The organism is Paenibacillus wuxiensis, from assembly GCF_040195695.1.
Lineage (GTDB): Bacteria > Bacillota > Bacilli > Paenibacillales > Paenibacillaceae > Paenibacillus_B > Paenibacillus_B suaedae.
In genome coordinates this window covers 449624-507294 of record NZ_JBEFZI010000001.1, presented here as the reverse complement: position 1 = coordinate 507294, position 57671 = coordinate 449624, and the positions used below count along the sequence as shown (strand labels likewise).

At 46.4% G+C, this 57671-nt stretch carries 48 protein-coding genes and 1 pseudogene (1 of these 49 cut by a window edge); 17 read left to right on the top strand and 32 right to left on the bottom strand.

Going from position 1 to position 57671, the window contains the following annotated elements; genetic code table 11:
- Positions 1 to 142: 142 nt before the first annotated feature.
- From ABN764_RS02330 to ABN764_RS02315, 4 genes are all read right to left on the bottom strand, one after another.
- A complete protein-coding gene (locus tag ABN764_RS02330) occupies positions 143 to 1000 on the bottom strand; it encodes an ABC transporter permease (RefSeq protein ID WP_139295276.1) in 858 nt (285 codons plus the stop codon).
- Positions 978 to 1778 carry an ABC transporter ATP-binding protein gene (locus ABN764_RS02325; protein WP_072728056.1) on the bottom strand — a complete coding sequence of 267 codons (801 nt, stop codon included), beginning with the start codon at positions 1776 to 1778 and terminating at the stop codon, positions 978 to 980. The genes ABN764_RS02330 and ABN764_RS02325 overlap by 23 nt, the downstream gene beginning before the upstream one ends.
- Before the next feature lie 38 nt (positions 1779 to 1816).
- Positions 1817 to 2821 carry an ABC transporter substrate-binding protein gene (locus ABN764_RS02320; protein WP_268623380.1) on the bottom strand — a complete coding sequence of 335 codons (1005 nt, stop codon included), beginning with the start codon at positions 2819 to 2821 and terminating at the stop codon, positions 1817 to 1819.
- Positions 2822 to 3133: 312 nt separating this feature from the next.
- Positions 3134 to 4651: a carboxypeptidase M32 gene (locus ABN764_RS02315; protein ID WP_446670783.1), complete on the bottom strand. Its 1518-nt coding sequence runs from the start codon at positions 4649 to 4651 to the stop codon at positions 3134 to 3136.
- Positions 4652 to 4822: 171 nt separating this feature from the next.
- Between ABN764_RS02315 and ABN764_RS02310 the strand changes: the two genes are divergently transcribed.
- Complete coding sequence (locus tag ABN764_RS02310; protein ID WP_446670782.1) at positions 4823 to 5167, top strand: iron-sulfur cluster biosynthesis family protein; 345 nt, start codon at positions 4823 to 4825, stop codon at positions 5165 to 5167.
- A gap of 28 nt (positions 5168 to 5195) precedes the next feature.
- The gene (locus tag ABN764_RS02305) at positions 5196 to 5816 is read left to right on the top strand and encodes a beta-class carbonic anhydrase (protein ID WP_021253946.1); all 621 of its coding nucleotides are present in this window, start codon (positions 5196 to 5198) and stop codon (positions 5814 to 5816) included.
- A 104-nt stretch (positions 5817 to 5920) separates the two neighbouring features.
- Here ABN764_RS02305 and ABN764_RS02300 read toward each other — a convergent pair whose 3' ends face one another.
- Complete coding sequence (locus ABN764_RS02300; RefSeq protein WP_446670781.1) at positions 5921 to 7654, bottom strand: ABC transporter ATP-binding protein; 1734 nt, start codon at positions 7652 to 7654, stop codon at positions 5921 to 5923.
- 132 nt (positions 7655 to 7786) lie between these two features.
- Here ABN764_RS02300 and ABN764_RS02295 point away from each other — a divergent pair, with 132 nt between their 5' ends.
- The 3 genes from ABN764_RS02295 (at position 7787) to ABN764_RS02285 (ending at position 12705) form a co-directional block, all read left to right on the top strand.
- The gene (locus ABN764_RS02295) at positions 7787 to 9229 is read left to right on the top strand and encodes an ABC transporter permease (RefSeq protein WP_446670899.1); all 1443 of its coding nucleotides are present in this window, start codon (positions 7787 to 7789) and stop codon (positions 9227 to 9229) included.
- A 12-nt stretch (positions 9230 to 9241) separates the two neighbouring features.
- Positions 9242 to 10747, top strand: coding sequence for an ABC transporter permease (locus ABN764_RS02290; RefSeq protein WP_446670780.1), 1506 nt, complete (start codon positions 9242 to 9244; stop codon positions 10745 to 10747).
- Positions 10748 to 10863: 116 nt separating this feature from the next.
- Positions 10864 to 12705, top strand: a complete 1842-nt coding sequence (locus ABN764_RS02285; protein WP_174810298.1) for an ABC transporter substrate-binding protein — start codon at positions 10864 to 10866, stop codon at positions 12703 to 12705.
- 217 nt (positions 12706 to 12922) lie between these two features.
- On the opposite strand, the gene ABN764_RS02280 is transcribed toward ABN764_RS02285, so the two are convergent.
- Positions 12923 to 13903 (bottom strand): AraC family transcriptional regulator, encoded by a 981-nt coding sequence (locus ABN764_RS02280; protein WP_446670779.1) that lies wholly within the window; start codon positions 13901 to 13903, stop codon positions 12923 to 12925.
- Positions 13904 to 13954: 51 nt separating this feature from the next.
- Positions 13955 to 15037 carry a CobW family GTP-binding protein gene (locus tag ABN764_RS02275; protein ID WP_446670778.1) on the bottom strand — a complete coding sequence of 361 codons (1083 nt, stop codon included), beginning with the start codon at positions 15035 to 15037 and terminating at the stop codon, positions 13955 to 13957.
- Between the two features lie 265 nt (positions 15038 to 15302).
- On the opposite strand from ABN764_RS02275, the gene ABN764_RS02270 reads away from it, so the two are divergent.
- On the top strand, positions 15303 to 15845 hold the full coding sequence (locus ABN764_RS02270) for a PadR family transcriptional regulator (RefSeq protein WP_021253953.1): 543 nt from the start codon (positions 15303 to 15305) through the stop codon (positions 15843 to 15845).
- Positions 15846 to 15889: 44 nt separating this feature from the next.
- Here ABN764_RS02270 and ABN764_RS02265 read toward each other — a convergent pair whose 3' ends face one another.
- Positions 15890 to 16450, bottom strand: coding sequence for a DUF309 domain-containing protein (locus ABN764_RS02265; RefSeq protein ID WP_446670777.1), 561 nt, complete (start codon positions 16448 to 16450; stop codon positions 15890 to 15892).
- Positions 16451 to 16598: 148 nt separating this feature from the next.
- Between ABN764_RS02265 and ABN764_RS02260 the strand changes: the two genes are divergently transcribed.
- Together ABN764_RS02260 and ABN764_RS02255 are read left to right on the top strand one after the other, a co-directional pair.
- The gene (locus tag ABN764_RS02260) at positions 16599 to 17042 is read left to right on the top strand and encodes an import inner membrane translocase subunit Tim44 (RefSeq protein WP_021253955.1); all 444 of its coding nucleotides are present in this window, start codon (positions 16599 to 16601) and stop codon (positions 17040 to 17042) included.
- A complete protein-coding gene (locus ABN764_RS02255; protein WP_065292994.1) occupies positions 17042 to 17332 on the top strand; it encodes a YxcD family protein in 291 nt (96 codons plus the stop codon). Before ABN764_RS02260 ends, ABN764_RS02255 begins: the two co-directional genes overlap by 1 nt.
- A gap of 121 nt (positions 17333 to 17453) precedes the next feature.
- On the opposite strand, the gene ABN764_RS02250 is transcribed toward ABN764_RS02255, so the two are convergent.
- Positions 17454 to 19250 carry an exosporium glycoprotein BclB-related protein gene (locus ABN764_RS02250; RefSeq protein ID WP_446670776.1) on the bottom strand — a complete coding sequence of 599 codons (1797 nt, stop codon included), beginning with the start codon at positions 19248 to 19250 and terminating at the stop codon, positions 17454 to 17456.
- Between the two features lie 120 nt (positions 19251 to 19370).
- A complete protein-coding gene (locus ABN764_RS02245) occupies positions 19371 to 20081 on the bottom strand; it encodes a hypothetical protein (protein ID WP_446670775.1) in 711 nt (236 codons plus the stop codon).
- 53 nt (positions 20082 to 20134) lie between these two features.
- Between ABN764_RS02245 and ABN764_RS02240 the strand changes: the two genes are divergently transcribed.
- Positions 20135 to 20809: a class I SAM-dependent methyltransferase gene (locus ABN764_RS02240; RefSeq protein WP_174809649.1), complete on the top strand. Its 675-nt coding sequence runs from the start codon at positions 20135 to 20137 to the stop codon at positions 20807 to 20809.
- A 17-nt stretch (positions 20810 to 20826) separates the two neighbouring features.
- On the opposite strand, the gene ABN764_RS02235 is transcribed toward ABN764_RS02240, so the two are convergent.
- The 6 genes from ABN764_RS02235 to ABN764_RS02210 form a co-directional block, all read right to left on the bottom strand.
- Positions 20827 to 21957, bottom strand: a complete 1131-nt coding sequence (locus tag ABN764_RS02235) for a glycosyltransferase (RefSeq protein WP_446670774.1) — start codon at positions 21955 to 21957, stop codon at positions 20827 to 20829.
- 30 nt (positions 21958 to 21987) lie between these two features.
- Positions 21988 to 22968 carry an MBL fold metallo-hydrolase gene (locus ABN764_RS02230; protein WP_446670773.1) on the bottom strand — a complete coding sequence of 327 codons (981 nt, stop codon included), beginning with the start codon at positions 22966 to 22968 and terminating at the stop codon, positions 21988 to 21990.
- 44 nt (positions 22969 to 23012) lie between these two features.
- Complete coding sequence (locus ABN764_RS02225; protein WP_446670772.1) at positions 23013 to 24110, bottom strand: hypothetical protein; 1098 nt, start codon at positions 24108 to 24110, stop codon at positions 23013 to 23015.
- Positions 24111 to 24127: 17 nt separating this feature from the next.
- The gene (locus ABN764_RS02220; RefSeq protein WP_446670771.1) at positions 24128 to 24514 is read right to left on the bottom strand and encodes an alpha-helical endospore appendage domain-containing protein; all 387 of its coding nucleotides are present in this window, start codon (positions 24512 to 24514) and stop codon (positions 24128 to 24130) included.
- A 35-nt stretch (positions 24515 to 24549) separates the two neighbouring features.
- On the bottom strand, positions 24550 to 24861 hold the full coding sequence (locus tag ABN764_RS02215) for an alpha-helical endospore appendage domain-containing protein (protein WP_072728034.1): 312 nt from the start codon (positions 24859 to 24861) through the stop codon (positions 24550 to 24552).
- Between the two features lie 230 nt (positions 24862 to 25091).
- Positions 25092 to 25397: an alpha-helical endospore appendage domain-containing protein gene (locus ABN764_RS02210; RefSeq protein ID WP_021254600.1), complete on the bottom strand. Its 306-nt coding sequence runs from the start codon at positions 25395 to 25397 to the stop codon at positions 25092 to 25094.
- 189 nt (positions 25398 to 25586) lie between these two features.
- On the opposite strand from ABN764_RS02210, the gene ABN764_RS02205 reads away from it, so the two are divergent.
- Positions 25587 to 26735: a glycosyltransferase family 2 protein gene (locus ABN764_RS02205; protein ID WP_446670770.1), complete on the top strand. Its 1149-nt coding sequence runs from the start codon at positions 25587 to 25589 to the stop codon at positions 26733 to 26735.
- Positions 26736 to 26811: 76 nt separating this feature from the next.
- Here the strand turns inward: ABN764_RS02205 and ABN764_RS02200 are convergent, their stop codons facing one another.
- From ABN764_RS02200 to ABN764_RS02190, 3 genes and pseudogenes are all read right to left on the bottom strand, one after another.
- Positions 26812 to 28074 (bottom strand): glycosyltransferase family 2 protein, encoded by a 1263-nt coding sequence (locus tag ABN764_RS02200; protein WP_446670769.1) that lies wholly within the window; start codon positions 28072 to 28074, stop codon positions 26812 to 26814.
- A 62-nt stretch (positions 28075 to 28136) separates the two neighbouring features.
- A complete protein-coding gene (locus tag ABN764_RS02195; protein WP_446670898.1) occupies positions 28137 to 29255 on the bottom strand; it encodes a glycosyltransferase in 1119 nt (372 codons plus the stop codon).
- Positions 29256 to 29354: 99 nt separating this feature from the next.
- A pseudogene (locus ABN764_RS02190) lies at positions 29355 to 30383 on the bottom strand (glycosyltransferase family 2 protein); the annotation flags it as partial.
- 271 nt (positions 30384 to 30654) lie between these two features.
- On the opposite strand from ABN764_RS02190, the gene ABN764_RS02185 reads away from it, so the two are divergent.
- Both ABN764_RS02185 and ABN764_RS02180 read left to right on the top strand, forming a co-directional pair.
- Positions 30655 to 30888, top strand: a complete 234-nt coding sequence (locus ABN764_RS02185; RefSeq protein ID WP_021254604.1) for a hypothetical protein — start codon at positions 30655 to 30657, stop codon at positions 30886 to 30888.
- Between the two features lie 219 nt (positions 30889 to 31107).
- On the top strand, positions 31108 to 31419 hold the full coding sequence (locus ABN764_RS02180) for a helix-turn-helix domain-containing protein (protein WP_021259129.1): 312 nt from the start codon (positions 31108 to 31110) through the stop codon (positions 31417 to 31419).
- 15 nt (positions 31420 to 31434) lie between these two features.
- Here ABN764_RS02180 and ABN764_RS02175 read toward each other — a convergent pair whose 3' ends face one another.
- Positions 31435 to 33516: a sensor histidine kinase gene (locus ABN764_RS02175; protein WP_021254606.1), complete on the bottom strand. Its 2082-nt coding sequence runs from the start codon at positions 33514 to 33516 to the stop codon at positions 31435 to 31437.
- 160 nt (positions 33517 to 33676) lie between these two features.
- On the opposite strand from ABN764_RS02175, the gene ABN764_RS02170 reads away from it, so the two are divergent.
- From ABN764_RS02170 to ABN764_RS02155, 4 genes are all read left to right on the top strand, one after another.
- Positions 33677 to 34378 (top strand): winged helix-turn-helix domain-containing protein, encoded by a 702-nt coding sequence (locus ABN764_RS02170; protein WP_065291619.1) that lies wholly within the window; start codon positions 33677 to 33679, stop codon positions 34376 to 34378.
- 140 nt (positions 34379 to 34518) lie between these two features.
- On the top strand, positions 34519 to 35382 hold the full coding sequence (locus ABN764_RS02165) for a class I SAM-dependent methyltransferase (RefSeq protein ID WP_028533072.1): 864 nt from the start codon (positions 34519 to 34521) through the stop codon (positions 35380 to 35382).
- Positions 35383 to 35388: 6 nt separating this feature from the next.
- Positions 35389 to 36102 carry an RluA family pseudouridine synthase gene (locus ABN764_RS02160; RefSeq protein WP_251483094.1) on the top strand — a complete coding sequence of 238 codons (714 nt, stop codon included), beginning with the start codon at positions 35389 to 35391 and terminating at the stop codon, positions 36100 to 36102.
- 220 nt (positions 36103 to 36322) lie between these two features.
- A complete protein-coding gene (locus ABN764_RS02155; protein WP_446670768.1) occupies positions 36323 to 37693 on the top strand; it encodes a CapA family protein in 1371 nt (456 codons plus the stop codon).
- Position 37694: 1 nt separating this feature from the next.
- Here ABN764_RS02155 and ABN764_RS02150 read toward each other — a convergent pair whose 3' ends face one another.
- A complete protein-coding gene (locus ABN764_RS02150) occupies positions 37695 to 38165 on the bottom strand; it encodes a MarR family winged helix-turn-helix transcriptional regulator (protein WP_021254611.1) in 471 nt (156 codons plus the stop codon).
- 226 nt (positions 38166 to 38391) lie between these two features.
- Here ABN764_RS02150 and ABN764_RS02145 point away from each other — a divergent pair, with 226 nt between their 5' ends.
- Complete coding sequence (locus ABN764_RS02145) at positions 38392 to 38559, top strand: hypothetical protein (RefSeq protein WP_021254612.1); 168 nt, start codon at positions 38392 to 38394, stop codon at positions 38557 to 38559.
- Here the strand turns inward: ABN764_RS02145 and gyrA are convergent.
- From gyrA to ABN764_RS02090, 11 genes are all read right to left on the bottom strand, one after another.
- Positions 38556 to 41003, bottom strand: coding sequence for a DNA gyrase subunit A (gene gyrA, locus ABN764_RS02140; RefSeq protein ID WP_446670767.1), 2448 nt, complete (start codon positions 41001 to 41003; stop codon positions 38556 to 38558). The two genes, ABN764_RS02145 and gyrA, sit on opposite strands and share 4 nt — an antisense overlap.
- A gap of 15 nt (positions 41004 to 41018) precedes the next feature.
- A complete protein-coding gene (parE, locus tag ABN764_RS02135) occupies positions 41019 to 43010 on the bottom strand; it encodes a DNA topoisomerase IV subunit B (protein WP_446670766.1) in 1992 nt (663 codons plus the stop codon).
- 233 nt (positions 43011 to 43243) lie between these two features.
- Entirely contained in the window at positions 43244 to 44233 is a 990-nt protein-coding gene (locus tag ABN764_RS02130; RefSeq protein ID WP_021254615.1) for an ABC transporter permease, read from the bottom strand.
- A complete protein-coding gene (locus tag ABN764_RS02125; protein WP_174809285.1) occupies positions 44226 to 45191 on the bottom strand; it encodes an ABC transporter ATP-binding protein in 966 nt (321 codons plus the stop codon). The genes ABN764_RS02130 and ABN764_RS02125 overlap by 8 nt, the downstream gene beginning before the upstream one ends.
- Before the next feature lie 39 nt (positions 45192 to 45230).
- Complete coding sequence (locus ABN764_RS02120; RefSeq protein WP_268623362.1) at positions 45231 to 46052, bottom strand: GDSL-type esterase/lipase family protein; 822 nt, start codon at positions 46050 to 46052, stop codon at positions 45231 to 45233.
- A 217-nt stretch (positions 46053 to 46269) separates the two neighbouring features.
- A complete protein-coding gene (locus tag ABN764_RS02115; RefSeq protein WP_072728015.1) occupies positions 46270 to 48150 on the bottom strand; it encodes an ABC transporter ATP-binding protein in 1881 nt (626 codons plus the stop codon).
- Positions 48147 to 49943 carry an ABC transporter ATP-binding protein gene (locus ABN764_RS02110; RefSeq protein ID WP_072728013.1) on the bottom strand — a complete coding sequence of 599 codons (1797 nt, stop codon included), beginning with the start codon at positions 49941 to 49943 and terminating at the stop codon, positions 48147 to 48149. The genes ABN764_RS02115 and ABN764_RS02110 overlap by 4 nt, the downstream gene beginning before the upstream one ends.
- 286 nt (positions 49944 to 50229) lie before the next feature.
- The gene (locus ABN764_RS02105) at positions 50230 to 54144 is read right to left on the bottom strand and encodes a dynamin family protein (RefSeq protein ID WP_446670765.1); all 3915 of its coding nucleotides are present in this window, start codon (positions 54142 to 54144) and stop codon (positions 50230 to 50232) included.
- Positions 54145 to 54249: 105 nt separating this feature from the next.
- Positions 54250 to 54522 (bottom strand): hypothetical protein, encoded by a 273-nt coding sequence (locus tag ABN764_RS02100; RefSeq protein WP_021254621.1) that lies wholly within the window; start codon positions 54520 to 54522, stop codon positions 54250 to 54252.
- A complete protein-coding gene (nth, locus tag ABN764_RS02095; protein WP_021254622.1) occupies positions 54522 to 55217 on the bottom strand; it encodes an endonuclease III in 696 nt (231 codons plus the stop codon). Before nth ends, ABN764_RS02100 begins: the two co-directional genes overlap by 1 nt.
- A gap of 103 nt (positions 55218 to 55320) precedes the next feature.
- Positions 55321 to 57671: the 3' portion of an S-layer homology domain-containing protein gene (locus tag ABN764_RS02090; RefSeq protein ID WP_446670764.1), read on the bottom strand. It continues 424 nt past the right edge of the window; only the last 2351 of its 2775 coding nucleotides appear in the window; its start codon lies off the right edge, out of view; its stop codon occupies positions 55321 to 55323.

Genomic DNA, 57671 nt, shown 5'->3' with positions numbered 1-57671 from the left:
CCCTTATGTAATGTTATCTTCTTATGATACATGTTCATTATATCGACTCGGATGTCGTGTTGCAAAAAAAAAGGAATGCCATTCATTGGCATTCCCCTGTCACTCCATATACACTTCGGCAAACCACGAGAACATATACGGATTACGTACGATTCACGATTTTCCGCTCTACGAACGCAACTGCTTTATACATTAGTGTAGCCACAATTGCGATAATGACAAGCGATGACATAACCAGTGTAAAATTAAACACTTGAAATCCATATATAATCAAATATCCAAGCCCTACCTTGGATACAAGAAATTCACCAACAATTACACCTACCCATGCAAGCCCGACATTCACCTTCAGCGTGGACACGATCGCAGGAAATGAGGCCGGCAGAACGACCTTGCGAAATATCGTCCGCTTCCCGCCCCCAAATACACGGACAACCTTGATGTAATTTGGATCGACTTCCCGAAAGCTATTGTACACAACAATGGTTGTTATGATTACAGTGATGGATAAAGTGGTAGCCACAATGGCTGTAAATCCCGCTCCAAACCCGACGATGAACAAGGGGCCAAGCGCAACTTTCGGCATGCTGTTGAAGACAACCATGTACGGATCTAGCACTCGCGCAAGAAATTCTGACCACCAAATGAGCACGGCAAGCAGAGTGCCGAAAACAGTACCGAGTACAAAGCCTACAATCGTCTCACCTACTGTCATCCCTAAATGGGGCCAAATGGAACCGTTCATGACATCCTGCACAATTTGCGCGCCTACCTTGCTCGGATAACTGAATAACAGAACATCGATCCACTTCAGTCGGCCTGCTAGCTCCCAGAGCGCTATACAGGAGATTAGAATGATTAGCTGTGTCACCGTAACTGATGTTGACAGTGCACGTCTGCGTGCGCGATATTGCGCATAGGTCGATGCTACTAGCTCCTTCGTATTATCTGAGGGATGGGGTATGGGCGGTGAATCATCAAGATCCGAATGTCGGCTCATTGCTTTCCCTCCGATCTGACGCCTCAAGTTCCTTCCACAAGTCATGGAACAGATCATTGAATCCTTCCTGCTCACGTGCATAGAAGGGCTGGGAGTTGCGGATTGACTCTGGTATGACGAATGTTCGCCGAATGCTGCCTGGATCACGGTTCAACACAATCACCCGATCACTAACGGCTATTGCCTCTGACAGATCGTGGGTAACGAGAATGGCCGTCTTATTTCGTAGACGCAAAGTTTCCACGACCAAATCCTCCAATTGCAGCTTCGTCTGGTAATCCAAGGCAGAGAAGGGTTCATCCAGCAGCATAAGCTCCGGTTCCGTCGCAAGCGTCCTGACCAGTGCAACACGCTGCCTCATTCCGCCGGACAGTTGATGAGGATACAGCTTCTCTGTCCCTTCGAGTCCCATTCCGTTAAGCAGCTGAACAACTCTCTCCTTCATCTCAGGGGTTAACTGTTTTGTCAGTTCCAGCCCCATGCATGCATTGTCAAGAATCGATCTCCAAGGGAAGAGATAGTCCTGTTGAAGCATATAGCCGACATGAGATGAGGTACCGCTCACTCGCTGACCATATACATTTACATATCCGTAGGTTGGCTTCATCAGGCCAGCGATAATGGATAGTATTGTCGTCTTGCCGCAGCCGCTCGGCCCAACCAGACTAACGAACTCGCCCGGCATGATGGAAGCGGTTAGTTCATTTACTGCCAGCTTCGCTTCTCGATCTGTCACATAGACATGAGTCACACGGGATAGCTCTACTGCAGGTATCATTGAGGCGCCTCCCTTCGAATGAGCGTTATGGGCATCCGTCATTTCACCAGCTTTATCGCTTTCTCGGCAAATTCATTCGTAACGATCTGCTCGTGATGTACACGAGATTTCAACTCCCCTGCCGAATCTAGCACATCCAGCAGATTGTTCCATTCCTGCTCATCTAGGACTGGATCCGCGGCATACGATTGTTGTTCCTTATACCGCTTAACCGCACTTGCGACAATATCCCGGTCAGCATCCTTGAAGAATGGCAGAATAACATCGGTAATCTCTTCAGCGGACTGCTTCTCTACCCATTGCTGCGCTTTATAGATCGCATTCGTGAACTTCTGTACAGCATCCTTGTTCTTAGAGATATAGCTTTGCTTAGACATGAAGGCCGTATAAGGAAGCTTGCCGCTCTCTACACCAAATGAGGCGACAACAACCCCCTTGCCTTCTTTCTCAAAAATAGAAGCCTGAGGCTCGAATAGCTGTACATATTCGCCAGTCCCTGAAGCGAATGCTGACGCAATATTGGCGAAATCAATATTCTGAATGAGCTGCAGGTCTTTGTGTGGATCAATGCCATGCTTCTTCAGCGTAAATTCCCCTGCCATCTGAGGCATCCCGCCCTTGCGCTGTCCGAGGAATGTACTTCCCTTCAGTTGATCCCAATCGAAGCCGTCCTTTTTCTCACGGGCAACGAGGAACGTGCCATCTGTTTGCGTGAGCTGCGCAAAATTAATAGCCGGATCCTCAGCCCCCTGCTGTGCAACATAGATGGACGTCTCTGAGCCAACAAGCGCTACATCAATTCCCCCTGAGAGCAGCGCTGTCATTGTCTTATCTCCGCCAGAAGTCGTCTGTAGATCAACGTCCAGTCCTTCCTCCTTGAAGAATCCCTTGCCAAGCGCCACATACTCAGGGGCATAGAATACAGAGCGCGTCACTTCTCCTACCTTGATCTTCACTAAATCATTGCTTGAACCACATGCACTAAGCACCAGCACAGCAAAAACTACGATGGCCAAGGTACCTATTCGCCACTTGTGTCTCATCCGATATTTGTCCTCCTTATCTGGAATGGGTATACCATGGAACCTGTTCGTACTCTTCTGAGTCAATCTGCTCGACCCATAATCGCGTAAACTCTTACCTAATTGAACCTGCCCTGTTGTTCGGTTATTGCATTGTATGCACCCATTACTGAAATGGTTATTCGCCCGACCCTAATCAAATGGCAACGCTTGAAAAAAGCTTATCCTCCATCGTTGCGATTGAGGTGCTCCCTGCCGCCGAATGAGTAGTATAAATCATAAAAAAAACGCAGCCCCACCCGGGACTGCGTTCTACATTCAAAATTGATTCGGTTACATGCCGTAAACTTCATTCGTCTTCTTCGTCAAATAATCGACCAGATATTGCGGGTTCAATGCCTCTCCCGTTACCTTCATAATGATTTCGGATGGAGTCAAAAGCTTCCCGTATTGATACACTTGTTCCGTCAACCATTGCTTAATTGGCTCCAACTGGCCATTTTCAACGAGGGTCTCTAAGTTAGGAAGCGCGCTTTCCATCGTATGCATCATTTGAGCGGCATACATGTTGCCAAGGGAATACGATGGGAAGTAGCCGAATCCGCCGCCTGACCAGTGCACATCCTGCAAGACCCCTTCTCCAGCATGACTCGGACGCACGCCCAAGTAAGACTCATATTTCTCATTCCACACGCGAGGAAGCTCCTCAACAGGCAGATTCTCATTGAACAGCATCTTCTCGATCTCATAACGGATAATGATATGCAAATTGTACGTTACTTCATCTGCATCCGTACGAATTAAAGAAGGTTCCACCCGGTTAATTGCACGGTAGAAGGTATCAACATCCACTTCGTTCAATTGCTCTGGGAACAGACGCTGCAATTCCCCGTAATAACGATTCCAGAACGGACGGCTGCGGCCGATCATGTTCTCCCAGAATCGGGATTGCGATTCGTGGATGCCCATCGAAGTTCCGGTTGACAATGGAGTTCCATCGAATTCCTTAGTAATGTTTTGCTCGTACAAGGCATGGCCACCCTCGTGCAAAGAACTGAAAATCGCACTCGCCGCATCATCCTTCTTATAATGCGTTGTAATACGAACATCACCCGAGTTCAACCCGATCATGAATGGATGAACGCTCTCATCCAGGCGTCCAGCTTCGAAGTCATAGCCCATTTCCTTCAGCAAATACAGGCTGATTTCCTTCTGCTGCTCAATTGCGTAATCACGATACAAGAACTCATACGCCGGCTGTTCATCTTTCTCCTGTACAGCATGTACAAGCGGAACAAGGCCTTCTTTCAGTTTACCAAAGATGGCATCCAGCTTCTCCACCGTCATCCCTGGCTCATACATATCAAGCAGCGTGTCATAGCGCGTGTCCTTCACGCCCCAATAGTCGATCAATTGCTGCGTCTTCGCTACGATGTCACGCAAATACGGAGCGAACATTTCAAAATCAGCCTTTTCCTTCGCTTCCTCCCACATCGTCTCTGCATGCGAGGTTAATACGACATATTCTTGATACAGCTTGGGAGGAATTTTGCGGCTGCGGTTGTATTCCTTACGCGCATCTGTAACCATTTTACGATCTGCATCGGACAGTTCGCCGAATACATCAGCCTGCTCCAATGCATCCAAACATTCGCCCATCTCATCCGATACGGACAGCTTGAACATATCCTCGGACAAAGCTCCGATTGTTTTGGAGCGCTGTTCAGCCCCCTTGCGCGGAGCACCTGTACGCAGATCCCAATGCAAAATGCTTAATGCTTCACCGTAACTTTTCAGTTTCGTTGTTATATCCCGAAATTTCTGCAAGATTGCCTCATTTTGCGCATTCATGCCTATTTCACCTCGAATTATGTATAGTCTTCCTTCTTGATGATACGCGGTGAAAACGATATAATCAACATTCGAAAGCGATTGTGAATAACGATTCGTATTTTGGAATCATTGTTACATTGCTATTTGTACACTTACTCGAACATGTCAAGCCATAAAGGAGCAGATTCGATGTCAATTTGGATTCAAGTGACTGAAGCTGCCGAAGAGCAGCTTAAGCAGCGTCTCCGCTCCGCAGATGGCGGAATTATCAAGCTTGTACACGATACGGAAGGCTGCGGCTGCGCCGTCAACGGCGTGCCCGCCATATGGATCGCCCCGCAGGCTGACGCAGATGACGTGCAGCTGCAAAGCAATGCCCCGCTTGACATCTACATGAACCGGCATCACATGGTGTTCTTTGATGAGAAATTGAACCTTGATGTATCGGGGACAGGCGGCTTTTACAAGCTGAGCAGTGCACAACAAATTTATTCAACACATGTCGCATGCAAGGATCGACGTGACAACAAATGAAGCGTCAACATGCAAGGGAGGGAAAAACATGTCCAACATGTCCAACATTTTAGATTTCAACCGTGAATTCGTCGAGAAACGCGAATATGAACAGTACTTGACTGACAAATTCCCCGACAAGAAAATGGTCATTATCACATGCATGGATACTCGACTCGTCGAGCTCCTTCCAAAAGCAATGAATTTGCGTAATGGCGACGTAAAAATTATTAAAAACGCAGGTGCAATCATTTCACAGCCATTCGGAAGTGTTGTGCGCAGTGTGCTTGTCGCTATTTATGAACTGGAAGCCGATGAGGTTATCGTTATCGGTCACTATGGCTGCGGGATGACTGGCTTGAACTCTCAACAAATTATCGACAAGGCCAAAAAGCGCGGCGTTGAAGATGTTGTTCTGGATACGCTGACGAACTCCGGCATTAAGCTGCACCACTGGCTGCGAGGCTTCAATGATGTCCATGAAGGGGTAATGAACAGCGTACAAGTGCTGCGCAAGCACCCGCTTCTTCCTTCTGACGTACCTGTGCATGGCATGGTCATCCATCCAGATACGGGGGCATTGGAATGGGTTGCAGACGGATATCGCTTCTTGGAAGATAAGGATACCGAACCAGGGCATGGGCAGCATTCGCCCTCTGCTACTCGATAATCCCGTTACATAGACACGGGCAAAGCTCCTGTACCAGAACCAACTTGCGTTCTGATACAGGAGCTTTTTTGTTATTATTGTCAAATACCCCATATATGCTTGACCTACGAAAGAATGGACACCCAGTGACCCGAGGCAACCTCGACCAATCGGGAACGCTCCAGCTGATACGGATCGGATTCCCCCAATTCTTCCATGAATGCACGTGGCTTCCGCATTTCGATCTGCGGATCTGGTACAGGAATTGCGGCTAATAATGACTTCGTATACGCATGCTGCGGGTTCGAATACAATACTTCGCTTTCTGCCAACTCTACGATTTTGCCGCGATACATCACAGCTACCCGATCACTAATATGCTTGACCATAGACAGGTCATGTGCAATGAACAAGTAGGTTAAGCCAAGACTTTGCTGAAGCTCCTGCATCAGCTGCACAATTTGGGCTTGTATCGATACATCAAGCGCTGATAGTGGTTCGTCACACACAATGAATTTCGGTTCTACCGCAAGCGCTCTAGCGATTCCGATGCGCTGACGCTGCCCTCCAGAGAATTCATGCGGATAACGCATAGCATGAGATGGCTCTAGCCCAACCATATCGAGCAGCTCCTCTACCCGCTTCTTCCGCTCTTGCTTGCTTGAGACCAATCTGTGAACATCCAGCGCTTCACCGATCAGATCGATAACCTTCCATCTCGGATTCAATGACGCGTACGGATCCTGAAAGATCATTTGCATATGCCTGCGAACGATTTTCATCTCCTGTGCTGACAATCGGTTTACCGACATGCCCTGATACAGCACATCACCGCCAGTCGGCTCATGCAGGCGCAATATCGCTCTTCCTGTCGTTGATTTGCCGCAGCCGGATTCTCCCACGACGCCAAGCGTCTCCCCCTCTTGGATATAGAAGCTGATATCGTTAACTGCCTTAACAATATTCCCTTTGCCCAAATCAAAATGCTGCTTCAGGGAACGAACCTCCAGCAATGGATGTTGATCAGCCAACCGAGGACTAACGAATGGGGCAGACTTCACCTTCTTCTCATGTAATCGGGGAAGCGCGTTCAATAATTTTAGCGTATATGGATGTTGTGGATTGGCGGATAGCTCTACGGTCGAGCCTTCCTCCACAATCTCTCCTTCCTTCATGACGAGCACGCGATCACACATCCCTGCTACGACACCAAGGTCATGCGTAATGAGAATGATTGAAGTACCAAATTCTCTCTGCATATGCTTCATGACACTCAAGATCTGCGCCTGAATTGTTACATCCAGTGCAGTTGTCGGTTCATCTGCAATAAGGAGTGCCGGCCTGCAGGCAAGGGCGATAGCGATCATCACTCTTTGACGCATGCCGCCTGAGCATTCATGAGGATAGTGAGAATAACGCAATTCACTATTGCGGATCCCAACCATCTTCAACATGTTAATCGCTTCCGCCTTTGCCTGTGCAGCTGTCATATCCTGATGCTTGATCAAGCTCTCTGCAATTTGACTTCCAATGCTCATCGTTGGATTCAACGAAGTCATCGGATCTTGAAAAATCATCCCGATGTGACGTCCACGAACATTCTCCATGTCGGACTCTGAATAAAGCGCCACGTCCACACCTAAGAAACTAATCGTACCACTCTGCTTTGATGCTATTGACGAAGGCAGCAGGCGCATGATGGATCGTGCAGTAACGCTCTTGCCACTCCCTGATTCGCCCACAATTCCGAGTGTCTCGCCTGGGTTGACCACAAAGCTTATGCCTCGAACCGCATGAATCTCTTGCTCCCGATTCTGAAATGCTACCGATAAATCCTGAACTTGAAGGATATGCTCCATGCCCGCTCTCCCGTCTATCATAGTGATGAATAGGTTTGCTAACAGTTCTTGACAAAACCTTGAAATAAAATATACTATATCCATCGGAATTATACAATTTAAAAGTGAAGGAGGTGCTTATACTACATGCAAATGGAATATACTGAAGCGCCTAGGCTTCCAAAATGGACAGAGACAATCAGCCACAGCTATACAAAGTTGAGCCTGAACCCAATCTATGCACGCCTTGCTATACTGCTCGGCTTGCCTGTCCACCTTGCGGCATACATTATCTATCAGGTTAAACGAAGGGATGATAACTTCCAAGCGGCACGAGATTTGGTCACGCAGGAACTCCTCGCTTCCGGTTACAAAGAGAAGCTTCAAGCCGACTTCGAGGATCAACTACGCTGCAAGCATCGCTTCTTCGGTGAGAACATAGACAATCTCCAGTTCAATCGCCAGGTTCACAAGTTGACTGAAGAACAATTCCGCCAAGCCGTACATGAACATACCATTAAAATGCTTGACCAACGACTCCATAGACGCACTACCTACTCTGGTACCTTTCAAGCCTTGCTTCGACACCCGCTGTTTATCATCTTGACCTTACTTCCCGGATTTCCGATGTATCTGCTTGTGCTCTTTTATTACAACGCATATCTCAAATACATATTTGAGCGATTGATGATGAGTCTGCTTGTAATTATCGGGGTCTCTATTGTCGTATTCACCATATTGAAGCTGTCCCCATTCCATCCTGCAGTTAATATTTTGGGAGAAACGGCGACAGCGGAGCAGATCGAGGCGTTCAATAAGATGCACGGCTTGGACCAACCCTTTTTCATTCAACTGTGGAACACATTAAGAGGCATCGCCACATTTGATTTAGGCAGTTCATTTGCAGGCAACGAAGAAGTATCAACTGCCATCGCAGCCAAATTTCCAATTACGTTAACGCTAACAATTATTTCACTTGCACTTGCTCTCCTCATTGCACTGCCGATCGGCATCACTTCTGCAACACGACCTAATACATTGTTCGATTATACGTTCATCTTCATCGCATTGCTCGGTTTATCGATACCTAACTTTTGGCAGGGACTGGTCTTCATTCTCAACTTCTCCATTCATCTGAAATGGCTGCCTGCTACCTATAATCCGAATAATTGGCTGTCTGTCATTATGCCGGTCATTGTACTTGGAACAGGATTGACAGCATCCGTTGCCCGCATGACCCGCGCTTCTACTCTTGAGGTGATTCATGAGGACTACATCTTAACTGCTAGAGCGAAGGGGCTGCGCAATCGGCAGGTACTGCTCCGGCATGCTGTAAGAAATGCCCTCATTCCGATTCTTACAGTCGTGGGATTGCAATTTGGAGCAATGCTTGGAGGAGCTGCAGTTACGGAGAAGGTGTTCAATATTAGCGGTATCGGCAGTTATATCATCGATAAGCAGTTCATTCCGGATATTCCCGCCATTATGGGAGGTGTTGTCTACACGGCGATTACGATATCACTGGTCAATTTAGCGGTGGATATTATGTACGCCTTCATTGACCCACGGATTCGTACCAAGATGAAACAATACTAAAGCAGGTGAATCATGAACAAATCACTAGACAAACGATGCGATAACACAAACCGACTGAAAACAAACAGAGAATATAAGTACGCCAGCTTCGCGACCATCGTATCATCCTTATTGTCCCTACTCCTGCTGGTGAACAGTTATGATGTAACAAATCAAGCAGTACGGCATTATGTATTCACCGCTGCTGTCCTATATATCTTCTTCACCTTGCTTCAGTTGGGTGTCACGATCAAGATTAAGCATGATATCAGCAGAAGCGGCGACATCAGAACCTCTACGCGATCTGTCGGTTATCTGTTATTACTAAGCCTTCTCACTGGGAATGTATTTATTGCAGCCGCCTCCCTTCATTTGTTGAAAAGCAGAGCTTCGCTGCATTATTCCTTAGCTGTATACATGCTGCTTACACAGCTCTTTGTTATCGGTGTCTCTGCTCTAAATCTTTTTAAGCCCTATGTGGCCGATACGTTCCCAGCGGCGATGCTGATCCTGCTTGTGATCGCCATTTTTCAACTCATAATCCTCATTCTAATAGCTTGCGGCGGCATTATACAGAACCGAAGACAGCCATGGATACGGATCGTTGCGATTCTACTCCTGTTCACAGCGATTACCGGGAATTTATTCGCTCTGCTGCTTGGAGTCATGCTGCTTCTGAACAATCCGCATGATGAGACTGGTGCGAAGTGGAAGGAAGTATGGGAACGAATAACACGGAATGCAGCAGCCATGTCAGGGTTATTTTTTATCCTCTTCTTGTTCTCAATCTCGATTTGCAGCTTCTTCACCTTCGACTACAGCATCGCTGTGGAGAATGATTACAGTGCGATTCTGCAATCACCGAGCCTCACCTACCCGCTCGGCACCGACAACTTTGGCAGATGCCTATTTTCGAGAATTATATTTGGCGCTCGTATTTCACTCATTGTTGGAATCATTTCCACAGCAATCCCTGTCATTGTGGGCGGTGTGCTCGGCGCCATCTCCGGCTTCTATGGACGTCGGACGGACAATCTCATTATGCGGCTGCTCGATGTGATTTACGCTATTCCGGGGATATTGCTAGCCATCGCCATCATCGCGGCATTCGGCGCCAACACGATCAATCTCATTGCTGCACTAAGCATCGGATCAATTCCGAGCTATGCCCGCACGATGAGAGCTAGCGTCATGGTCGTAGCTACATATGAATACGTAGAAGCAGCTAGGGCCCTTGGTCAACGGAAGTTGGCAATTATATTCCAGCATATTGTACCGAATTCACTTGCCCCGATGATTGTGAAGTCGACACTTACAATCGGTGGCGCAGTTATTTCAACAAGCAGCTTAAGTTATTTAGGACTTGGCGTTGAGCCGCATATCCCAGAATGGGGCAACATTTTGAAGCTTGGCAGCACTTATCTTGAGTCGCATTCATATCTCGCTATCTACCCAGGCATTGCTATCATCGCACTTGTATTGTCCTTTAACTTCCTTGGCGATGGAATACGGGATGCACTAGATCCGAAAATGCACTAAGGGAATGCGATACTTGGCCTAATATAGGCAAAAATGGCCGCAAGTCATGCTGCAAAAATATGCGCACGAACAAAGAAGTCAGAATCATAAATACGAGATTATGGGAGGGAACTCATATGCTATCCAAAAGCAAGTTCTTCATCTTACTATTGTCTGTACTCGTGTTAGTAAGCGGATGCTCGGTAAGTACGAAATCCGATACCGTTGGCAAAGAGCCTGCCAAGAGCGCTAAAAATAAACCGCAAACAGAAATAGGAGCACCAGTGACCATCGAACTGCTGGGCATGAGCACTGGCGAATCCGATCTTAACATCATTCGTGATCAACTAACCAAAAATGGCTTCAACGTGAAGCTGAACTTGCAGCCGGATTACGGCAGCTTCAAGGCTCAGAAGGAAGCTGGCAACTATGATATCGCACTGTCAGGCTGGACCACCGTAACGGGAAATCCTGATTATGCCGTACGTTCCCTATTCAAATCAGGAGGAGACTACAGTATCCTCGCTGATCCGGAAATCGATGCATTGATCGACAAAGCGGCCTCACAGACCCCTGCGGAGTTTATCGAGACCTACAAGCAATTGGAGCAGCGGCTCGTGTTTGATCAAGCTTATATTGTGCCCTTATATATTTCGTTAAAGAGCCAAGCTTACAATAAAGACCTGCTGAATGGAGATTCCGTGAGATTGTCCAAGTCTCGTTCCTTTGCCTGGGAGGATGTAGACTTTAAGGATACGTCCAAGCGTCAAGCAACTCCTCTCATTTTGGCGCAAGGATCTTCAACGCTGACCTCCCTTGATCCGATTAAAGGCAATGATGGATCGATCAACATGATCAATACGAATATGTATGTACGTCTCATTAATCTGACCGATGATGACCGCATCACTTCAGACGGTTCCTTGTCCTACAATCACGCAATTGCTGAAGGCAACTCGGATTATTACTTTATTTTGAGAGATGATATCCATTTTGCCAAAATTGAGAACAAGCTTGCTGTTGATACCGGCGAGCGCGTTGGAGCTGACGATGTTGTATTTTCCCTGAATCGGGCAAAGGATAAGAACTCTGTTCCCGATCATCGCACGTACAGCCTGCATGAGCATATTAAGTCCGTTGAGATTGTCTCAGATCTGAAAGAGCTGGAAACTGCGAAGCTCTCAGGAGGCAGTGACACAATTAAGACTGTGCTAGAGCAAGGACTTGAAAACAAGATCTCCTCACTTGTCACGAATAAAAATGATGCGAACAGCAAGACCGGCAAATATCAAGTTATCAAATTGACAACAACTGAACCTTTCCCTCAAGTATTAAATTATTTGGCCCATCAGTCGGCAGGAATCGTATCGAAGCAGCAGGTAGAGCGCATCAATACATACGATGTAGCGAAGTTCGATGTTAACAAGGACATTCCATATGGAGATCAGAATACAGTTACGGAAGGAAACAAATACAATAACGTACTGGTTACGAGCGGACCATATATCTTGTCCTATAAAAATGATTATGAAGCGATTCTATACAAAAATCCGGGTTACTTGAGAGGCACAAAGCATGAACCGAAAATCAATAAAGTCATTCTGCGCTTCATAAAGGATGCTGACAGCCAATTGGCCGCACTTCGAAGCGGTGAAATCTATGTCAACTATGGAGTGCCTGAAACAAAATTTGACCTTGTGAAAAATGACAGCAAGCTGTCCTTGCAAAGCATTGAGAGCAATGCAGTATCTTACCTGCTCTTCAACACAGCGAATCGAGAAGTAGCCAAGAGTGCAGACCTGCGAAAAGCAGTTCTATACTCTATCAACCAAGAAGACTTCTTGAAATTCTACAATAACCATATCTTCAAGGCAGCCTCGACGGTTAGCCCAATCGTAAAGACCGGGAATGAACTGAAGGCAGATCCTGAGAAGGTAAAGGAATTCTTAGACAAGTATCGAGCAGCGTCCAAATCCTAATTATCATTTCGAATGCAGCAAGGCTCTGCGTCCTTCCCTTGTAAGAGACACAGAGCCTTGTTCGATCTCTGAACGGTACCATACTGCGTATTCGTGTTTGCGGTGTCGTCCATCAAAAAAAGACCACTCACAAGAGCGGTCTACAAGATTATCAAATTATTAGGAAATGAGGTCATTCTGCATTACTGTATACAGAGACATGTTTGTAGTAAAGATGTTATATTCGTTCTGATTGACGGACTAAGCTTCCAGGATTCACACCATATTTGCGGCGGAAAGCTTCCGAGAAATAACTGGCATTCGAGTAACCCACTTCATAAGCGGCCTCCGTCACATTCAGCTTGCCCTGCTGCAGCAGAAACAGTGCTCTCTCCAGCCGCTTCTCTCGTAAATAGCCGAATACAGTTGCTCCGTACATTTCTTTAAAGCTCTTTTTCAGCTTGAAATCATTCAAGCCCACCATGCGAGACAACTCCAGCAATGAGGGCGGATCTGACATTTGCTGCACCATAATTTCTCTCGCCTGCTTAACCTTCTGCATATCCGTTCTACTCATCTTCTTCGTATGAGATGTTCTGGGATTCGAGAAGAACAGTTGGAAGGCTTCCTCTAATAACTCCATAGCACGGCATTCCAATTCAATATTTCGAGTACTGGACATCAAGGATGCTTCAAGCAGCTGATGCAAACGTAAGGTTGCATCAGGCGTAATCCGTTCATATTCACACCCATAATCTTGGCTGCCAAGTAGCTGCGAGAAATCCACCCTTCTCGTCCCATCACCTTCCTCCATAAAGTGATGAAAAGTGTGAATCGGAATACCAATACTGACCATATGGTACGTCGTATTGCCAGTAAACTCAAACCTCGCATCTGCTTGTTTAATCAATTGCAGGGAGCATATTCCTGGGATGATTTCATTTCGCTCACCAGCTATGCTCACTTCCCTAGTCCCCTGCAAGCAATACTGCAGTTCAACCATCGCTACCTCCGTTTGCAGCGATATGGCTCGCTCACGGTTCATCGTATAATTCGAGACAATAACTTCAATATCGGTACGCGGAATAAATCTTCGAATCGTTCCCTCACCTATGTGTGAAGGGAGCAGTAATTGTTCGTTGCGGTTCGAATCCATCCGCTTTATTTCAAGTCCGTCAAAAAATCGATTGAAATTATGATGAAAGTCGATTTGGCTCATCCCTGTACGATCTCCATGTTAAGATGTAATTATCTACTCAACAACAAACACCTACGCCTTGTAAACGGCCGCTTCAAAAGTTCGCTGAAGCATTCCCGTATCCAAATGCTCACCGATAACGACAAGCACATCCTTCACCTCGCCTTGAGGCGCTATCGGAATAAATTCAGATTGACGATATGCAAATTGGAACATATAACGCTTCGTCGTATCAGTAAAGCTTACAATCCCTTTTGCACGATACACATTTGAAGGCAGCGTGGACAGCCAATTTTCAAATCGTTCACTGTCCATCGGTTCAGACAATGGATGCGTCCACGCTGTGACGAAATCATGAGCATGTGAATGAGAATGATGGTGTGAATCCTTCTTCGCCTGCTCCACATAGAGATGATCATGACCATGCTGCGCATGTGTATTATTCGTATTTCCGATAGATTGCACATCATCTTCAACAAGCAATAACGATCCTCCTGCATGTACACAGCTCTGAATCCACAGCTCTCGTTCGACGACGGCATGATCAGTAATGACAAGGCTAGCGTGTGCATTCCATTGCTTCACATGCTGCTGTACTTTATCGAGCTGTTCAGCTGTTGCCAAATCAGATTTATTTAATAGGATTGTGTTTGCTGCTCGTACCTGTTCTTCCAGCAATCGCATCATCTTGCGGTTCGCTTTCTGGATGGCGGTCTCATCATCTAGCAGGTCTCCTAGATGTTTGGCATCGACAACCGCGACGATGTTAGTCAACACAATATCTGAATACAGAGAAACTTCGGTAATAGACTCGACCAGTTCCATCGGCTCTGCTATTCCCGTACATTCTACATAGATGACATCCGGCTGTTCTTCCTGTACAAGCTCATACAGCTTGGTGCTGAAGTCGCCGCGGAACGAACAACATATGCAGCCACCGAGCATTTCCTTCATCGCCACTTCAGGCGGCAACTGCTGACCGTCCAAATTCACTTCACCAACTTCATTCATAATGACAGCAGGTGTTAGATTCTCTTCCGTGCTCCACTGCAGCCACTGCTTCAACAATGTCGTCTTACCCGTACCTAAAAAGCCAGATAATATAATAACCGGTATAGCCCGGTCTCGATTTTGATTTTGTTGTGATGTTCGCATTGACAATAACCCCGTTTCCCTAATCATGCTTGCTCTCTCATCATACCCTCATGCTCTATGCGAAGCAACCATGCCACTTACGGGATCTATCCACATCCGATATGATGGAAATAATAACTGCTGAGATCTTTCAAATCACACTTGATATTATGTATATTCTTACATATAATGGGGATTGTATCATTTGCATTCTTGCTAAGGTTACATGTTGAATGAGGTAGAAACGACAGAAGGGGTACATTGAAAGAAAGAGGAGGTGTTAGGGTTGCTGAATACATTGTCATACGGATTGCTAGGCCTTCTAGCTAGCGATTCCTGTTCTGGTTATGATCTTATGCTCCGTATCCAGCCGTTTTGGCCAGCGAAGCACAGCCAGATCTATCCGTTATTGGCAAAGCTCGAACGAGAGGGCTTGGTTCAATTTGTGCGAATTGAACAGCGGGACAAACCCGACAAGAAGGTCTATTCCATTACTGAACAAGGGAAGTCTGTTGTATTGGATTGGCTGGGCGAACCTCCTGCGGAGCAAATGACACGTGATGAGCTCAGCTTAAAAACAAAGTGCATTTGGATGACCGAGAAAGAAATCACGATTCCATTATTCCTAACCCGAATGAAACAACTGGAGACCAAAACGGCTTATTTTGAGAAATTGCTTGATCGAATCTCTGAGGAAGATCGCCATATTCGATCCAAGCATTTCGGCGACTATATCCTGCTTCATCGTGCAATTTCTCTTGCTGCCGCCCAAATTGAATGGTGCCGCTGGGTTGTTCAAATGTTAGAACAAGAGGATTCTGATTCATAAACATCTGGTTCCCGTCCGTATCTTGGAATCTACAGACGGGATCCTTATTTTCCTGATCGTGTCGATTTTCTATTGATGGTTCTAGCCTTGAATGCTTGCTGCCTCGCTTCGATGACGTCTGTCCGATCGCGCAGCAGGTGCTTGTCTCTAACCGCTGCAATTGATTGACTTCCATTCATACACCAAGTCCATCCCTTATCCGCACAAGATTGGATACATAATTCAAGCAGATATTGATCTTCTATTGGAAAGTTCCACTCCGAGTATGTGGAAGCTGCGTTTGTCATCTTGTTCTCATCTGTGAGTAATGCTACCCGTTCCTTCAATTCATGTTTCAGGGTCTCACCATTAATTCCAAGCGCCCCCCAGTCGATCGCTTCCGCATGTCCAAGTGCACTTGATAACATTTTCAATGTCCCTGCCACATTACCTCGGCGCTCGTGATAGAGGCCTACAGCAATTTGTACAAGTGCAAGCCACTGACGTTTCCGTTCCGCAGAGGGCTCCTCCTTCCAATACTCTTCCATAATTTCATGACATTCGAACCAGTCTCTTGGCCCATGGAAATGTGCCAAATATTCAATATACGCTTTTGGATATCGCATCGTGTTCCTCCTACTATAAAAACAGTCCTCGTTGCAATGAACTTAATTTCGTTTATTGTATCAATTTCAATATTTATTTGAAACCTCTTTTTACTCGAACACGTATTATTACTTGTCAACAAATATTACATCAATAGGGAGGCATTTCATGCGTAATAAATGGATCATGGTCGTTATGGCATTCTTCCTTATCTTCGCGGTAACAACACCGACGGTGATAGACGTGGCTGATGCCAAGCGCGGAGGTTCATTCCGCTCAGGAGTTCAGAAGTACAAGCCAGCTCCAAACAAGTCTACGAATCAGGTGAATCGTACGGACAACACCAATAAGAGCAATACATCAAGCACAGCACCGACACAGCAACGTGGATTTTTCAGTGGCGGCGGCCTAATGAAAGGCTTAATGATTGGTGGATTAGCTGGAATGTTGTTCGGCAGCATGTTCGGCAATCTTGGATTTCTGGGAGACATCCTTGGGCTTATGATCAACGTAATGGCAATATTCCTTCTCATCAGCCTTGTTATGATGGTAGTGAAGAGGTTCAGAAATAAACGCAACCCATCTACACCAGGTCCTGGGCGGTGGAATTAATGCAATTTCGTCTCTCTATGGACGAACTCATTAATGCTGTATGCCTTCACATGGCGATGCGCAAGCAGGTTCGACCCGAAGATGTAAATGTTGAGCTGTGCTGGGATGAAGAGCATGGATTCACAGCGGAAGTATGGGTGCATGATCGCTCCCAATACTTGATTGAGTCCAATCTGCTGGAAGCCATTGAACAGTACATGAGCAAGGAATACGGACAACGTGTATTCCGTCATCAGATTAAGCTTGACGTGGATGAAGAAATGTGGGCAGATATCGATACAAACCTATAATATAAGACGCGGCTATAAATAGAGCGGCAGCCCTTGAGTCTTACGATGATGCATCGTTGGCCCAAGCGGCTGCCTTTTTTTCGTATCAAACTAAAGAGCAGGAAGGATATTCGACTCTCAGTTAATTCGAAATGATAGTGACTCCTCCACTTGCATAACCTGCAATCGAAATCGGCTCTGTCAATCCAGTAGTCGTAACGGAGAATACCAAAAGCAAGCGAGTTTGAGGTGGAACTGGGATATTCAATCCCGACAGCAACCCATTTACGTGTTCACCTAACGTAATAACTCCCGTCAATGATGGCTGCAGATCTACTAACGTTCCTGCTATTGGTGTAAAGATATTATCTGGCACAGTGGATTGCCAGAGTTGAGCATGAATCGTTAACGTTTGATTAACCCCACCCAAGCAGTCTAAGCAGAGCCCTGAAGTAACACTAAAGTATGCAGCTATACATTTAATGGTTCCTCCACATGGAACTGTAAATGCAAGATTTAAAGGTATCCCAGGTCCTCCCGTAAGGTCTATCGTAGCTCCAAGTACCGAAGGAGTTTGTGCGCTGTTGCCGAATCCAATGAGACCACCAATACCCGCTACTCCACAGAAACCAGTCGTTAGCAATATTGGTAAGAACGACGCAAATGGAATAATAGATGGTGCCGCTGGACCAGTTGCTCCGGTAACTCCTGCTCCAGTGGCTCCTGTTGCCCCAGTTACTCCGGTTGCTCCCGTGGCTCCTGTAGCTCCGATGGCGCCGGTCGCTCCAGTTGCTCCTGTCGCACCTGTTGCTCCCGTGGCTCCTGCTCCGGTTGCTCCTGTTGCACCCGTTGCTCCGATGGCGCCGGTCGCTCCAGTTGCTCCTGTCGCACCTGTTGCTCCCGTGGCTCCTGCTCCGGTTGCTCCTGTTGCACCCGTTGCTCCGATAGCGCCGGTCGCTCCGGTTACGCCGGTTGCACCCGTTGCTCCCGTGGCTCCTGCTCCGGTTGCTCCTGTTGCACCCGTTGCTCCGATAGCGCCGGTCGCTCCAGTTGCTCCTGTCGCACCTGTTGCTCCCGTTGCTCCTGCTCCGGTTGCTCCTGTTGCACCCGTTGCTCCGATGGCGCCGGTCGCTCCAGTTGCTCCTGTCGCACCCGTTGCTCCCGTGGCTCCTGCTCCGGTTGCTCCTGTTGCACCCGTTGCTCCGATGGCGCCGGTCGCTCCAGTTGCTCCTGTCGCACCTGTTGCTCCCGTGGCTCCTGCTCCGGTTGCTCCTGTTGCACCCGTTGCTCCGGTGACTCCTGTCGCTCCAGTTGCTCCTGTCGCACCCGTGGCTCCCGTAGCTCCTGTGGCTCCTACTCCCGGGCCAGTTGGACCAGTAATACCCTGTGCACCTGTCGAGCCCGTTGCTCCTGTCGCACCCGTGGCTCCCGAACCTGTGGCGCCAGTCGCTCCAGTTGTTCCTGTCGCACCTGTTACACCGGTCGAGCCCGTCGCTCCAGTTGCTCCCGCCCCGGTTGCTCCTGTTGCACCCGTTGCCCCGGTTGCTCCCGTCTCTCCTGTTGCTCCTGTTGCTCCTGTTGCCCCGGTTGCTCCTGCTGCCCCGGTTGCTCCTGTTGCTCCTGTTGCTCCTGTTGCGGCAACAACTGGCGCCGCCAGAACCGTTTCCAGCTTTGTTTGAAGCAGCATTTCTTTTTTCGTCACATCACGAAGTGTGTCACGCACACTTTGATTAACTAATAATACATCGCTCAAAGTCGCTGGAGGAGATGTAACTCCTGGCAGCGTACCAAGCGCAAACTGTATTTTTTCACCTTCTGCATTAAGGATATGACTTAACCCAAGCTCTTCTAAAGCAATAGAGGACAGTAATAAATTGATTGCGTCATCCCTAGTTACCGTAATAATGGGTGTAATATTAGGTATGTTAGCTTGCGACAACAATATCCCTCCCTATCCTATAATGTAAACTTTGGATACCATATACATATATGTGTTTACAGGATAAGGGGTTCGCGTCATGTCTGTAACTAAATACCTATTTCAACGATAATTCTGTCCTTAATATCGTGGGTGCACATAACTTCCATATTTATAAGTCAATCTCTTGAATCCATTATTCCGCATCCATGCATCAATTCGTTTTTCAAATAGTTCTCCACCATATACCGGATATCGCTGCGACGCAGGATGTATCTCATGATAAGACGCAAACTTGAAATCTTGTGCATTTACTAGATAACATTGATCTGAGAATCCATATCCGATATAGAAGAACTCGTCTTCGCTCTCTGCTTCGAACCTCGCTTCATCATATCTACCATTCCATAACGGATTAGCTACCTTGATACTCCGATCGGACTCCATGCGGTTGATAGCCTCATCAATCCAAGAGAAGGAGGTTTCTAGTATGGAGTCCCCGGAAAAATGGAGCAAATAAGGCGTATTGCATCGGTATATACTTACCAGCTCCGAAATAGAATAATAGTAGCCTCCCGCAAAAGATTCCTTCTCAATCTGGAAATACTGCAGTGCCTCGTCGGCCCAATGTTCAACAACTGCATATTCGGTGATTACTCCTGAATCCACTAATTTCTGTGCATAGAAGGAAACTTCTTCGACATCATTTACATTATTAATATAGAGAATCACATCAGAGAAGGAGTACTCATTCAGTGCCACTGCCCTTTGCAATCGATCCGTCGTGAGCAGGGCCTTCCAATCCTTTTCGTAACATTTCGTTTCAAAGGTAACTTGATGCTTCATATCCATCCATAGCCTCCATGCATTTCGAAAATATTCAAGTATAGAAAGAAGGTATCCTTGTGACTGAATGGAAATTCCATCGTAAAAGCTTCGAGTATGATCATGTTGCACCACATGTGCTAACCTATTCCGCTTGGACAGGTCATCGTGAATTCGCATATGATCTGGTATCATTTGTGAAGCCACAATTAATCGTTGAGCTTGGCACGCATTGGGGAGCTTCCTTCTTCAGCTTCTGCGAAGCTGTAAGGGACAATGACCTGCCTGCGAAGTGCTATGCAGTGGACACATGGGTAGGTGACTCCCATTCTGGTGCCTATAATGAGGACGTGTACCAAGAAGTGGGACAGATTGCAGCATCCTTATATCCGAATGTTGCCACGTTATTACAATCCACATTCGATGATGCGCTTCAGCACTTCGAGGATGGCTCCATTCATCTTCTTCATATTGACGGATTCCATGAGTATGAGGCGGTACACCATGACTACCATACTTGGCTGCCTAAGCTAGCTGATAACGGAATCGTATTGTTCCATGATATCTCCGTCCGACTTTATGGATTTGGCGTGTGGCAGCTATGGGACGAATTAATCGCTCAGCACCCTTCTTTCCAATTTGAGCATTCCAGCGGATTGGGCGTGTTGTTCCCTAAAGGAGATGCCGTTTACTCAGAAATACATCCTCTCATTTCGCATCAACTTCAACAAATGTATGCACACCCTAATCAATAGACTCACAGCCAAGCTTCCTACTGTTTGTGGTACCAGTCCCAAGGCTTAGGCATCCAATCATACGTGTAAAGTACTTGCGGAATCCGATGTTGAAGCTGAATGTCTGCAGCGCATCTGCCGCCCCATTCATCATCTTCCCCGTAGCTAATATCTTGGAACTGATGTACAAGTGCAATTCGTTTCGCATAACACATGAGATGATTCGGTTTTCGATAATAATACTGCGCGTCTTGCCCATGCTGATATTCAACACCGTATTTGCACAGTTTATCGGAAATGCCGTTCAGCTTCACCTGTACGTCGAACACAATACAATCGGCACGAGGTTCTTTCTCGATCGCCTCCAGCAAAGCATCCACATAATGAGGACTGATTTGATCATCGTCATCAATAAAGGCAACAAACCGTCCTTGAGCCTGTTTGAGCAATTGGTTTCGTTTATCGCCAATTGTTCTTTTTTTATTGTCAATGAGGACAAGTATTTCCACAGGTTTACCAAACGCTTGTTGATGAAGGTCAGCTAATAATGAAGATAAAAAGGTGAAGCGCTCCGGAACTGACGGAATAAGCAGAGATAGCCCACAATTCTGAGATCCGCTCTTGTCCAGCATCTCAAAATAGGGGCCAAAATGCACTTCATTAGTAATGACACTTGGGTGATCAGGTGCATATAACGCAGCCTGTTGATGATGGTGGTAGGCTCGCTTGAGATCACCTAGCTTGTCATAGCATACACATAATTGCAGGTGAGGCAGCCATGTATGATTCGCAATCGCGTCCGCTTGAGCGGATGAGAACGGTATCTGTAATGCTAATCCATACCAGTTAGCTGCTTCTGACCATTTCTCTTGTATAAAATATTGATATCCAATGCGGCAGCAACTATCAGCGCTCGGAGGCTCATATTGCAGCGTCCTCAGAATCGTTCTAATTACTTTGGCATCCATGCCCAATTCCTTATAACCGTTCGCTAGGAGCCCGCACACGGAAACGGCTGTTTTCGCATCGATATCCCCTTTGTCCAACAATAATTCATAAATAATAACAGCCCGTTTCCACTCGCCCTTCTCCATGAACGCCGCAGCATCTTTCAGTATTGAGGAAATGTCTGATGCATGGCCATCCTCTGAATGCTCGTGAGTATCCAATGACATGCTCCTCCTTTAGAGCCATTAAGACTAGCTCGAAACATAGTTAGCATTACTCTCTATTATATGTTCCTCTTGATCATCGGTGTCTGGAATAGTCTCCTGAGTACTCCCCTTGAAATACAGGTATCCTTCGAACAAATTCGGCAAGATCTGACCCGTACGACGAAGCTCAGTCACATGTGCACGCGTAATCTCACTTGTAATCTCATATTGCTGCATAGTCTGCTCAATCCCATATCGTCTCATAACCTTTTCTATAATGGATTCCAAGGTTATCGGCCTGTCTTGAATGATCTGATAGATAACATTCGATAACTCATTTATTCGCGACAAATGCTGGTTCGCCAAATCCATTATTTTCGATTTCCGGATGCATCCGCCATGATACAGCACATACGCTTCGGATCTTAACGATAACAACTTGCGAATGGATGTCTTGGCATCTGCGATATTTGTATAGAAAAGCAGCTTCTGCTTCGATAAAGTATGATACCCGAACAATGCATCACTGCAGTATACAACATCATCCGGTGTAATCACTCCAATCATGCCTGCACAATGACCTGGCAGTGTAACAATTTGCAGCTGTATGGCACCTACTTGGAAAGATCCCTCCTCATATGGAATATAGTCAGTGATCGAATGGTTGCGCTCATGATCTTCATCCTTATTGCTGTCGCCTCCACGAGAAGTGTCTGATTCGTCGAGCATATGCTGCATGTACATCCCTGTTTGATGCGTGCTGTATATCTTGATGTTCGGATATTGATCCTTGAAATAATGGATTCCTCTACACTGCACTTCATGCCCGTGAGTCGTAATAATCGCCGTTATTTTGCCCCCATACTCTTTGATAGCATGATCAACTTCTCTTGCCACGCTTGTACTCGCACCGCTATCAATGAGTACCGCACACTTGGTCTTTGGATCCATGTATACGCCAACGGCCCAGCGTCCAGATGCACAATAACTGGAGCCCGCAATTCGAATGAGATTCAATTTTGCCATCAAGCAATCTCCTTTCCACATCATTGTGATGAGGTAAGTTTCGTTTATTTTCTATAGTAAATTCTGCTTCCTATTTTTGATACAATCTTGTTTTGATTCGACATCATGCCCCCGTCCACCTGATGATGGGTAACAATGAGCGGCGCCACTGGCAGCTTTACTTTTACTGGTTTCGTCTGAGGCCGAGGCTTACGCACATCTTTGGACATAAACGGAGGACTTGATGGACGTCTCTTTTTCACAGCACCGCCAACCTTGACGGCATCTAACGCACTCGACACCTGGTTCACAGTTTGAATCGGTTGAACGACTTCCTTCGGCACCTGATTCACCGTTTGAATCGGTTGAACGACTTCCTTCGGCACCTGATTCACCGTTTGAATCGGTTGAACGACTTCCTTCAACACTTGATTCACAGTTTGAATCGGTTGAACGACTTCCTTCGACACCTGATTCACAGTTTGAATCGGTTGAACGACTTCCTTCAACACTTGATTCACAGTTTGAATCGGTTGAACGACTTCCTTCGACACCTGATTCACAGTTTGAATCGGTTGAACGACTTCCTTCAACACTTGATTCACAGTTTGAATCGGTTGAACGACTTCCTTCGACACCTGATTCACAGTATGAATCGGTTGAACGATTTCTTTCGACACCTGATTCACAGTTTGAATCGGTTGAACGATTTCCTTCGACACCTGATTCACAGTTTGAATCGGTTGAACGATTTCCTTCACTTCCTTCGTTATCTGTTCCGGCTTTGCTTGTTTATAAGCTTGATTGAAAGATTTATAGTAGTCTTCCAGATACCGCAAGTGCTCTTGTAGCTGCTCGACAAGTAAGCGATTCGTTAGCATCCATCTACCGAGCAGAAATTGTGTGCGATGCACGGAGTCGAGCACTTCCTTGATCTGATCCTCTTCCAATTGTTCAGAATGTGTATCGATTACCGTCTGCTTATATACCTGCACCCTTCGATACGTACACAGGTGAAGCTCACGCAGCGTATCTACCATTGACAATATTTGTATAACATGCAATTCTTTACTTTTCTGATCCCATCTCATATCCAACGCGTGGATGAGATGGAACACCGATAGCAGCATTTGAGACAAAGGTTGAAAGGTCTTAATCATCATCCACCTCGATCCATCTATTAATAATCGAATTCGTTTGAATCAGAATCCAGCTCTTCGCCTATATCATTCTGCTTTGTGATCGGGGCGCTGGTCTTGACAGCAGGATCTCTTGTTTGTGCTTGGAATTCCATATGTACGACCATATTCAGCTTCTTCAGCAGCAGCCACTCCGCCATTAGCATCGAATCCAGAATTTGTACAACAGAGGAGTTGTAATCCACAATTTCCTTAGGTGTCGGATGAGTTGGGAAGTTCTTATCATTGCCAACGAACGCCTTTGCTTTCTCAGCCTCGGTAAGGAGCAGCTGTCCAAGGGCGCCTTCTTCCAGAGAGAGCGATTGCAGTAGATGCGCAACTGCCTCGTCAATTGATGGAATTTGATCATCATTTTTTTGAATGCTCATGTTCTCCCTCCTCTCTCTCCGGATATGGCGAAATGCTATTCTTCACAATCCTCAAAACATTCATGCTGCTTCTCAAAGCGAATCACATCTTCCAGCTTAAAGTGCAACAGAATCTGATTTTTCACAACGTTTCTCAGCATACGATCAACACTTTCATTAATTTGAAGCGCTTCAGACAAGCATACATCCCGATCTCTAAGTATAGCCTGAATTTTTTCGCCTTCCGCATTGATAATATGAGACAATCCAATTTCTTCAAGAGCAATTGATGTTAGCAGCAGGTTCACAACTTCTTTTCGCTTCAGAATAATTTCCGGTTTTATATCCGGAACATTTGGCATGGACATGATACATATCCTCCTTATTGAGGTGCTACTCTCAGCCATTTACAGTTCAATTCCTCATATTTTTATGCCACAGACAAATACATCATGCTGAGTTTCGAGCTTTGTTTGTCCCTTGAACATCATCCTCTTGCAAAAATAAAGTACATTCTCCTGCAGATCATCCGCTCCACAGGAGAAATGTAAGCGCAACGAGGTGCTTGACAGTTTAGATGACTATACCTGCAGGTAGTTTACAATCCAGGGAAGCTGCTAAGTATATTGTCTAGCTTAAATTGAAGAAGCATTTCTTTCTTAATTACATCTTGCAATGTTTTTCTTACACTGTCGTCAATCGCCAGCAATTCCGCAACCGTTGCCGCTGGGGTGATGCCAGGTGCAAGTGTACCAACAACGAGTTGAATTTTCTCTGCCTCTGCATTCACGATGTGAGCAAGAGCCAGTTCTTCCAGAGCGATAGAAGCCAAAAGCAACGTTACGGTTTGGCCAAGGGTAATCGTAATAGTGGGAGTAATATTTGGAATATTAGCCTGTGACAAAACTGTTCACCTCTCTCTTTTCCTTTGCAAGCACCTCATTGCAACTTACGTTACTCATCCTATGTCAGAGGGTTTATCTCATATGCTAAATTCTGAACAATGCTTTTTAATCTGTTCTCACCTGAATATCAATTTCAGGCACTGCATACAGTTACTTATCTTATACGAAGCTGAAAAGGAGTGAATGGATTGCAATCTCCTACGTTATCCATCTGCTTGATTGCGCGGAATGAAGAGGATGTCATCGCTCGCTGCCTGCAGAGCATCAAGCCTATCGCAGATGAAATTATTGTTGTGGATACAGGATCAACGGATCGTACAATCGAAATATGCCAGGAGTTCGGCGCAACCGTGCTTAGACATGAGTGGCAGGATCATTTTTCAATGGCACGCAATTATGGATTAGAGCAGGCAACAGGTGACTGGATTATGTGGATGGATGCTGATGAGGAAATGGATGTGGATGATCGTCAAACAATGAAGAAGCTGCTTCCTTCCTTAGACAAGGATATCTACTCGATTCATTTAATTAATTTCATTGGAGCAACTGTTCAAGCGAATGAATCATTTCATATTGCGCATGCTCGCCTCTTTCGTAATCACAAGGGATTTAAGTTCCAGTTCAGTATCCACGAGACATTAAATGTTCATGAAGTGCTGCCAGATCAAGATGAATCGCAAATCGCTACATTGCCAGTCAAAGTGTACCATTACGGTTATTTGAATGATGTAACTTATGCCAAGAACAAAAGCGAGCGCAATATAACGTTATTGCTCAAAGCAATCGAAGCCAAAGAGCCAAATCCATGGCTGGAGTATCACTTAGCGAGTGAATATTCGCGTATGAAGAAATATGATTTTGCTTTTAAATACGTGAATTGGTCAATTGTTAGATTCCTATCCGAAGGACTTACGCCGCCATCGCTTGTGTATAAGCTGAAATATTCGATTCTACTGGAGACAGGAAGTATAGAGGGAGCTTGGCCAGCCATTGACAAGGTATTAGTGCTTTACCCCGATTATGTAGATCTTCATTTATACAAGGGTGTTATCCTGCATCAACTGGGCAAACACGAACAGGCACTCGAAACGTTCGACCATTGTATTGCATTAGGCGACAAACAGCTGAACCATTTAACCCTTCACGGCAGCGCTACCTTCCACGCCTATTATTATAAGGGACAATGTTATGAGCAATTAAATCAGCCACAAGATGCATGGTCAGCATATCGTTCAGCCCTGAACTTCTATCCTGAATATGGGCCTGCCAATCTTGCACTTCAACAGTTGCTCGTCTCTCATCCTGATTTGCACGAACAACCATCACCAATTTCTTAATTTATATAAAAAAAGCCTGAACCCTCCGTCAGTGTATCACTGGCAGTGAAGGTTCAGGCTTTTGACATTCAAGCTTTCAGATGAAGCTAGCAACTCGGATCTCACTCTTGATATGCTGCGATGTATCGCCTTGTTTCGCATCATAATCCGTTAAACTGATCTCATTCAGATTCGGCACCTGGACATTGCGGCGAATCAATCTCAATCGTTCTGCCCCAGTCTCATGCAGGCCATCCCGCTTAGCCTCTCCCACCATCCACACCGCATTCACTTCAGGATTTAGGGAGCGTTTGAGTGCCCGAAGCTGCCTGCGTTCAGGTGCAGGAAGATATTCTGACGCATCGATCAGAAAAATATAATCCTGTGTGGCCTGTTCTGATCCTTGTTGTATGATGTATGCTTCACCTGCATCCATATCTTCCGTTGCATCGATCCACCGAATGGGAACAGACGTCTCCAGTTCAACGTCTTCCCGCTGTTCTCCGGTACAATTACATATGATAATTTCATTTGCCACTTCATGAATCGAAGCGATGCAAGCTTGCAACGGCTCTGTTCGTGCTCTCCAGCGAATGCAGAAGGTAATGGTTGACTCTGCTTTGTACAACAGGTCGAATATATCAGCCCCCCACTTCCGACGTGCTTGCTCCCGATTCGTATGCAGCAGCATCATCAAGCTTGACTGCTCGAGCTGATTCGTAGTCACATGGCCCACATGATGGATGAAGGAATCATTCGCTATGAGCATACGATAACCCGCATTCGCTGTTCGCAAGCATAGATCATCATCCTCATAATTCCCTAATCCGTAGCGTTCATCGAAGCCCCCTACCTCTTCGACAACACTTCGCTTCATCAGCATGCAAAATCCAACAAGTCGGCGAACTTCTGTCACCGTTCCAGCAAATTTATGTTCATGTTCCCTCGCAAAATTGTTCAAGTCCCATAAATCGGTATACGTTACCGGGATTTGTTGATGAGCACTCGAATAATTCGTAAACGGTCCGACCATGCCTACATCTTCACTGGAGTGAAGTACGCGCAGCATATTCGTCAACCAATTTGGCGTGACAATGGTGTCATTATTCAAATAAAGAATATGATCCCCTGTCGCAAGAGCTGCTCCTTGATTGCATCCTTTTGAGAATCCTGCATTCACCGCGTTTTCAATCAAGATTACATCCGACTGCAGTCTCAGATAGGGAAGCGTTAAGTCCGTCGAACCATTGTCAACGACAATTAACTCGTAAGGCTCCGTCGTATACTTACGAATGCTTTCTAGACATCGAATCGTATGAGCAAATTGATTCAACGTGAGTATCACAATACTGACCTTCAACACAATCCCCTCACTTCGCAATCACATACTTGGGAAATATGACTGTAATTAATGAAATGCCTCTACAATTTGATTCTCAACTGTTCGTATCGTTCCTCGCCAAGCTTCTCGCGGAAATATTTCTGATTATGAAGCATACTTGGATGAGAGGGAAGGTAGCTGAGTGCAAACTCGTTATGATAGCAAGCCCTCTCGATGTCACCAAGACGATCATGACATACACATAGCTGCAAATGCGGTACCCACGTCCATGAGGATGGCTCTACCATAGACATTTGCGCTTCATCTGCTGGAAGCAGTGTAGCTTGCTCGAACCAGTACTTCGCTTGTAGAAAATGCCCCGAGTCCACCCACATGGCCCCAATCGCACAGCAGATTTCCGCTCGCGGCTTATCATAGACGAAACTGCGGAACAGCGCCATAAACTGTTCGGTACGTTGACCCAACTTGCCATAACACTCCGCCATTTTTCTGCACGCCTGAATATTATCCTCTACCCACCCTTGCTCTGTTTCGAGGAACTTCATATATCCGTGTGCTGCTTCTTCGAACCGGGAATGATCTCGTAATTCATTCGCAAAATAGTATAGATCGCGAGGCGTAAATTGCTCTCCCTCGGCAAGTCTCTTCTCGTAAATTCGCAAATTGCGATCGGTATATGCTTTATCCTTCTTATGTGTGACACACACATCACTATGAATAATATGTCCGCCTACTTCCAAATATTCGTGCACTGGCCCATACCATTTGAACCCACGATCACGCCTAACTAAGCGATTTCGCCGCAGACTAGACGTAACATTCCCCTTATCATCAACCATTAATACATAGTGCATGGTCACACTATCAACATCACGAGTGAGTGTCTTCTTCAGCTCTACTAGTAGGCGTTGATCCTTACTCTCTATCACATCGTCCGCATCGAGCCATAGAATATATTCTTGAGTAGCTTGACTGAAGGCATAATTCCGTGCAGCAGCAAAATCGTCAATCCATTCAAAATCAAATATACGGGCTTGATACTGTCCTGCAATTTCCTTCGTCCGATCTGTCGATCCCGTATCAACAATAATGATCTCATCAACAATGTTATGGACTGATGAAAGACATTGCGCTAGTGCAATCTCCTCATTACGTACAATCATACATAGACTAATCGTGATTGATGCAGACTGATCCATCGTCATTTCTGCCTCCTCAACATGTGAATCTAGCTGTACCTGATTAGACTGAGCTAGCAGCAGGTCAAGCGCTTCTCTGGCTTCTTTATGGCTGCGATCTACCTCTAGACAATTCTCATAGGCCTGTATCGCTTCTTCCCTATGATTAAGAAGTTCATGGCACTTCCCGACATAATACCAAGCGTGGAAGCTTCCAACTCCTCGCAGCGTAAGATGATAGATATTTTGTTCCCCAAGCTCAACACAGTGCTGAAATACAGGCAATGCATGTTCAACCTTTTGTTTTAAATACAAGATGATCCCCTTGTAGAAATGAAGATCAACGTAATCTGGATATAACGCGATCGCCTTATCGATCGAAGGCCATGCCCCTTCATAACTGCCCATGATCAACATAAGCTCATATTTTAATTTATATAGAAGCGACGGTGGCAGCTTCCCCTGTTCTACAAACCGCATAACGGATGTATTTACAGACTCATAAGCTTCAGCATACTTTTTCAGCCGATACTGCTCACTTGCAATATGATAATCGACCCACGGGTTGTAGTCCGGCTTGTCTTTCTCCATCTGTAATAATCGCAAGTTCCGCTCCGACTTGTTCCGCAAATGAGTTACTGCTTCTAGGTAGCCATAGTGATGAAGTTGTACGGGCAAGATTTTAACATCGAATTGCTCGCCCAGAACCTCATGTACATTTACCTGTTCATGGATCGCTCCGACGAACTGGAAACCCATATGATTGCGAAGCAGCCGATGCTGACCAATTAAGTATGTTTTCTCACTGCTAGGTGTGTCTTCCCCAATGTAGTTCAACAGCTGAATTACACCGATGTGAGCTTGCTCTTCTTGCAATATATCTCGAATCAACATGGCTTGATCTGAATCCAGCCTTTCATCCGCATCCATCCATAATATCCAGTCGCCAGTTGCTTGCTTCAGGGCATAATTGCGAGCTTCGGCAAAGTTGTCATTCCACGGCATTTCATATATGTTCGCTCCATATGATTGGCATATTGGAATCGTCTGATCGGATGATCCCGTGTCGACAATAATGATTTCATCTACAACATTCTTGACGCTGTCCAGACAAATGCCGATAAATGTCTCCTCATCCTTAACGATCATGCATAATGATAGTCGCTTCTCCAACTTCCCATCCCCTTTTCACATCGCTACAAACGATATATGCCGCAAATAGCCCAGTCGTGCATGTCGGAAATGGGTTCCTTTGACTTCAACGCTATCATGTCGTCCAAATTCTACGATATTCATAGATTTTTTTGTTACATTTCGTAAATGTAACAACATTGTCTTCAGTTTTTAATGTTCATTTAATGTTCCTTTCGTATTATTTGTATTAACGGAAATAGATCAATAGAAGGAGGTCCGTTGCCAGATGAAAACAGTTTATATTGAATTCCAACAACGAAAAATACCCGTGTTTTGCACAAATATGTCCCACAAAAATACATTCTCACTACTTATGGATGCACTTAACCGCAAAATGAATACAGGCAAGCGAGCGATCAAGACCTGTCTTGAAACCTTGATCAGTATTGAAATTATCGGCTCAGAGGCAATCTTGCATTCAAGACGTGAAATGGACACTGTAGCATTGTCCTTATATTAATCATTCGTGCATTTGAATTCCGACAGAATTGTTTTGATAGATCATTGCAAAAGGCGTAATTCCTTTTTGGAATTACGCCTTTTGCAATCTTTACACGTTATTCTTTTGTAAAATCAAACTTGACACGATACATTTTGTATCATACATTACAAGTATGTGTAACGTAACTTATGAATCTGCGATCCTACTCTAGCATATTTATGACAAAGGAGTCCTGCTATGACCTTTGGAGAGCGCTTACGCAATTTACGAACGGCCCGCAACATGTCGCAAGAGCAAGTAGCTCGACACATTGGATTAACTCGTTCGGCATATAGCCATTACGAAATTAACAATCGGCAGCCCGTCTATACAACCCTTCTTAAGCTAGCTGTCTTATTTGATGTATCCGTGGATTACCTAATCAATGATAACTCCTATCTGGAATCACGCGAGACGAATCAGCTTCTACAGCTATGGCACGGGCTTGATGCCGACTCAAGACAGCAGACACTCCAGCTCATGAGGCAATCACTCTACTCCAAGCGATAGAGTTTACGACCATCCCTATTTTACTTGAGCAGGCAATATAATGTAGAATGTCGTTCCATGTCCTTGCACACTCTCAACGCCGATTCTTCCTAAGTGCAATTCAACAATTTCTTTGGCAATTGCCAGCCCTATACCGCTGCCGCCTGTCATTGAATTTCGCGACTTATCATTTTTGTAGAAACGGTCGAATAGATAAGGCAAGTCTTCTTCTCCCACACCAATTCCGGTATCCGTAATTTGAATATGCACCGCTTGCTCCTGTTTCAGATAGTCCACTTCAATGGTAATCGAGCCGCCAATTGGCGTAAATTTGACCGCATTATAAATAATGTTGTCAAATACCTGCATCATACGATCAATGTCCACTTCCAGCATAAGACTTACAGGCGGAGCATTGCGGTACGTCAAGTTGTAACATGCGAACATTAACCCTCTGCTTCGCAGTTCCAACTCGTAATGCTCTTCCAGATGCGAAATAAAATGTTCAAGAAGTACAGATTCTATCGATACAGGCACCCTTCTTGCTTCTAATTTGGACAACTCAAACAAATCGTCAATCAGATGATTCAAGCCATTAATTTTATTTAGCATGAGGCGAATATATTTCTTCTGCTGCTCTCTATCCTGAATTACCTCATCTTGGAGCGCCTCCAAGTAACCACGAATTAAGGTCATTGGTGTTCGCAAATCATGTGAAATATTCGTAAATAGATGCCTGCGGGAGGTCTCCATCCGCTCTAACTCATAATTTTTCATTTCTAAATTTGCGTTCATTTGAGTTAAGGCAGCTGTGCGCTCTTGGATCCGCGCTTCTAAGTTAGCATTCAACTCTCGTAACTCGATCGTTACAGATTCTACGTCGTACATCGCCTTGGAATATCTCATTGAGATCATAAGCGACTGCATGAAAACGCAAAATACAAGTCCACTTGGAGCCAAGTCTCGAATGGGAGCAAGCGAATGATAATATAAAATATCATTAAGAACCAATATATTGAAAACAGTAAAGCCGAATAATGCAATATGCGCTCCCATCCGATGATTATAGACAGCCTTCATATTCATTATGATTACATAGCAAGCTGCTGCTATCACATATAATTGATAAAGCAGAAGGTAAGAGGTGAACGTACGCACAGGCAGGAATACAATGGAGCCAATTAGCAATGCTCCTGCTACATTCATTATCGTATACGTCCTATAGCACGCGTCCTCATAAAATAAATATCTCACATATCCGCATCCTGCCATCGTCGCCACGATCATTAGCACATATTCCAGGCGAATAACGAAATACCACGATAAACCAGGAAACCAAGTAAGCAGAATGGCATCTCCCGACGTTAGGATTCGGATTGCCATTGCAATACAAAGAATCGCAAATAGAAACGTATACCAATCCTTGCGCCTCTCTATGAACAGACCAATATGATAGAGCCCCACCATTAATAAGCAGCCGAACAGCATACTGTCCCTAACCAATTCCAATCTGCCCTTGCTTATAATTTTCTCCGATGAACCCAGGTATAGTGACTGCCATATTCCTCCACGATGATGCGAGAAATTCGTAACCTCGATAACGATATCTGCGGTGTTTCCAGGAGTACTCACCATAACCATGCGTTGCTTCATAGAAGGAACAGCATAGTCCTCAAACTCGGAGACTTGTCCTTCATGAATAATCGGCTTACCATTCACCCACATGCGATATGAACTATATATGCTGGGGAGCCATACACCCAACAGATTATCCTTCGCATTCTTCTTTATCGTAAGATAATACGTCGCGACTCCCGTACCCGTCTTGGAGAACCCCGGATTCGTTAACTGATTCCAAGAAGATGGCACCTTCACATCCGCCATCATTGAAGGGGAATCCGTTATTTTCTCCGTAGGAAGCAAGCTCCCCCATTTCATCTTCCACATTCCGTTCAATGGCACAATTCCATCTTTTTCAAAATTCCAGTTCCGCAAATCAAGTATTCCATTTTCCGCGCTCGGAGCACGCTTCGAATCAATAATCGCCCCTGCAACATGTAGAATAATTATAGTTACAATAATCATGGCCATCATAATATGAAAAGTTATTCGACGCATCGATGACGCCCTCCTCAACCCTTCCATTTTATAACATACTTTCTTATTTGACGATAGAAGAATCCAAGGAATTAAGGTTTCATGTCGCAATTAGGAATAGATTGCCATATCCTGACGATTTTCGCTATAATGAAAGAAGTGGCGGAGGTGATAACCTGCAGTGAACGAGAGCAAAATATTAATCGTTGATGATGAAATAGAGATTACCGAACTCATATCCTTATATTTGCGCAGGGAAGGCTACCGTGTATACGTTGCAGACAACGGATATACCGCCTTACAGATGATGAAGGAAATTGAACCAGACTTAATTATTTTGGACATCCTCCTCAAGTCGCTAGATGGTATTGAGGTATGCAAGGAAGTGCGCAAGACATCGAATGTTCCAATCCTCTTTATAAGCTGCAAGAGTGACGATGTAGACATTATATTAGGTCTTACAGTCGGTGGAGATGATTACATTACGAAGCCATTCAGCCCTAGTCAACTCGTTGCTAGGGTCAAGGCCCATTTGCGCCGCAACTCTCTGTCTGCTCAAGCACTGCAACGCTCGGCTCAACATAGACTGTCCTACGAAGAATTGGAGATGGATTTGCAGAGCCACACCGTGACCGTACAAGGCAAAGCTGTTGCACTATCTGCCAAAGAATTCGACTTACTCGCGTATTTGGCACAATCGCCGAACAAAGTATTCAAGTTGGAACAATTGTATCAGCATATCTGGAATACCGAGAGCTTCGGTGATACACGAACACTCATGGTACATATTAGCAATCTACGCAAGAAGATTGAACCGGATCCTACACGCCCACGCTACATCGTAACCGTACGAGGTGTAGGGTACAAATTTCAAACCGAATAACCAGCTCTACACCAATACCCGCATGAATTCATCTCATGCGGGTATTGCTTTCGTAAACTTTCTGGAAGCTTGGGCTTGTTTATAGTACAATAACGCTTAGTGTTAAGGAAGTTTGAACAGAAGAAAGGAAGTCACATTACATGTACATGTCTACTGACTGGAAAGACTATGAATTAATTGATACAGGCGGCGGAGAGAAGCTTGAACGCTGGGGAGATGTTGTGCTTCGTCGTCCCGATCCACAAATCATATGGCCTCTTGAAAAGGAGACAGATATTTGGCGCAATGTACACGGCCATTATCATCGCAGTTCCTCAGGCGGCGGTCAATGGGATATGAAGAAGCCTATTCCAGAGCGTTGGACGATTGAATACAAGCATCTCAAGTTCTATATTAAGCCAACGAACTTTAAACACACAGGTCTGTTCCCTGAACAAGCAGTAAACTGGGACTGGATGATGAACAAAATTAAGAGTGCGAATCGTCCAATCAAAGTTCTTAACCTGTTCGCTTATACTGGCGGTGCAACAGTGGCCTGTGCATCTGCCGGCGCCGAAGTCTGCCATGTTGACGCTGCTAAGGGGATGGTGCAGTGGGCGAAGGAAAATGCCGCGTTGTCCGGTTTGGAATCTCACCCTATCCGTTTCATCACGGACGATGTATTCAAGTTCGTACAAAGAGAGCAGCGCAGAGGCAACAAATATGACGCCATCATTATGGATCCCCCTTCCTATGGTAGAGGACCTGGCGGAGAAACGTGGAAGCTGGAGCAAAGCTTGTATCCGTTTCTTGAGTTCTGTACGACAATTATGTCGGACAATCCACTTTTCCTGCAAATCAATTCATACACGACTGGGATCTCGCCTACCGTACTAAGCAATATGCTGAGTATGACAATGAAAAAGCGCTACGGCGGCAAGCTGTCCTCAGGTGAAATAGGCATCCCGATTACGAAGTCCGGTATGGTACTCCCTTGCGGTATATTGGGAAGATGGGAGGCATAACGATAGATGTTAGGCCAACCTGCAACTCCGCATATTGGCATCTTATACGAGGATAATCACGTAATCGTTGTCGAGAAGCCAGTTAATATCTTGTCACAAGCGGACGATACGCAGGATGCAGATATGGTGACCTTACTGAAGCAAGACTTGAAGGAGCGTTATGCGAAGCCTGGCAATGTCTATGTAGGTCTTGTCCACCGATTGGATCGTCCTGTCGGTGGAGCCATGGTATTCGCGAAGACGAGCAAGGCTGCCTCACGCTTATCTGATGTCGTTCGCACACACAAGCTGGGCAAGACTTACATGGCTGTCGTTCACGGCCGTCCAGCTAAGACCAACGGGACATTAACTCACCATTTGCTGAAGGATGTCCGCACGAACACAGTCCGCGCTGTTGCTCCTGGAACTTCAGGAGCCAAGGAGGCACGCCTGTCTTATGAGGTAGCTGGCATGAGCGGCGACATGACGCTTGTGCGTATAGAGCTTCATACCGGACGACCGCACCAAATTCGCGTACAAATGAAAACGATTGGTTGTCCATTATATGGAGATCAGAAGTACGGCGCTGATCGCAATAAGCCTGGTCAGCAGATTGCTCTATGGTCTGTGCAGCTATCGTTCCCCCATCCGACTACGAAGGAAGTTATGGAGTTTAGATCTCAGCCGCCCATGGAATACCCATGGAATCTCTGGGATCCGGCAATCTATTCTTCCTGTTGATGTATTTTCTATGTACATCAACAAGTAAGCTGGGGCAATCTTACCGATTCGGTAATTAATCATCGCACGCAACACCGTGACTGTACGATCGCATTGATGAGAAGCAGCCTTCTCTCGATGCGATTGTACACGATGAGTTCATTTGCAGACACAGTCATCATTCAGTCATGCTCATTTAACGCATGGTGTTATTCGTGTATGAAAGGAGGAAAATAGGAAAATGAGTAACGGACGGTATGTACGAACAGGATTGCTGGTCATTGCAATTGTTCTCTTGATTTTATCCACTGCTTGCGCAATTGCCGCGCCATCACAGCTTGTCGATCAAGATGCATCTAGTTCGCAATCAACAACGGGCAGCGAACAGCAGACAAAGCCTCAACCGGCACACAAAGCAGCACTAGCTCAGCATAAGGACAGTTCACCTTCATCGACCGATGCCGATCATCTCAACTCTTCTACGAACATCCCGGCTAGTACGACCACTACGCCACCTAACAATACGAAGGCAAAGCCATATACTCTTTCCGGCAAGCTTCTTGCGGTAGGAGATATTATGATGCACTCCCCTCAGTTTCCTGCCTATTTCAATAAGAAGACAGGCACATACAATTTCAAGACCTATTTTACTAAGGTGAAGCCTATTCTCGAGACAGCAGATTGGTGCTGGGCGAATCTGGAGACTCCATTGCTAGGCGGCGAGAAGGTCTATACCGGATACCCCATGTTCAACGCACCACCAGAGCTTGCAGATGCCTTGAAGTTCGCAGGCTTCAATATTGTAACAGCGGCGAACAATCATTCATTAGATCGATATGAAGCCGGAGCCCTGCGCACATTGGAAGTGTTGAAGAAAAAAGGGCTGGTAACGAAGGGACTCTCCGCCTCATTATGGGAATCCAAGCAGCCAACATTAGTTGAGAAAAACGGAATACAACTAGGCATTCTCGCGTATACGTACGGAACAAATGGCATCCCGCTCCCGAAGCAGAAGCCTTATCTTGTCTCTCTCATTGATGAGAAGCGCATGATACAGGATATTCAGAATACGAAGAAGGCTGGAGCTGACGTTGTCGCAATTGCCATTCATTTCGGCACTGAATATGAGCACACGCCGAATCAAGAGCAAATTCGACTGGCACGTTCGCTGATCCAAGCTGGAGCAGATATTATATTGGGCTCTCATCCACATGTCATTCAACCCTATGAGCGTATTACGGTAAGAGAGCCCGACGGCTCTAAGCGCGATGGGCTTATTATTTATTCAATGGGGAACTTTATATCCAATCAGACAGGCAATGGTACTGATATTGGAGTAATCTTCGGTGTAGAAATTAATAAGCATATGCCTGAAGGCACAATCGAACTAAAAAATGTGACAACGATCCCAACATGGGTGCATATTGAAGGTGCCCGTGACAAGCGCAAGTACCGTGTACTCCCACTGGAACAAACGATCAAATCACATTCTGACAATCGATTAAGCACACAGCAATATCAGGCAATGAAAAAGATGCTCACCAGCGCGACAAGCCATCTTGCCTCAAGATCGGCTGTACCGGTTATACTCAATGTCTCGCCTTCACCATAGATTATTGGCCTGCACGAACAGGCTCTGACGCTGCAGCCGTCTCTTTCTCAACAGTAGACGGTTGTGGCGGCTGAGTCAGCTTGCCAAGCAAAAGGATAAGCAGCTGCTGGTTATGCGTTGAAATCCGATGTAAAATTTCATTCCAGTAGTTCTCTCGAATAGCGACTCCACGGCGCATTTCCTGTTCTCCGAATTCGGTTGCCTGGATCCACACAATTCGACGATCATCCTGGTCTCGCTCTCGAATAATTAGAGCATTCTTCTCCATCCGATCCATCAATGTTGTAATCGCAGCAGGAGTCGTAGCTAAGTGAGGCAACAGATCAGAAGGCTTAACCTTCCCATATTCCGCAATTCGTTCTAATACGGTTAACTGGCTCTCTGTCAAGCTTGGCGCCAGGGACTCGTCCATCATTGACTTATAATCCTTGGATAACTTCGACCATAGCTTGGCAAATTCGGTTGCATGCATGCAAACGACTCCCCCTTTATTCCATGTCGATCTACAAACACCTAAATTATACCACAGCAAAGTAGATAGGACATCCCTAATCTTAGCATAATGCCATTTAATTACAAATTTATTGCCAAAGAAAGTTCAGGAACCAAGCAATCAACTAGCACATATACTGTTGTATAGGCATCTATCACACCAACTTCTCACTAATTTGATGCTTTAACTGCGAGGAGGGGACACAATGGATCAGGACAAATCCGGTATTTTCCGCAAAGCAATGGAGATCGGGATCATAAAAGACCCACAATGGATAGAACGACTCGATGAGCCCGTACCATTGTGGGTCCTATTAGAGATTATCAATACCCTGCACGATGTGTTGAATCCACCGCATAAGCCATTCGATTAGACGGATGGTGGGGTAATAATCATCGTATTTACAATACTATCTTCCTTATCGATTGCAACCAAGCTTCGGCCTTGCGCTCTCTTATCCATGAGAGGGGCATGTTCAGTAATAAGCTGATGCAAGTGTCCCTGTTCCGTAATGATCGTAATCGGATACGATTCTTTACTGAAGTAAGCGCCAATTAACTTCTTCCCATTCGGCTTCACTCGCTTCCCTTCTTTGAACTCGAATGTAGCCATTCCTTTACCGCCGCGTCCCTGTGTTGGGTAATCCAGCAGCAACGAACGCTTGCCCCATCCAATATCCGTTAGAACAGTAATCTCGCCCTCTTCACCAGTGACCCGAAGAGCTGCTGTGATTGCATCGTCATCCTTAAGCTGCATTCCACGAACACCACCAGCTGCGCGTCCCATCGGATTCACTTCCGCTTCTGTAAATCGGATAGACATTCCTTGCTCGGTCACGAGAAGAAGATCCGCTGCCCCATCACTGAGCATGACAGCCAACAACGCATCTTGGTCTGCTACTTTACAAGCAGCGACTGCCCCTGTACGGTTGGTTTCGTATTCCTTGAGCATCGTACGCTTTACTTGGCCACGACGCGTAACGAACAAGAGCGAACTCAACTCGTCTGCGAATGACTTGACTGGAATAACAGCTACGATAGAGTCTTCCTTCGCAATCGGAATCACATTGACGATGGCTGTACCATTGTCCTTCCACTTGAATTCTGGAATCATATGGACAGGCAAGGAGAAATATTGTCCCCGCTGCGTAAAGATAAGCAGGCGATCCAAGGTGTTCACTTCATAAATTTGACGGATGTAGTCGCCTTCCTTAACGCCAGATGCATCCCATTCTCCGCCAGATCGTGTGAAGGATAGCTGACTCGTCCGCTTGATGTATCCATCATTGGACAAGGTAACGAGAACATCCTCGGCATTTACGATGACCTCAAGGTTCACCTTGATTTCCTCAACTTCCCCCTGCACGACTGAACGGCGATCAATTCCATATCGATCACGAATATCCGTCAGTTCCTTCTTAATTACCTTCATCAGCTTCTTGCTGCTCTCCAGAATCGAACGAAGGTCGGCAACCTTCTTGCGAATATCCTCTAATTCCTTCATCAATGAAGTCAATTCCAGATTCGTCAAGCGGTACAGTTGCAATGTCAAGATCGCATCAGCTTGACGTTCGGAGAAGCCAAATTGTTCAATCAAGTTATGCTGTGCATCCTGACGATTCTTCGAAGCTTTGATAGTCGCGATAACCGCATCTAATATATCAAGCGCCTTGACCAAGCCCTCCAACACATGTGCGCGGTCTTCTGCCTTCGACAAGTCATATTGGGTACGATTCGTGACAACTTCCTTCTGGTGTTCAATGTAGGCTTGGAGCATAGGCAAAATACCCATTTGCATCGGAGCCTTGTTCACGATCGCTACCATGTTGAAGTTATAGGTCACTTGCAAGTCGGTCTTCTTGAACAAATAGTTCAAAATGCCGTTCGCATCCGCGTCCTTCTTCAGCTCAACGACGATACGCATCCCTTCGCGTCCACTTTCATCACGAACCTCTGCAATACCGTCTACTTTCTTCTCTAATCGGATGTTCTCCATTGCGGTAACGAGACGCGACTTCACGACCTGATACGGGATTTCGGTAACGACGATCTGCTGACGACCTCCGCGCATCTCCTCAATATCCGTCTTCGCGCGAATGTAAATGCGGCCCTTACCCGAACGATATGCATCGCGAATGCCTTCCGCACCCATGATGATTCCGCCTGTAGGGAAATCCGGACCTTGCACAATGCTAATAATCTCATCCAGATCAATCTCGGGCTTGTCGATCATGGCGATGCATGCCTCAATCACTTCCCGCAAATTATGTGTGGGAATTTCCGTTGCAAAGCCGGACGAAATCCCGCTAACACCATTTACGAGCAAGTTCGGGAAGCGCGAAGGCAATACAACAGGCTCTTCTTCCGTATTATCAAAATTTGGACGGAACGGAACGGTGTCTTTCTCAATATCCCGAAGCAGCTCCATCGCAATGGAGGACAATCTGGCTTCTGTATAACGCATTGCAGCTGCTGGATCATCATCGATTGACCCCCAGTTGCCGTGACCATCAATCAGGACATGCCCCATCTTCCATGGCTGCGCCATGCGCACCATGCCGTCATATATTGAAGAATCCCCGTGCGGGTGGTAATTACCCATGACGTCCCCGACCGTTTTGGCCGACTTACGGTATGGCTTTTCCGGTGTGTTGCCGGATTCATACATTGCATACAAGATGCGTCGCTGTACCGGCTTGAGACCGTCCCTGACATCGGGTATCGCACGATCTTGAATGATATATTTGGAATAGCGCCCGAACCGGTCGCCAACCACGTCTTCCAAGAACGCGGGTTTGAATTGTTCCGATACGCTCATGTGTCTCTCACCTTTCTATTCCTCGAACTCCGCAAAGTCAACGTTCTCTACGATCCAGCGCTTACGCGGCTCCACCTTGTCGCCCATTAATGTCGTCACACGGCGCTCTGCCTTGGCAGCGTCATCGATCTGCACCTGCAGCAGTGTTCTCGTCTCCGGATCCATCGTCGTTTCCCACAGTTGATCGGGATTCATTTCGCCAAGACCCTTATAGCGTTGAATTTCAGCGCTTTGTCCGAACTGCTTCACGTAGCTAGCAAGCTGCTCGTCCGTCCAAGCATAGCGAACCGTCGAGTGCTTGCCCTTCTTATGCGATATCTTATAGAGCGGAGGCTGTGCAATATATACCTTGCCCTTATCAATAAGCTGACGCATATAACGATAGAAGAACGTGAGCAGCAGCACCTGAATATGCGCACCGTCAGTATCGGCATCTGTCATAATAATGATCTTCGCGTAGTTGCTCTCATCCGCATCGAAGTCGGAGCCTACCCCTGCTCCGATTGCATGGATAATTGTCCGATATTCATCATTCTTCAAGATGTCGGCCAGCTTGGCCTTCTCCGGGTTCATCGGCTTCCCCTTCAGCGGCAGGATTGCCTGCGTCTTGGAATCGCGTCCTTGCTTCGCAGAACCGCCCGCCGAGTCCCCTTCGACGATAAAGAGCTCATTGCGTGTATAATCCTTAGACTGCGCTGGTGTCAGCTTGCCGTTAAGGTTTGAGCTCTCGCTGCGCTTCTTGCCTGAGCGCACATCCTCTCTCGCCTTACGTGCCGCTTCACGCGCCCTTGACGCCTGAATGGCCTTCTTGACTAACATCTGCGCAATTTGTGGGTTCTCCTCCAGGAAAATGCTCATATGCTCTGCTACGATTGTATCTACAGCGCCCCTAGCCATGGCACTACCGAGCTGATCCTTCGTCTGACCAACAAATTCCACATCGGACATCTTCACATTAATGACCGACATCATGCCTTCACGTAGGTCGTTTCCGTCTAGGTTTTTATCCTTTTCCTTCAACAAGCTGTTCTTGCGCGCATATTCATTCATCACACGCGTGTAGGCTGTCTTGAAGCCTGTCTCATGCGTACCGCCGCCACGAGTTGGGATCGAGTTTACAAACGATACGATTGTCTCCGTATACCCATCGTTATATTGAAGTGCAATCTCAACCTCAACATCATCCTTCTCAGCAGTGAAATGAATCACTTCATGCAGCACGTTTTTATCTTCATTTAAAAAGCGTACAAACTCGCTTGCTCCGCCTTCATAAAGGAAAGTTTCTTCCTTCCCTGTCCGCTCATCTTTCAATGTGACCCGTAAGCCAGAGTTCAAAAATGCAATCTCCTGCAATCGTTCAGCAAGATTGTCATAATTCAAATGAATATTGCCATGGAATACCTTCGCATCCGGCTTGAATGTTACCCTCGTGCCTGTGCGATTCGTATTACCGACAATCTCCAGCCCCGTTACCGGTTCGCCGACATGCTCTTTGCCTTTCTTATCCGTCCATGTCTCAAAGCGCATGCGATGAATCTTGCCGTCTCGACAAATCTCCACCTCAAGCCATTCCGATAACGCATTCGTGACTGAAGCGCCAACGCCGTGCAGACCGCCAGATTTCTTATAGCCTGCACCACCGAACTTACCACCCGCATGCAAGATCGTATAGACGACCTGCGGGGTCGGTACCCCTGTCTTATGCATACCTGTCGGAATTCCTCGTCCATTGTCTCGAACGGTGACCGACTGGTCCTTGTGAATTGTCACATCAATCTGAGAGCAAAATTTGGCGAGATGCTCGTCGACAGCGTTGTCTACGATTTCCCATACCAGATGATGCAGCCCCGAGGAGCTTGTACTGCCAATATACATCCCTGGCCGTTTGCGTACCGCGACAAGCCCTTCGAGCACTTGAATGTCGTCAGCCCCATACTCAGAATTGCGGTTGCCAGATGCCCCCCCATTCTCAGGCGACTGTCCGAACATATCGACTTGCTCGACCATTCATGCTCCTCCTTCAAAAATACATGTAGTGCATAATCAATAATCATGCGCGTTCCATACCATAATACGTGCTTCATACCAAATGCGTACTTCATAAATAAAATGCTACCTTATTAGCGTTCCAACCTTCGTTGGCAAAAGAAAATCTGCCGCTGCCGGACGAGAGGAACAACAAAATGCCCCATTACTTATATCGTCCGGATGCAAACAGATGTTTCGCATTCTTGTATATTTTAATTCAAGATGTCCTGTTTCGTAAAGACACGGAATGCAATGAATAGGGAAATAATGCCCCATACACTTAATACAGCAAGCGAGAACGGCAAGCTCATCCCTTCTACAGGGGCCGGAGTACCCGCCATATAGTCCGTCAATTTCAAGTTAATCATGAACAGATATTTGGCAGTCGGCCAAGAAGAGGCCATATTATACAAGATGGTACCTGCAATCAGGGTAGCCATTAAGGTTACAATACTTGCCGCTGTGCTTCGGACGAGCACGGATATCATAAACCCAAGTGCTGCGACTACGATGCTGGAGAACCAGATAAGGCCACATTGCATAAGCAAGTACAGCCATGAGGGAAGCGTATGTACGGCATTGAAATCCACGTTCGTGCCCGCTACCGAGAATCCGGTAAATATCGGAAAAGACCAGCCTCCATACCCGAAGACCGCCCCTGAAATCAAATAAGCAAGCAGTGCTGTCATCACGACAATGATTCCGGTAAACATCATCAGGACAATCCATTTGCTCATTAACACCTTCCACCTGCGAACCGGCCTAGTCAGCAGCATCTTGATCGTGCCGGTAGACCGCTCCGATGAAACGATGTCCGAAGCAATCGCCATAACAAGCAGCGGAATGAACAGAGTTACTGCATTGTCCATAAAAGTACGGGTAAATGTCACCCCGTTCGGCTCACTCGGATTCACATCATGGTCCAAATAATATTGCAGCTGCTGCAGCATAATGAGCCGATACTTCTTCCACTCTTCGGGTATTCGGTCGCTTCCGAGCGAATTTTGAATATCGGTGATGCGCTGCTGCAGCTCCAGTCGCCAGTCCTCTTTGAACTTCTCCCTACTATTTTCCGCCATCTTCATTTGCGCATATGTGAAGACAGGAATTAACACAATCAATATGAGCATGATGACATAAAATCGTTTTTTCTTCAACACTTTTAATGTCTCATTGTGGATAAGCGGCAGCAAGCTACTCAATGCGTTCACCCTCCGTTAATTCTAGAAATAGCTGTTCTAGGGTAGGCATAATATGCTGGATTCCTTCGATTTGGATGCCGGCATGCATCATCTTGCGATTCAGTTCTGGAATGATGTCCGGTGCAGTTTCCGTTACGATTGCGTAGTCAGGTATCCCGATCAAGGTAGACTCGTCAATCGGCGCTGTCTCTCGGCTATAGATTGTAACCCCGTCGTTTTCTGCTAACAGCTCCATAGCCCGCTCCGCAGGCTGTGCCTGCCATACTACAAACTGATTGCGTCCCGTAAGCAGCTGTTCGACATCATCTACAGCAAGCACTTCACCATGGCTGATAATCGCAACGCGATCACACATTAGTTGAATTTCACTTAACAAGTGACTCGAGACGAACACAGCCATACCACTGTCAGCCAGCGTACGGATAAATGATCGCAGCTCCTTAATGCCGAGTGGATCCAATCCATTCGTGGGTTCATCCAGAATGAGCAGCTTCGGTTCAGCAAGCAATGCTTGCGCGATCCCAAGCCGTTGTCTCATCCCTAACGAATAGGTCTTCACTTTATCATGAATTCGATTCGACAACCCAACGATCTCGACAACTTCTTGAATGCGTTCTTGACCAATGCCGCTTACCATCCGCGCGAAATGTTCTAAATTTTCCCATCCTGTCAGAAAGTTATACATTTCCGGGTTCTCTACGATACAGCCAACATGCCGCAGGGCCCGCTCCGGATCTCGATTCACATCCAGACCACATACTTGAATCCGGCCTGAAGTGGGAGTAATCAAGTCCACCAGCATTCGAATAGTCGTTGTCTTGCCAGACCCATTCGGCCCGAGGAAGCCAAAAATTTCGCCTGCTCGAACCTCGAAAGTTACATCCTTGATAATCAGCTTAGAGCCTATTTTCTTCTTCACATGTTCTACAGATAATATAACTTCCTTCGCATGCTCCATCACCAAGCCACCTCCTGGCCGTCCTCTAGTGTCCTTCTATTATTGAATGCTCTGCACAATCCGCTTCGCAATGGCATCATATCCGTCTCCATTAGGATGAAAATGATCAGAAGATAAATATTTGCTGCTGTTCCGCTGGAACAAATCGTAGGTTGGAACCATCATCATATTCTGGTCCTTATTGATAAACGCATAAGCTGAATCGTTCCATTTCTGAACGACGGCATTTCCTATTTCACGCATCGCCTGCAGATCCGAGAATGGATTATACAGTCCTACATAGATGATAAGCGCATCCGGGTTCCATTTACGCAGTTGAGTCAGCACCTGTTTCAAGTGGACAATGCCAGCATCCACCTTGGCTACGAGTGTATCTAGCTGCATTTCCTTGGCGCTCATCTGTTCCGATTGAGCACCTTGGAATAAGTCATTGCCGCCAATCGTTAGTAGGATGACATTCGCTTGCTTCAATACATAACCCGCACTATCCTTCTCTATTCGTTCCACAAGCTGATCTGCACGAAGCCCGTTCACTGCCAGATTGTTCAGAAGCGTAACCGGCTTCTCCTTGCTCTTCTCAAGCGTACTCAACACACGTCGTACATATCCTTGTCCTGTCCCGTCGCCAGTACCTCTTGTCAAAGAATCCCCAAGAGCAGCAATCCGTATCTCTTGCTCCGAGTGAGTGGCGGTATCTGTTGTCGGTGAAGTCTTCACCCCAGGCGCATCCGCAAACGGAACAGAAGCAGGATAGATAATATCCGCAATTCCAAGTCCGAAGCCAACGAGCAAGAGCAGCGTACATCCCACGCCGCATGAAGCAATCCATAACCATTGCCGCGATGCCGTTTTACGACTCATCCTAGTCCTCCTGTCTCAATCCCTGAACTCTGTTCTCCCTTTACATTACCTGTTCAGGGTCCTATTTGCAAACTGAGTCAGCTGTTACCACGTTCCCTGGCAACAAGGGAGGCGACCGAGCAATTCGGCCGCCTCTTCATCAATTTCCTATACGATTGTACAAGACACAGAAGCAATTACAAGCAGCAGAATCGCTCTATCGCTACACGCGGTGCGACTACATGTACTTATACTGAGCCGCTACTAGATTGTAATAAGTGCCACGCAGATTCATCAATTGATCATGCGTACCTTGTTCCTGAATAACCCCATGATCAAGCACAACGATATTGTCACAATTGCGAATCGTAGACAACCTGTGCGCAATAATGAAGGAGGTTCTACCCTGCAGCAACGTCTTCAATGCTTCTTGAATTTTCAATTCGGTCTCGGTATCAATACTTGCAGTCGCTTCATCAAGAATCAATATTCTAGGGTTTGCAAGCAAGGCACGTGCGAACGAGATAAGCTGACGCTGACCCATGGACAGCACATTCCCGCGTTCCTCGACCTCAGTGTCATAGCCATCTTTCATACTTGCAATGAAGTCATGCGCATACACGGCCCGAGCTGCCGCTTCTACCTCTGCATCTGTTGCGTCGAGACGGCCGAAACGAATATTATCTCGTATCGTACCTGAGAAGATGAAGGTATCTTGCAATACAATACCAACCTGCGACCTCAGACTTTCAATTGTAACTTGCTTAATATCATGACCGTCAATGGTGACACGGCCTTCTGTCGTATCGTAGAAACGGCACAACAAATTGATAATTGTACTCTTACCGGAACCTGTGTGTCCGACTAACGCGATGGACTCGCCTGCCTTGGCTGATAATGAAATGCCTTTCAACGCGGGACGTCCCTTCTCGTATTCGAACATTATGTTCTCGAATTCCACATCGCCATGGATTGGTGGAAGCACTTTTGATTTCGCTGTATCCTCAATAGATGGCTGTTCATCCATAAATTCAAAGATGCGTTCCGAAGAAGCCATAGCAATTAGCATTTGCGAATACATTTGCCCCAAGCGATTAATAGGTTCCCAGAAGTTCCCGATGTACTGAGCAAATGCGAATAGTACCCCAACTGTAATCACATGGCTCTGAATCAAATAGGAACCGTACATGAATAGAATAAATGCACCTACAGCACTTGTTATCTCGATAACAGGGCCGAACGATTGATTCATGGCAGAAGCGCGATCCCAAGACTTCTTATTCACATTGTTCATATGATCGAAGAATTCCATGTTCTGCTTTTCTTGTGTATACGCTTGAGTGACACGAACGCCTTGGATCGCCTCGTTCAAGTGAGAATTAATCCGCGATTGCTTCATGCGGACGTCCTGCCAAGCGAAGCGGATCTTCTTCCGCAGCTTCGTCGACACTAAGAACATGATTGGAACCGTAATCATAACTGCCAGTGCAAGCTGAACATTCAAGAACAAGAGGATAATGATTATACCTGCTAGCTGCATGCAATCAATTAGCGTATTGACAGCACCGTTCGTGAACAGTTCCTGCAAGGAGTTGACGTCGTTCGTCACGCGCACTAGCACGGAACCAGCTGGACGTTTGTCATAGAAATGGAATGACAGCTTCTGAATGTGCTTGAACAGATCCCCTCGCAAATCATGAATAATGCGCTGGCCAATCACATTCATAAATTTGATGCGGAACGCATTGGCGCCCCACTGCACAATATAAAGTCCAAACACCGTTCCCGCGATCATATACAGCATATGCAGCGATGGGTTTCCGTCAGCGGGCTGTATCGCATGGTCAATGGCATAGCTGATGAGAAATGGGATTGCCAGTTTCGTAAGCGTACCCAGAACCATCATTACCAACAATACTGGCAGCAGTTGGCGTTTATACGGCTTCATGTACACCAGCAGGCGACGCATCTGAGCCCAGTTGAACGGCTTTTCTATTGCTTCATCATCTTGATAGACGAATCGGGAACGCTTACGTTCTGCGTTCTCCGCAGCTGTGTTCTCGTCTTCATTCGCCGGGCTCGCCGCCGTGGATGCTGCTGTGAATCGTGCTCCACTCATACTCTCACCTGCTCTCTGTTCGACGTTCCATCGGTGGTAGAATCCATCTGATCTTCTGACTCAAACTTATCAGCATACTGAATACGATATACATCTTGATAGGTACCCGGCACCTCAATCAATTGCTCATGAGTACCTCTCTGTGCGATGCTCCCTTGATCCAATACCAGAATCTCATCTGCATGCCGCAGCGACGAGATACGGTGTGCGATTATAAATACCGTACGTCCACGCATAACCTCTTGGAAGCCAGCCTGAATCGCATGTTCAGTATCCATGTCAACGGCACTTGTTGCGTCATCCAAAATCAAAATCTTCGGATCCTTCAGCAGCGCGCGGGCAATCGCAATCCGCTGCTTCTGACCGCCTGAGAGTCCCATACCGCGTTCGCCCACAATCGTATCATAGCCAAGCGGCAGCTCCATAATGAAGTCGTGTGCTTGCGCAAGCTTCGCTGCTCGAACCACTTCTTCTTCGGTCACATCATCTCGTCCGTAAGCAATGTTGTTATAGATCGAAGATGAGAACAGGAATGTCTCTTGGAATACGGTAGCCATCTGACTGCGGAGACTCTTCACATCCAAGTCTCGAATATCATGACCATCCAGCATAATGCTACCTGACTTCACATCATACGCGCGCATGAGCAGTTGAATAATTGTTGACTTGCCCGCTCCTGTACCGCCAAGCAATCCAATCACCTTCCCAGGTGTTGCGTCTAGCGTAATGTGGCTAAGAGCGTTTACATCACCTTCATAGCGGAAGGTAACATCTTTGAATTGAACATGTCCCTTAACTTCTTCATCATTCAATACAACCGCACGATCATTGTTCGCAATGTCAATTGGGGTATCCAGCAGTTCCAGCACACGCTCTCCAGATGCCTTCGATTGCGTATAGTTATTGATATGGAAGCCAATTCCCCACATCGGGCCAATGATGTACCAGATCATACTGAAGAAGGCAACTAATTCACCAAGCGACAGCTCTTTGTTAATGACCTTCGTTCCGCCAAGCGCAAGCAGCATGACCACACAGCAGCAAGCAAGAAGTTCCATCACAGGGAAGTATCGTCCCCATAGTGTCGCAGCATGAATTTGATTTTCCTTATACGCTTCAGACCGTATAGAGAATTTATCAACTTCATGGCTTTCACGCGCGAAAGATTTGACTGTACGAACGCCCGTAATATTCTCCTGTACTGCCGTTGTCAGGCGGCTGAAGGCGACGCGCATTTCGCGGAAGGCCGGATGTATCTTAGATTCGAACCGAAGCGCGACTAGAATTAACAGCGGTATTGGGATAAGCGTTGTTAGCGTTAACTTCCAATCAATTGAGAACATCATTCCAGCGCCAAAAAGAACCATCAGCACCATATTCAAAATTTGTGCGAAGCCGAACCCAACAAAGTTGCGTATCCCTTCAAGATCTGCAGTCAAGCGGGACATCAAATCCCCTGTTCTTGCCTTGTCATAGTAGCGGAATGAAAGGAATTGCAGCTTGCGATAGCAGGCATTTCTCATTTCGTAGGCAACATAGTTGCCTAGACGACCGCCAAAATAGCCGTGTAAAAATGTGAGGGTGCCTTTGATGCTGACAACGACGACCACCGTCAATGACAGCCAAGGCACCCAATCGAATCGTTCTTTTGCTATGACGTCGTCAATCAAGATGCGCAGCATATTGGGATACACCAATCCGAGCGCTGTTGCCGCCATCAAGCAAAGTATAGATACGAATAGGTAGCCTTTTTTCGGCCAGTAAAAAGTGCTTAGCCGCTTGAAGACGTTCATGATTTCTCCTCCCCTTTTCTACGTTCTCGTGAGATGTAATGCAGTTTATCATCATGAAAACACAACAGCAAAACGCCAATTTCATCATAATGCCGTTTGTGCCCGATTTTTCCGAGCTTTGCAGTAACATATCCATTCATTTCTTTTAAATCGTCTGATTTACTGACTTGTCGTTCATTATTCAACAAAGAACGCTTACCGAGCATATGCCCAGTAAGCGTTTGAACGCAATTTATACGGTTTTGATATCGATTCCGCGTGAATTCATCTCTTCACTTGGATGCTTTTATGAATCTGTCGAAATAACCTCTTCCAAAGCACTAATCACAGCTTGAAGCAATTCTTCATCCACTTTTGCATGCAGCGCATTGTTCAATCTTTCCATATACAGATCCAATGCGTCTGACAGCTCCTTGTAGGACTTTTGAATGACCTTATTATAGTGAGTGAGGATATGTTCGATAAATTGTTCCCGATGAGCTTCTGTTACCCGCTTAACCACCTGCATCGCCTGCAGCTCCAGCGCCTGTCTAAGTTCGCTGCGACCGCTGCCTTCGAAAAAGGCCTTACTATTGCGGAAATAACCACGAATCCACCGCGTTGTTACATTCGGCAAGTCCAGCTCACCTGATACCTCTGGCGTTGGCCAAGCCCCCATATCCACATCAGCCGGTGAGTATCCGGGCAGCTGCTCCGTTATGGCTTGCTGCAGGCGATTGTGATAGCTCATCACCATCTTCTTGGCCCCTTGCTCCATCCGCAATGAGGTCGCATACAGTTCATTCGCAAGCTCTTTGCTAAATAGGCGAATCCATTCCACATAACAGCGCTGCAGCGCACTATCTATATCCCGATCATCTCTGCGCAGGGAAGCCGGATTGAAGGCGTGAGAGAACATATCACCGAAGCGGAATTGCAATCGTTGACCCACATGGTAAAGCAATTCATCTGCTTCCTGCTGGAATAGGCTTGATTCATCACGCTCCAGCCACTCCGTACAGCTGCGACGCGCTTGTTCGGCCAATGCTTGATAACGAATGACTTCCCTTTCACGCTCTGCTGCATCGGCATGTGAGGCATCCCACATCGCCTTCAGCTGTCTTGCTGCCCTATCCAGACTTTTGTGAGCCGAATGAATACTGAGCTGAGTCAGCTCATTGCCCGCGAACTCTAGGAATGACTGCTCAAACTCACCTATACCCGACGTTCTAATCTTGTCCTTCTGCGCTTGCTGCTTGCCCTCCAATGCCTGCAAGCTCGAAATCGGAAATAGCCGCGGACTGCGCACACCGAATTCGCGCAGACGATCCTCCACATAATCCAGTACACTTGACAGCTCATCAGGTGAGGCAGCAAGGTCAGATGCATTGACCACAAAGAACATTTTATCAAGCTCAAAGGCATCCTTCACCCGACCCAGCTGCGTAAGGAATTGTCGATCAGCTTGGGAGAAGGCATGGTTATAATACGTCACGAACAATATAATATCCGCCTGCTTCATGTATTCAAATGCAACGCCCGTGTGCCTTGCGTTAATGGAATCCGCACCCGGAGTATCTACGAATACGAAGCCTTGTCTCGTAAGCTCACTGTCTATGAACAAATCAATGCGCTCTACGAACGCTGATCTTGATTCATCACTCACAAATAAGCGATACTGTGCCTCATCAACCATTAGCTCCTGACCTAATAGGCCTCGAGCCTCATCTATCCCACGATCCACAGCCTGAATGAATCGATAATATGGCCGCCCAGACGGATGAATTGTCTCTGGACGAATTCGCGCAAGCGCATGGAGCACTTCATCCATATCCATGGTGGATGCATTAGGCTCGCCCAAGGTCTCTAGTGCATAGCGAAGGTCATCAAGCAGCTTTGCTTCGCGCTTCATTGTTACGCGAGCCGTGCCATGCGGATGCTCATCTGTCGCTGCCTCGATCGTATTAATTGCGGCTGTTGTCGGGTTGGGTGATACTGGCAGTGCATCTTGCCCGATAAGGGCGTTCGCGAACGATGATTTGCCTGCACTGAACGCACCGAACAAGGCAACCGTAAAGCGATTCTCGTCAAGCCGCTTCGCCTTCTCCCGCATCTCTGCTGCGAGCATCTGCATCGATTCCAGCCGTTCAAGCACGCCTGCTGCTTGCTCCAGCTTCTGAGCTGTATGGACCAGCTTGCCCCGAACTTGGCTAGGAGCAGCAGCCTCTGATCGCTGTTCTGTTCCACCAGGTGCTGACCCATGATCAGTAAGATTGCGCTCAGAGTCTTTTACAAAAGATTGATCTTGGGCATGTCTATCCAGATTGCCGCTTGTCCCGAGCCCATCAGCCTCTGTAGACAACTCCAACCATGATTCAACGATTGCCTGCTTATCTGAACGTCTCTGCTGTACGTGATCAATTATGCCACTACCGGCCGGAGCATTGTGAACGCGTTCCTGGTTCCTGGCCTCTGCAGCATGCTGCTGGTCTACTACCTTCTCCTTGCTGTTTGCTTCCTGCTTCAAGCTGTGAATATCGGGAAGAAGACCCATCCAGCCACATTCCAGCTTATCAGCAGGCAGCCATAATTGTATGGCTTGAACCAATTCCGATTCTATCCCTGTAGTAGCTTGTAGTCGATTCTCCACTTCCGAGAATTCGAGGGAGAGCTCGCTCATGGAAGCAAGCTTAGATTCTGCCCGCGTAAGCTCTTCACGATATTGACGGAGCTTGATCTCTAGTAATGGCTCTGCCACTGTCAAAGCGGCTCTACGCAGCATCGCGCGTGCTTCATCAGCTATTGATCTGCAATAATTCAAGGTATACTCAGGTGAACCGCTCGCTCCCTCTGACACCGAATCAGCAAGCCAGGAATCACCTAGATCAGGCATGGCTTGCTCCATCGCAGCCGATGCTTCCTGCTCGTTTGCTCCTACCTCTTCAGCCAGCGAGCGAATCATTTGGATGAGATGAACCTCAACATTTGCCCGCAACCCTTCCTTCCAGATGGATGTGAAGGACTGCAGTCGTTGCGTGCGTTCATTGTCTGTCTTCGCACTGGAGAATAAGAAACCGACCTTGAAGCCAGGCTTGCGGGATTCTAAATATCGCTGCGCCTGTTCACGCATTACTGCAGGCGTAACATTCGCATTACTAAGCAGCTGTTGCACTTGCTTCTGGAACGATGCATTTACTTCCTGCTCCTGAGCTGTAAGCTCTGCAATGCGCTGTTCCGTTAGATGCAGCTGTTCCTTCCAAGTAGCCAAAGAGGCTTCGTCGCCTATACGTTCCACTAGCTGTTCACGTTTACTTACAAACGGCTCCTTTAAAACCTTTGCATGGGCAGACACGAGCTCACGTGCCGCACGTAAGATACCATATCGAACGAGCGGCAGCCGTTCTCTCGCCGTCTGACGAACATAGGCTTCTAATGCATTCCATTCATTCAATGGATGTTCTGGCTGCCTTACAGAGATGTAGAATACGCCTTCGGGCTTCAACTGCCATGCATCAAGTGCACTTCGGACATCGCTCTGATACGATTCGAAGGTAAGCTCCTGCTCCCTGTGCTTGTCGATTTGATTCACAATCCAGATAAGCGGCTTACCTGCATCTGCAACCTCCTTCGCGAATGCGAAGTTCGTCTCCGACTGGACGTGATTATAGTCCGTCACATAGAACACAATGTCAGCCAGATGCATGGCTTCCTCCGTAGCTGCTCGATGTGCCGCATCTGTAGAATCTACTCCGGGTGTATCCAGCAGAGCAACGCCTTGCTTCATCCAATCAATTTCATCAAAGAGAACGACACGTTCTATACCAGCACCATCACGGCACACATCATCCAGCTGCTCGAATTGCACAGGCTCTTCAAGAACCGTTCCATCTTGTTCAGATCTGCGTAGAACCCGCGCCTGACGCTCTCCGTAGCGGAGCGTAACCACGTTCGCACTCGTTGGAATCGGACTCGACGGAAGCAGCTGCTTGCCGCATAATGCATTAATTACACTTGATTTGCCTGCCGAAAAGTGTCCACAAAACGTGACCATCACAATCGCTTCTTGCCACTTCTTCGCAAGCTCAATCATCTTCTCGGCGTGCTGCACATCTCCCCTATGCCGCATCTGATCCGCTGTATGCTTCAGCCATTTTCCGAGTTCATCGCTATCTCTTTCCACAATGGCCGAATTGGTGTGCAACCTCGCATTCATCTTCTCCATTCACGTCTCCCTCACCGCTTTTATCCTAACGGAACACGAATTGTCGTTTTTGCGCATAGAAAAAACCGAGTAATCGGCTTCCTCTTTTTGCCTTATACTCGGTTTCTAGTGTACCATATTTTGCTGTTCGGGGAGAATGATTTCGAATTGTTCTCCGCGCTGTAAAATAGTAATGCCTGAATCTTTCACGCGCATTACGACAACATCACGTTTTTGACGCATACGTTCTACATACTGATCAGGAACTTGTCCAGCTGCATATACCGTAACGCCATCAATCTCACGTTCTTCATCCTCTTGCATAGGTGTTTGCATAATCTTTTCATAAATATTAGAGAATTGTTCAAAATCATTCGTGTATACCGAAATACATTTCATCACGACCGACTCCCATCCACGTTCTTATAGTTTCCAGTCTTTCTAGGTTTGGTCGCTTTCATACGTATTTTACCCTCTCGACAGCTATCTAACAGCGGACAAATGTCACATTTGGGGGATTGCGCTTTGCAATGATAACGTCCAAAAAAGATTAACCGGTGATGCGTATCTGTCCATTCCTCACGGGGAATTTTACGCATCAGCTTTTTCTCCACTTCCAACACACTATCGTCTTCGTTGGCAAGTCGCAAGCGCTTGGAGACGCGCTCGACATGTGTGTCCACTGCCATTGCAGGAACACCGAAGGCGTTGGATACGACCACATTGGCCGTCTTTCTGCCGACACCTGGAAGCTCTGTTAGCTGAGCATGCTCCCTTGGTACTTCACCCTCATATTTATCTATGAGCATGCGGCATAGTTTTTGAATATTTTTGGCCTTGTTGCGGAATAAGCCAATGCGCCGAATATCTGACTCCAGCTCTTCAAGCGGAACTGCTAGATAGTCTTCCGGTGTTTTATATTTCTGGAACAGCGTAGCTGTTACTTTGTTCACCGTCTCGTCCGTGCACTGCGCTGACAACAGGACTGCAATTGTCAATTCGAACGGATTGGCGTGAGTCAACTCGCAATGCGCGTCAGGGTACATCTGACCAATCGTATCGAGAATATGTCGGACGCGGGCACTTGTTGCCATCTGGAAGTCACCTCACCTTTCTATCCATTCTGCTTGACTATTCACATCTAAAAACCGTCTCACCCGCTAAGGTGAGACGGTTCGAAGTGAACCTAATCGTAGTTTAAGACACTTTCTCGATTTCAACAACCTGATCCTTAATGATATACAACATAATATCGGTATCTTCTTTAATGGAAGACAGGCTGGTTTTCTCGCCCTTCGAATGAATAAATGCATTCGGATGAACTTTGAATATATAATTGTTTTCAGCCATCGTGCGCTTTACATACAATTCATTTGTATTTGAATTATAGCGCCAGAAGCTGCGCTTCATTCCGCTGACCAGCTTCACAGCTGAAAGATCGCTTGTGTCCTTGCGCACCTCTACGCGGTCTCCTTCTTTCAAAGCGCTCAAATTCGAAGTAGAAGAAGAATTATCAATCTGAATTTGCGCGTTCTTGCCTACTTGGTGCACTGATAAGGAGCCAGCATTGTCGCGTACTCGAATTGTTCCGTTGTTTGTATCCACAGACTCTACTCGGCCATAAGTAACTTGAACTTGACGCACTTCCACGATAGAACGTCCGTCCATTACAACGTTGACATAGTCATTATCCTTCAAGTCTGCAATCTTGATCTCTTTATTATTCAGATCATAGATCTTGGCATTTCCCACATAAAAGTCCTCAACCTTCGAGTCGCTCGAGCGCAGACGAAGGCGATACCCCGACGCATCCCGATACGCGATATCGAATTGTAGCGTTTGCCGAACAGCGAGAGACGATAGTGTGGATTGATCATCCGTGAAGTAGGCAACTATTGTATCACCATTATTCACATCATTCAAGGTCACATTGTTTTTCCCATACTTTTCTACGCTTAGCTCAGTCCCCTTATAAGGCAGTGTTACCGTTTGTCCGTTCGCAAGCTTCATCGTCACTGTCTTCGCGGTAGAGCTTGCATAGACGAATGTTCCTTCGAATTTGTTGACGAGCTGCACCAGAAGCGCGTTTTTGGCCGTATGTTGCACATTCACCTTGCGTTTGCCATCCTTAAGCTGATTTGCGATATCCTCAAGTCCAACCTTGGAGCCGTTATTCTCATAGCGAGTCTCATATGTGAGCTTAAAGACGTGAGGTTCTTTGCGCTCGTCAGTTACCATTAACAGTTTGTTCGTTTTATCAAAATCTACAACTGTAGCTCCAATTATCATTTCCGCCTTGCGGTTCATTACTTTGATGTTGGCAACCTGATCCTCGCTGTTCATGGCCAGCTCGACGCGATCTCCGTATTCTCCTGCGACAATATCGTCGAACGTAGGATTGTTCATTCCATCAATTTCAATCTTTACATCACGAGCAAGCAGCTTCGCTACGAGTTCATTGTTTTCTTTTCGGATCGTGATGCTCGTTTTCGTCGCACCTTTTTCGTACAGCGTACCAGAAATCGTAACTTGTTGGGCATTTGTCAATTCGATTTCCGTTACGGCGCTATTCTTCACCGTATAATTGACGGTGTCATTTTCCTTGATACTGCTAAGGCCTGACAACAATTGATCCTTATACCGAACGTAAGCTCCCTCCACAACCGTGTAGGTTTCGCTCTCACCTTGTTCGTTCTTGATCGTCACGGAACGGCTTCTCACATCAATAGAAGTAATAGTACCTTTGGCCGATTTGTTGACAGGCCCAGACTTTACTTGAACCTCAATAATTTTGCGTTCATTCGTAAACGTCTCACGCTTGATGACAAGCTCACTGTCCGCCATCAGCTTAGAAGGATCGATCGTGTTGCCGCTGGCATCCTTAAATACAGTCGTGCTGTTGTCGTACACAATATCAGACAATGCATCAGAGCCATCCTTCGTGAAATACAGCTTCTTCTCTGATGGCGCAACATATCTCAGCTTAACCGTTGAAGTTTCCACCTTCGGTTCAGCGTCTAATAATTCAACATATGCCGCGCTTCCCGATTGTCCAGCGACACGGATTTTCATGTATAGGCCAATATCGGAGGCATTGATCGCCTGCTCGCTGTCATTTTTGTAGTACATCGTGTTTTTATCGCGGCGGAAGGTTGCTGTCTTGCCCTCTTCCGTATACAAGCGAATCTCTTGATCCGTTAGGCTCATCACATAACCGAATGATTCGAATGCGTGCTTTACCTTAGATACTTTTTCTCCGCGACTGAAGAATGTTGCAAGCTGCGCGCGCGTTACTTTGCCTTGCGGCTCGAATTTGTTGCCGCTCATTCCCGTAGTCAATTCCAGATCAACAGCAGTGTTGACATATCCTAATGCAGACGCGCTAATCTTGCTATTATCGGCAAATGTCGTCTTCTTGTTCTTTGCACGCTCTGCATCTGCTTGTTTTCCTACAGCACGAACCAAAATTTTCGTCACCCATTCACGGGTTGCCTTTTGATCGCCCCATGCTTGCTTCGGATCCGGCTTCGCCATCTCTTCTTCTTTTT

Excerpts from the sequence above, each read along its gene's own strand:
- ABN764_RS02330 (WP_139295276.1), bottom strand. The coding sequence starts at position 1,000 with ATGAGCCGACATTCGGATCTTGATGATTCACCGCCCATACCCCATCCC.
- ABN764_RS02325 (WP_072728056.1), bottom strand. The coding sequence starts at position 1,778 with ATGATACCTGCAGTAGAGCTATCCCGTGTGACTCATGTCTATGTGACA.
- ABN764_RS02320 (WP_268623380.1), bottom strand. The coding sequence starts at position 2,821 with ATGAGACACAAGTGGCGAATAGGTACCTTGGCCATCGTAGTTTTTGCT.
- ABN764_RS02315 (WP_446670783.1), bottom strand. The coding sequence starts at position 4,651 with ATGAATGCGCAAAATGAGGCAATCTTGCAGAAATTTCGGGATATAACA.
- ABN764_RS02310 (WP_446670782.1), top strand. The coding sequence starts at position 4,823 with ATGTCAATTTGGATTCAAGTGACTGAAGCTGCCGAAGAGCAGCTTAAG.
- ABN764_RS02305 (WP_021253946.1), top strand. The coding sequence starts at position 5,196 with ATGTCCAACATGTCCAACATTTTAGATTTCAACCGTGAATTCGTCGAG.
- ABN764_RS02300 (WP_446670781.1), bottom strand. The coding sequence starts at position 7,654 with ATGGAGCATATCCTTCAAGTTCAGGATTTATCGGTAGCATTTCAGAAT.
- ABN764_RS02295 (WP_446670899.1), top strand. The coding sequence starts at position 7,787 with ATGGAATATACTGAAGCGCCTAGGCTTCCAAAATGGACAGAGACAATC.
- ABN764_RS02290 (WP_446670780.1), top strand. The coding sequence starts at position 9,242 with ATGAACAAATCACTAGACAAACGATGCGATAACACAAACCGACTGAAA.
- ABN764_RS02285 (WP_174810298.1), top strand. The coding sequence starts at position 10,864 with ATGCTATCCAAAAGCAAGTTCTTCATCTTACTATTGTCTGTACTCGTG.
- ABN764_RS02280 (WP_446670779.1), bottom strand. The coding sequence starts at position 13,903 with ATGAGCCAAATCGACTTTCATCATAATTTCAATCGATTTTTTGACGGA.
- ABN764_RS02275 (WP_446670778.1), bottom strand. The coding sequence starts at position 15,037 with ATGCGAACATCACAACAAAATCAAAATCGAGACCGGGCTATACCGGTT.
- ABN764_RS02265 (WP_446670777.1), bottom strand. The coding sequence starts at position 16,450 with ATGCGATATCCAAAAGCGTATATTGAATATTTGGCACATTTCCATGGG.
- ABN764_RS02260 (WP_021253955.1), top strand. The coding sequence starts at position 16,599 with ATGCGTAATAAATGGATCATGGTCGTTATGGCATTCTTCCTTATCTTC.
- ABN764_RS02255 (WP_065292994.1), top strand. The coding sequence starts at position 17,042 with ATGCAATTTCGTCTCTCTATGGACGAACTCATTAATGCTGTATGCCTT.
- ABN764_RS02245 (WP_446670775.1), bottom strand. The coding sequence starts at position 20,081 with ATGGATATGAAGCATCAAGTTACCTTTGAAACGAAATGTTACGAAAAG.
- ABN764_RS02230 (WP_446670773.1), bottom strand. The coding sequence starts at position 22,968 with ATGGCAAAATTGAATCTCATTCGAATTGCGGGCTCCAGTTATTGTGCA.
- ABN764_RS02225 (WP_446670772.1), bottom strand. The coding sequence starts at position 24,110 with ATGATGATTAAGACCTTTCAACCTTTGTCTCAAATGCTGCTATCGGTG.
- ABN764_RS02220 (WP_446670771.1), bottom strand. The coding sequence starts at position 24,514 with ATGAGCATTCAAAAAAATGATGATCAAATTCCATCAATTGACGAGGCA.
- ABN764_RS02215 (WP_072728034.1), bottom strand. The coding sequence starts at position 24,861 with ATGTCCATGCCAAATGTTCCGGATATAAAACCGGAAATTATTCTGAAG.
- ABN764_RS02195 (WP_446670898.1), bottom strand. The coding sequence starts at position 29,255 with ATGGATCAGTCTGCATCAATCACGATTAGTCTATGTATGATTGTACGT.
- ABN764_RS02185 (WP_021254604.1), top strand. The coding sequence starts at position 30,655 with ATGAAAACAGTTTATATTGAATTCCAACAACGAAAAATACCCGTGTTT.
- ABN764_RS02180 (WP_021259129.1), top strand. The coding sequence starts at position 31,108 with ATGACCTTTGGAGAGCGCTTACGCAATTTACGAACGGCCCGCAACATG.
- ABN764_RS02175 (WP_021254606.1), bottom strand. The coding sequence starts at position 33,516 with ATGCGTCGAATAACTTTTCATATTATGATGGCCATGATTATTGTAACT.
- ABN764_RS02165 (WP_028533072.1), top strand. The coding sequence starts at position 34,519 with ATGTACATGTCTACTGACTGGAAAGACTATGAATTAATTGATACAGGC.
- ABN764_RS02160 (WP_251483094.1), top strand. The coding sequence starts at position 35,389 with ATGTTAGGCCAACCTGCAACTCCGCATATTGGCATCTTATACGAGGAT.
- ABN764_RS02155 (WP_446670768.1), top strand. The coding sequence starts at position 36,323 with ATGAGTAACGGACGGTATGTACGAACAGGATTGCTGGTCATTGCAATT.
- ABN764_RS02150 (WP_021254611.1), bottom strand. The coding sequence starts at position 38,165 with ATGCATGCAACCGAATTTGCCAAGCTATGGTCGAAGTTATCCAAGGAT.
- ABN764_RS02145 (WP_021254612.1), top strand. The coding sequence starts at position 38,392 with ATGGATCAGGACAAATCCGGTATTTTCCGCAAAGCAATGGAGATCGGG.
- gyrA (WP_446670767.1), bottom strand. The coding sequence starts at position 41,003 with ATGAGCGTATCGGAACAATTCAAACCCGCGTTCTTGGAAGACGTGGTT.
- parE (WP_446670766.1), bottom strand. The coding sequence starts at position 43,010 with ATGGTCGAGCAAGTCGATATGTTCGGACAGTCGCCTGAGAATGGGGGG.
- ABN764_RS02125 (WP_174809285.1), bottom strand. The coding sequence starts at position 45,191 with ATGGAGCATGCGAAGGAAGTTATATTATCTGTAGAACATGTGAAGAAG.
- ABN764_RS02120 (WP_268623362.1), bottom strand. The coding sequence starts at position 46,052 with ATGAGTCGTAAAACGGCATCGCGGCAATGGTTATGGATTGCTTCATGC.
- ABN764_RS02115 (WP_072728015.1), bottom strand. The coding sequence starts at position 48,150 with ATGAGTGGAGCACGATTCACAGCAGCATCCACGGCGGCGAGCCCGGCG.
- ABN764_RS02110 (WP_072728013.1), bottom strand. The coding sequence starts at position 49,943 with ATGAACGTCTTCAAGCGGCTAAGCACTTTTTACTGGCCGAAAAAAGGC.
- ABN764_RS02105 (WP_446670765.1), bottom strand. The coding sequence starts at position 54,144 with ATGGAGAAGATGAATGCGAGGTTGCACACCAATTCGGCCATTGTGGAA.
- ABN764_RS02100 (WP_021254621.1), bottom strand. The coding sequence starts at position 54,522 with ATGAAATGTATTTCGGTATACACGAATGATTTTGAACAATTCTCTAAT.
- nth (WP_021254622.1), bottom strand. The coding sequence starts at position 55,217 with ATGGCAACAAGTGCCCGCGTCCGACATATTCTCGATACGATTGGTCAG.